A 56372-nucleotide genomic window follows, 5' to 3' on the forward strand; every position below is an offset into this window, starting at 1 on the left:
TCCGTCGACGAGAATTACGGTGCGCAATGACCGGCGCGACCCATACGGCCGGCATGGCCGCGTTGAGCCGGGGCCGGTGCATGGTTTGAACCTCCTTTGCAATGCGCACAGATACGCAACACCCAGCGTTGCGTATCTGTGCGCATTGCAAAGGGGTTGGAGGGGTGTGGGTGGCCCGGCCAGGTGCTCGGTACGCCGGCCGAACGCGGATTGCGGGAGACTGAGCAGGTGACTGAGAACGCGCAGATGATCGCCGTGGCCCACGGCACTCGGGATCCCGAAGGACCGGCGGTGCTGGAAGAACTCCTTGTGCACGTCCGCCGGCGCCTCCCCGACGTGGACATCCAGATCGCCTACGTCGATGTCATCGGGCCGATGCTCGACGAGGTACTCGCCGGCGTGGGCGGCGCGCCCGTGGTGGTGCCGATGTTCCTGGCTTCTGGCTACCACGTGCGGGTCGACGTGCCTCGCGCGATCGAGAGCGCCGGGAGCGGTGCCGTGGTGACGGATGCACTCGGCCCCGACGACGCCGTGGTCGAGGCCGTCGCCGACCGGCTGAACGAAGCTGGCCAGAACCTGGACGCCGTCGTGATGGCCGCGGCCGGCTCGGCCGACGAGAACGCGCTCGCCGAAGTGGAGGTAGCCGCCGCCAAGCTCTCCGGCTTGCTCGACCGGGACGTCGTGGCCGCGTACATCACCACGGCGACCCCCACCGTGGCGGACGCGGTAGGCCGCCTGCGTGCGGCCGGTCACCAGCGGATCGGGGTGGCGTCGTACCTGCTTGCCCCGGGACTGTTCCTGCGGCGGCTGGACGATGTCGGCGCGGACGTGGTCGCGCCGCCCATCGGTGTCCACCCTCGCGTCGTCGACGTCGTCGTGCGTCGTTATCACTCCGCCTCTCCATGATCAGTGACGCTCGCCCCCTATGAGGGCGTAGTCGTCAATGATCATGGAGAGGGCGGTGGAGCATGCTGAATCCGCTGGTCCGGGCGATCCGCTCCAGTTCGTCCAGTGCGCGCCGGGCATGAGCGGCGGCGGCGGGATCCCGCTGCGTGAAGCCGCTGGCGGCGAACTGGTCCTCGTCCAGGCGGAGGATGGTGGACCCGTCGGCCGACATCCACAGGTCCAGATAGAGATCCGCCACGACCACCGCACCGGCTTCGACCCGGGCCGGCCTCGTCACGTCGCAGTACCACCCCTTGAGCGCGCCATCGTCGCCGTACACCTCTTTGATCGCGTACCAGCGATCACGCCAGTAGTGCTCGACGAAGGTGTCGCCGGGCCCGAAACTCACCCCCGCGAGCTCTTTGGCCGGGGTCCCGGACCACGGCGCGCGGATCACGATGTGCGTTCCGTCGTCGGAATCCACCACGCCGCGATAGGACGTGTTCGGCCGCGGTGCCTTGACGAGCTTGACCGTGATCGAGGCGCCGATGTCGAGCACGCCTGCCAATGGGACGGCCTGTCAGTCCGCTGCGGCGGAGAGTTTCATCCGCTCGTTCGGCGGCAGCGGTTCGTTGTGCACGACGACATCGAATTCTCCGCGTATCTCGATGCGCCGGCCGTCGCCGTCGGCGAGCTCTAATGCTTGCGCCCACACCGTGGGATTCACCTTGAATACGGCGACGTTCTTCGTCGAGTTTCGGGCCACGGCTCAACGGTACTCTGCCGCGCCGAGAATCGTCACTCGCGCCCCGCCGCAACGGTAGAAGCTTCCGCACGTCATCGAGGAGTTCGTGGCCCGTGTCACCCAGATCCTGCCACTGTCGACAGAGCCTTCCACCGTTATCGCTCCAACGTCAGCGTGCGTTCGCGAGCACCCGGCTGAGCGCGCCGACGGCGAGATCGATTTCCTCCGGAGTCACCACCAGCGGCGGGGCCAGGCGGATGGTGGAGCCGTGAGTGTCTTTGGCGAGCACGCCCTCGGCCAGGAGCGCCTCACTGGCCTGGCGGCCGGTCATCAAGGCGGGGTCGATGTCGATGCCTGCCCATAGGCCCCGTCCGCGTACAGCGAGCAGGCCGGCTCCCACCAGCGGACGCAGGCGGCTGAGAAGGTGCTCACCGAGTTCGGTGGCTCGTCGCTGCCATTCTCCGGTGCGGAGCATCGCCACGACGGCCCGGCCGGCAGCGCATGCCAGCGGGTTGCCGCCGAACGTGCTCCCGTGCTCGCCGGGATGGATCACGCCGAGCACGCTGCTGTCGCCCACCACGGCGGAAACCGGGACAACCCCTCCGCCGAGCGCCTTGCCCAGCAAGTAGAGGTCGGGCACGACATCCTCGTGCTCACAGGCGAAGGTGGCACCCGTACGTCCGAGACCGGACTGGATCTCGTCCGCGATGAAGAGCAGCTCGCGGGCGTCGCACAGCTGGCGCACCTGCGAGAGATAGCCCGCGGGGGGCACCACGACCCCGGCCTCGCCCTGGATCGGCTCGATCAGGACCGCCACCGTGGTGTGGTCGATCGCGTCGGCCAGCGCCGTCGGATCCCCGTAGGGCACCACGGTGAAGCCGGGAGTGAACGGCCCGAAGTGGGTGCGGGCCACCGGGTCGGTGGAGAAACTGACGATGCTGACGGTGCGGCCGTGGAAGTTGCCGTCGGCGACGAGGATGGTGGCGCGATCTTCCGGGACCCCCTTGACCTCGTAGCCCCACTTGCGGGCTACCTTGATGGCCGTCTCGACGGCCTCGGCGCCGGTGTTCATCGGTAGCACGAGTTCTTTGCCGGCCAGCTCACCGAGCTCCTGTGCGAAGGGGCCGAGGAGATCATGGTGGAAGGCCCGGCTGGTGAGCGTCACCCGATCGAGCTGTGTGCGGACCGCGTCGACGATGTCCGGGTGCCGGTGCCCGAAGTTCACGGCCGAGTATGCCGCGAGACAGTCGAGGTAGCGGCGTCCTTCAACGTCGCGGACCCACGCACCTTCGCCTTCGGTGATCACGACCGGCAGGGGATGATAGTTGTGCGCCGTGCTCCGCTCGGTGAGGGAGATGAGCTCCTCGGTACGGCCGGTCTGAATGGTCATGGGTGTGTGCTCCTTCGTGTTTACCGGTCGCCCGCCGTGCCGGCGGGGGTCGCCGTCGTCGCCCGGTGTAGTTCCAGGGTGGCGCATTTGACCCCGCCACCGCTCTTCAGTAGCTCAGAAACATCCACTGGTACGGGGACGTATCCGCGTTCGGCGATCTGGGCAGCCAGCTTCTCGGCCTGCCGGGCGAGGACCACGTGCGTGCCGTCGCTCACCGCGTTGAGGCCGAGCACCAAGGCGTCGTCGGCGGTGGCGATGATCGCCTCCGGGTACAGCGAGGCGAGTAGGCGCTGGCTGGAGTCCGAGAAGGCAGCCGGGTAATAGACGATGGTCCGGTCATCGAGGACGGCGAGGGCCGTGTCCAGGTGGTAGAAGCGAGGATCCACCAGGTGCAGCGGCGCGACCGGCACGTCGAAGACTTCGGCCAGTTCGGTGCATGCCGCGGGGCTGGTCCGGAATCCGCTGCCCGCGAGAATCCGCCGCCCGGTCCAGGCGAAGTCGCCCTCTCCTTCGTTGATCTCCCGGGGCATGCGGACGTCGACACCGTGGTCGGTGAGCCAGCGCCGGTGGGCGGGGGCCTCACCTGCCCGGCCGGGCGCACGGAATCGTGCTCCCAGTGCCCGTTCTCCGATGACGAGCGCACCGTTGGCGGTGAAAACCATGTCCGGCATCCCGAGCAGCGGCTCGAGCACATCCACCCTGTGCCCGAGGCCCTCGTAGGTGCGCCGCAGGGCTCGCCATTGTGCGAGCGCGCGATCCGCATCGACGGGCACCGACGGATCCATCCATGGATTGATCGAATGCTCGACCGCGAAGTGGACAGGTGGGCACATGAGGTAGCGCCGGCTGGCGACAGGAGTCACATTCTGACCCTAGATGGCGGAGGAGCCGCAACGCGATACATCGATGTTGCCGCTGAGTAGCAGTTCATTGCGTCAGGCTCACGGAAGGCGTCGATATCTTGCGTCGCGGGCATGAACGCCGCGATGATCGGCTCATGACACTCGACGACATCGACAGCCGGATCATCCGGGTGCTCACCACGGACGGCCGGGCCAGTTACGGCACCATCGGCGCCGAGGTGAACCTGTCCGCCCCCGCGGTGAAACGGCGGGTCGATCGCTTACGTGCCCGCGGCGTCATCGCAGGGTTCACGGTCCGCGTGGATCCGGGCGCCACCGGGTGGGATACCGAGGCGTACGTCGAACTGTTCTGCAACCGCCGCACGTCCGGTGAGGAGATTCTTCGACGCGCGCAGACCTATCCCGAAGTGGTCGAGGCGTTCACGGTGACAGGCGACGCGGATGCCCTGCTGCATGTTTTCGCATCCGATATGCACCATTTCGAGCGAGTGCTCAGTGAGATCTCCGCGGAGCCTTTCGTGGCCCGGACACGCAGCGTTCTGGTGCTTTCTCCCTTACTTCGCCGGGAATTTCTCACTATGTAGGATCGAGTTCGGCGGCGCGCTGAAGGTTCCGGCCAGCCCTCTCACCTCCCTCTACGAAATTACAGCCGTGTGTTTCGTCAAGTCGACACGCCGTGTGACTCTTGAGTTTCTTGGGTTTTGTGTTCCCTATTGTGACCGAAGTGGCTAGGCTCTTCTCCTGTGATGTCGGGCAACGGGGGAGGTTGGCCCAGGATGGCGAGCGGGACTAGCGACGGGCGGCGGCGAGCGCGCGCCCCGTTCGCGAGTGCCGTTGCGGTCGTGTTCCTGGCGGCCGGGCTGGCATCCGCACACGCCGAGCCGACCCACCCGTCGCGACAGGAGATCGACGACGCCCGGGTGGCGGAGCGCGCCGCCGGGGACGCGGTCGTGGCCGCCGAGTCGCGACTGGCCGCGATCAACGAGCAGGTCGACAACGCACACATTGCAGCGGCGAAGGCGGTCGAGGCGTACAACGGCGCCAAGATCGCGCTCGCGGAGGCGGAAGAAGCCGACGAAGCTGCCCGCAGGAAGGCCCGGCTCTCCGCGGCCACGGCCGCGGAGGCGCAAGCAGTGCTCAGCCAGGTCGTCGCCGCGTCGTACCGACACGGCGGTGAGCTGGCCAAGTTCAGCATGGTCCTGCATGCCGAGGACGGGCGCACGCTCTTCGATGCCGCCGCGATGTTCAGGTCGGTCACCGACTCGCAAGCCGGTGCTTTCGCCCAGGCGGCCGAGGCGACAGCGCAGGCCGAAGAGGACGCCGATCTGGCGCGCGCCGCCGTGCTTGAGCGCGAGCGCGCCACCGAGGCGGCGGAAGGCGCGCACGAGGAAGCACGGGCGCTGGTCGAAGCTGAGGAAGCGGCCTTCGCCGCAGCCGAGTTGGAACGCGAGGCCCTGATCGAGAATCTGGCCGAGGCGCGCGGCACCACCGTTGCGCTGGAGCGGGACCGGCAGCGGGCGATCGAGGAAGAGCGTGCCGCGGAACGCGAGCGTGACGCCCGCGAGGACGCCGACGACCCCGAGCCGACCGATCCTCCGAGGCAGCCCGACGACGAGCCCTCGCCCACACGCACACCGCGGGCTACGCCGAGCGAGCCGCCGTCCCCGCCGAGCGCCACTCCGACGCCCACATCCACCCCCAGCTCGACACCGACGCCGACGCCCACCCCCACCCGCACGTCGACGCCGACGCCCTCCTCAACGCCCAGCCCGACGCCCACCCGCACATCGACGCCGACACCGTCGCCGTCGCCCACCCCGACGAGTCCGCCCGACCCGCCGTCCGGAGCAGAGGCGGCCGTCGCGTATGCGTGGCAGCAGGTAGGCAAGCCCTACGAGTGGGGCGCGTCCGGCCCGAACTCGTTCGATTGCTCAGGGCTGACGATGCGGGCCTGGCAGGCAGGCGGCAAGAACCTGCCCCATTGGAGTGTCGCGCAGGCGGAGCGGGTCACCCGGGTCTCGTACGCGCAGATGGTCCCCGGCGACCTGATCTTCTGGTCCGACAACGGGCAGGCGTCCGGCGTTCACCACGTGGGCCTTTACATCGGCGGCGGGAAGATGATCCACGCGCCGCGCCCCGGGAAGGACGTCGAGGTGCAGAGCGTCTTCTACTGGCACGATCCCGCCTTCTACGGGCGGGTGCCCTGACCCGCGCGTCGGGATGCGGACGTAGCAGGCACGGGCGTCAGCACCGGCCGCGGCTGTCTCCTGTGTACCGGCCGGGGCTGGTGCCCAGGTAACGCCGGAACACGCGATTCAGATGTGCTTGATCGTAGAAGCCTGCCGCTGACGCCACCTCCGCCGGGCGCTGTCCGCCCAGTAACAGCCGACGGGCCAGATCGATGCGCCGTCCGGTGAGATATGCATGCGGTGGCAGCCCGAAGGCAGAGCTGAATGAACGCACCAGGTGGGCAGGGTGTGCGTGCAGCTCTCGTCCCGCCGCGGCGAGGGACAGTCCTGGCCGGACGTGAGCGTCGAGCAGATCCCGGAAGCGAGCGGCCAGGGCGTTGCCGGCTGGGTGGTCCAGGACAGGTGAGGAACCGTCGTCGAAATCGCTTGCGACCGTGCCGGGCGCCAGATGTTGCCGCAACCGGATCCGCAAGAGGGCTAGCCTGCTCTCGGCTTCGAGGCCGTCTCCCGGATGGCCCAGGCTCAGGTGCAGCTGGTGGATCCGCTGCCACAGGACGGCGTCGTCGAGCCCCGGGTGATCGACCGCGGCGCCGACCAGTTTATCGCCGAGCACCGCGGCATCCAGATAGAGCACGCGCTTGCGGAAGCCGGCAGGTGTGGCCGGACGGCCGTCGTGCGGTACGTGCGGCGGCAGCAGCGTGACCGTGCGGCCGACCGCTCCATGATGATGTCGATCGAGGTCGTAGCGGATCGCGCCGTCGTCGACGATCAGCAGCGTCCACGCCGCGTGGGTATGCGCCGGATACGCGTGGTCGACGAAACGCGCGTGGAAGACCTCTGCGATGCCGGCGATCGAGGGTCGCCACGCGTGAGTCTCAGGACGGCCGGCGAGCACGCAAAGAACGTACAAGACGCCGGGCGCCCGTGGCGAGCATCCTGGTTCTGCTGACGAACCACGCGTGGCGACGATGCCCGCATGACTCATGTCTGAACGAAACTCTGAGGTGTGCGCTGTGGACGGACCGATCCGATTCGACACCAAGATCGCTGTCTTGCTCCGCGACGACCTGGAGCTGTGGCAGCGCCTCAACGTGACCGCGTTTCTGGCCGGCGGATTGGCCGGCGCCGATCCCGAGCTGGTGGGTGAGCCCTACGAGGATGCCGACGGCACCGTCTACCTGCCCATGCTGCGGCAGCCCGTGATGATCTTCGCTGGCGGCAAGGAGACCTTGACAGCCGCGCACGAACGGGCGCTGCGGCGTGGGATGCCGCTGGCGGTGTTCACGCGCGACCTCTTCGGCACCGGCAACGACCGGGACAATCGCGCCGCCGTCAAGGCCGTCGGACGAGCCGGGCTCGACCTTGTGGGGCTGGCCATTCACGGACCGAAGAACGCCGTCGACAAGGTGCTCAAAGGCGCGACCCTCCACGCCTGACCGGATCGGCTGACGACGCCGGCGCTTGTCCGGCGGTCACGCTCGTAGCTGTCCCGCCAGTGGGCACGCGAACGGATCCCGTGCGCCGAGTCCGACCTTGTTCAGGTAGTCGACCACGATCTTGTACGAGCCCAGCAAGCTGGTCTCGGTGTACATGACCTTGTGCCGGGCACAGAAATCACGGACGATCGGCTGCGCCTTGCGCAGGTTGGGCCGCGCCATGCTGGGGAACAGGTGATGCTCCACCTGATAGTTGAGCCCGCCCATGGCGAAATCCGTCACCGCGCCACCACGGATGTTGCGTGACATCAGCACCTGGCGACGGAGGAAATCGATCTTCTCATTCGCCGGGACGATCGGCATACCCTTGTGGTTGGGCGCGAAGGAGCCACCGAGAAGCAGGCCGAACAGGCCCATCTGGACGCCGAAGAACGCCGCGGCCTTTCCCGGCGGCAGCACGATGAGCAGGGCGGCGATGTAGCCGCCGAGGCGGAGCGCCATGAACAGCGCCTCGCACCACCGGTGCTTCAGCGCTTCCTTGCTGAGGACTCGCTGAATGCTGGCGACATGCAGGGCGAGTCCCTCGAGGAGGAGGAGAGGGAAGAAAAGGTACCCCTGCCGGCGCGCGAAACGGGCGCTGAACCCCTTCCTGCCCTCCATCGCCGACGGAGTGAAGGCCAGTACGCCGGGTGCGATGTCCGGGTCGGCGCCCTCCTTGTTCGGGTTGGCGTGGTGCCGATTGTGCTTGGACATCCACCATCCGTAGCTCAATCCGGTGAACAAGCCGGAGAACACTCTGGCGGACCATTCGTTCCACTTATGCGACGCGAAAATCTGGCGGTGTGCGCCGTCGTGACCGAGGAAGCCGAACTGGGCAAGTACCACCGCCAGCACGCCGGCGGGGATCAGCTGGAACCACGAATTGCCGAGGAAGCCGAAAGCCACCCACACGCCGGCGAACGCTGTCACCATCGCGATGATCAGCGTCCAGTAATAGCCGTAGCGCCGCTTCAGCAGGCCGGACGCCTTGATCTGACGCGAAAGGTCGGAGTATTCGCTGACATAGCGTTCACGCCGGCTCGCGCCGGCCGGGCCCGGAAGAGTGTCGGTTCTGGACGCGGCGCCGGAGCCGGATTCCGGCATTGTTGATGTGGGGTTGTGCGACACGGTAAGACCACCGTTCGTGTGTCGGCTGTGGCGTATGGAGCTTTGGCTCACGTCACGCCATTCGGTATGTCGGCCGGCATCATTAGCCTTGCCGTAGGGCGGGTCGATTACTCACCAGGACGACTACAGCAGATGGGCTGCTGGATCGTTGGCTCAACCCTGGATGCCTCCACTTTACCCCGCGTGGCGGTGATCTATGCCGCGTCCGGTGTGGGCAATCAGTAGCCGGCCTTCTTCGCCCGGTCGTATGAGGCGCGGATCTCTTCCTCCGCCGCGGCCCGGTCCACCCAGGTAGCCCCCTCGACCGACTTGCCGGGTTCCAGGTCCTTGTAGACCTCGAAGAAGTGCTGAATCTCCAGCCGGTCGAACTCCGGAACGTCGTTCATGTCGTGCAGGCCCTCCTTTCGGGGATCGTCGGCCGGCACGCACAGCACCTTGTCGTCGCCCCCGGCCTCGTCCTTCATGCGGAACATGGCGATGGCGCGGCACCGGATGAGACAGCCGGGGAAGGTCGGTTCCTCGATGAAGACCAGGGCGTCCAGGGGATCGCCGTCGAGTCCGAGCGTCTCGTCGATGAAGCCGTAGTCGTGTGGATACCGGGTGGAGGTGAACAGCCGGCGGTCGAGCCGAATCCGGCCGGTCTCGTGATCCATCTCGTACTTGTTCCGGCTTCCTGCCGGAATCTCGATCGTGACGTCGAAATGCACGAGCCTGCCTCCCTGCGTTGGTGCCCTTGGCGATCTGCCTCAAGTCTCCCGTACCGTGATATCCGACGTGTGGGCGGGCAGGTGTCGAGAAGGTCACCGTCAGGTAAGAACTCGCCGGAACAGGCGACGTGAGGCGTGTCGATAGTAGACCGGTGAACCGGCGGGAGAGGTATGTCTGGGCGGAGCGTGACCGTGGTGGCCGCCTGTGTCGTCGTCGCCGGTGCCGTGGCCGGCGGGGTCTTGTATGCCTCCGACGTGCGACCGGCCGGGTCGGAAGGCACGGGCAAGCTCGCGACGGTGGCCGAGAAGGCGCCGCCGGCGCCACGCTGGGAGGCGGCCGGCGCGGTGCTGGACACAGCATGGGCGAGGGAGACGGCTCAGACCTCGGTGGTGGCCCTGGCCAGAACTCTGGAGTCAGTGGCCGGCGACGAGTCGGCCGGCGGGCACGTGGGTGCCGCGGTGGTCGACCTCGCCTCGGGCGAGCTGATCTTCGAGACGAATGCCTCGGACCCGTTCGTGCCTGCCAGCACGATGAAGATTCTGACCGGCACGGCGGCACTTGAGGTCCTGGGCCCGGACCACCGTTTCGTCACGTCGGTCACCGGCCGGCTCAGCGGCGACGCCGAGATCACCCTCGTGGGCGGGGGAGACCCACTGCTGGCCTCGTCGCGGTCCGCGGCAAGGGAGCCGTCGGCCGCCGGCCTGGACGTCCTCGCCGAGCGGACCGCGGAGTCCCTGGTCCCGGCCGGTGTGACCTCCGTGCGGCTGTCCTTCGACGACGGCCTGTTCGCCGGTCCCGCCGTCGATCCGGACTGGCGCCCCTCCTACGTCCCCGACGGTGTCGCCGGCCCGGTCAACGCGTTGGCTGTCGATGGTGCTCGTCGCTCCCCCGGGTTCCGGGAACGGGTGAGCGACCCGGCGCAGGCGACCGCGGAACTGTTCGCCGAGCTCCTGGACGACCACGGCGTCGAGGTGAACGGTGCCCCTCGCCGCACGGCCGCAGACGCCGCCGACGATGAGGTGGCCTCCGTGACCTCCCCGGCACTGTCCACTGTCGTCGAGTTCATGATGCGCACCAGCGACAACGACGTCGCCGAGGTGCTGGCCCGGCACGTGGCCCTCGGCCTGGACCGGCCCGGCTCGTCGGAGGAGGCGGCCGAAGCAGTCACGGATGCGCTGGCCGGACTCGGCGTAGAGGTCGACGGGCTGGACATCCGGGACGGCAGCGGGCTCGCTCGGGACAACGCCGTCACGGCCGGCTCGCTGATCTCGGCACTTCAGGCGGCGGCTGAGCCGGAGATGCCACACCTGCGCCCGGTTCTCGCGGGCCTCCCGGTGGCCGGCTTCACCGGCACGCTCGCCGAGCGTGTCTCCGGCGACTCGGCCGGCTACGTACGGGCGAAGACCGGGACGCTCACCGGCGTGCACAGCCTGGCGGGCCTGGCAGCGCGGCCGGACGGGCAGGCGTACCTGTTCGCCATCCTCGCCGACGACGCGGACGACGCCCTGGCCGCCCGCGGAGTGCTGGACGACTTCGCTGCGGTATTGGTCGCCGAATGACATAGCGTGGCGGTATGACGACCAACGATGCCGTGCCGGAGTTCGTCGACTGGGATCTGGCGGCGCGAACAGCCAGACGGCTCGCCGGGCCAGGGCCCTCCGTCACTGAGTCCGAGGCCCGACAGACCGTCGCTGACCTGCGCCGGTTCGCGGCCGAAGCCGAGGGGCACGTGCGCGGCGTCACCGGGCTGGACGGCTCGTCGGCGGCGGCGCCGGTGGCTGTCGTCGACCGCGGGGGATGGGCCACGGCCAACACGGAGAGCCTGCGCACCATCGTCGCGCCGCTGGCGCACAAGATCCATGAGGCGCGTCGCGGCCGCAGCTTCGGCCCGCTCGACCAGATCGGTCCCAAGGCCACGGGCTTGGAGACGGGCCTGTTCTTGGCCTTCATCGCGGCACGCGTGCTCGGGCAGTTCGACCCGTTCTTCACCGGGCAGCCGGAGGCGAGCGGACCCTACGCTCCCGCGCCTGCGGACGGGGCCGGCTCGCCGGTGCAGCGTCTGGGCCGCCTGTTGCTGGTGGCGCCCAATGTCGTGCACGTGGAGCGAGAGCTCGAGGTCCACCCGGCGGACTTCCGGCTCTGGGTGTGCCTGCACGAGGAGACGCACCGGGTCCAGTTCACCGCTGTGCCGTGGCTCAGCGCGCACCTCGAAGGCGAAATCCAGACGTTCGTCCGCTCCACGCAGGTGGATACGGGTGCCCTGGCCGCGAATCTGCGGGAGGTGATCGAAGCGCTGCTCCGGGCCATCCGCGGAGACCGTGACTCGGTGAGTCTGATGGACCTGCTCCAGTCGCCGGAGCAGAAGGCTGTGGTCAAGCGGGTCACGGCGCTCATGTCCCTGCTCGAGGGACACGCGGACGTGATCATGGACCGCGTCGGGCCAGAGATCATCCCTAGTGTGGAGACCATCCGCCGCCGCTTCCAGAACCGGCGCAAGAGCAAGGGCATGGAGCGCACTGTGCGCCGCGCCCTCGGTTTCGAGGCCAAGATGCGCCAGTACCGAGACGGCGGCAAGTTCGTCAATGAGGTGGTTGACAGCGTCGGCATGACCGGCTTCAACCGGGTCTGGGAGTCCGCGGAGACGCTGCCGACGCCGGAGGAGATCGCCGAGCCCGCTGCTTGGGTTCAGCGCGTGCATCGCGGCTCGCAGGACGGCGCCGGCGCGGAGTCGTGACCGTCGCCGGCTGACGCTGCTCACAACGGCCGCAGGGAGCTAGGGCGAGAGATGTCGGTGCCGCGATTGGATGTCCGCCGGGCGGTGCGGGCTCATCTGGAAGACGTGCTGGCTGCATCGGGCGAGCCCGCGCTCGTGCTGGCAGCCTGCTCGGGTGGCGCCGACTCGTGGGCCGTGGCGGGTGCGCTTGCCGTCGAAGGGCCTCGGGCCGGCGTGCGCGCGGGCGCCGTGACCGTCGATCACGGTCTGCAAGCCGGCTCCGCTGAACGAGCCAGGTCGGTGGCTGCGCAGCTGGGTGCTTTGGGACTGGATCCCGTCGAGGTGGTGCATGTTCATGTCGGACGCGCCGGTGGCGGACCTGAAGGCCGGGCTCGCCGGGCACGCTACGACGTGCTCACGGCGGCGGCGCTACGCCATGGTGCAGCGGCCGTCCTGCTCGGACACACGCTCGACGACCAGGCGGAGACGGTGCTGCTCGGGCTCGCCAGGGGTTCGGGCGCCAGGTCGCTGGCCGGTATGGCCGCGCGAGCCGGGCTGTACCGCCGTCCGCTGCTTCAGCTGAGCCGCGAGGTCGTACGTGCGGCAGTGCCCGGCGGTGTGCGGGTGTGGGAGGACCCGCACAACGCCGACCCCGCGTACGCACGAGCCCGAGTACGCCACCTGGTGCTGCCGGTGTTGGAGAAGGAACTCGGGCCGGGCGTCGCCGCGGCGCTGGCTCGCACGGCGGAGCTGCTCCGGGCCGACGCCGACGCCCTGGACCACGTGGCCGCCGGCGCGTTGACCGCGGTGACCCGCCACGGGCCGGCCGAGCCGGCTGGGCCGGCCTACGACACCGGTGAGTTGGCCGGGCCGGTCTACGACACCGGCGAGCTGGCCGGACTGCCCCAGGCCGTCCGCTGGCGGATCCTGCGCGGTGCCGCGATCGCGGCCGGCTGCCCGCCCACCGACCTGACCGCGGCGCACGTGCAGGCTGTCGACGCGTTGGTCGTGGCGTGGCGGGGACAGAAAGGCATCGACCTTCCCGGGGCAATCCGGGCCAACCGCCGCGGCCGGGCACTGCGGTTCGGGCCGCTTTAGGCATGCGCGTCAAAGGTATGGCAGGCTTTCGACCCGTGGAACCGCAGCATATCGACGGCGACATCGAGAAGGTCCTCCTCACCGAGGCGGACATCCAGGGCCGGCTGGCCGAGCTGGCCGCCGACATCGAGCGCGATTACGAGGGCAAGGACGTCCTGCTCGTGGGTGTGCTCAAGGGTGCCGTGATGGTGATGGCCGATCTCTCCCGGCATCTGTCCCGCCATGTCGAGATCGATTGGATGGCCATCTCGTCGTACGGATCGGGCACCCGTTCCAGCGGCGTCGTCAGGATCCTCAAGGATCTGGACACCGACATCACCGACCGCCATGTCGTGGTGGTCGAGGACATCATCGACACGGGGCTCACGCTGTCCTGGCTGGTGTCGAACCTTCAGTCGCGCGGTCCGGCATCGGTGGAGATCTGCACCATGCTTCGCAAGCCCGAGGCCGCGAAGACGCCGGTCGGGGTGAAATACGTCGGATTCGACATCCCCAGCTCCTTCGTCGTCGGCTACGGGCTGGACTTCGCCGAGAAGTACCGCAATCTCCGGGTGGTCGCGACCCTCGCTCCGCACATGTACTCGTGACGGCGCGGGTCGCCCAGGCCCACATGCTCCGCATGGTAGGAGCACGCCCGTGCAAGGTATCGTCGTAACGATCAGACATCTCGGATGAGCGCCGCGGACTGCAGCGTTGTCTCGGGTGAGGTGTGCCATCGACACAGGAGGAACGGGGACCTCAACCCCGCATCATGAACGCTAAGCGATTTATCCGACCGGCGATCTGGTTCGTCATGTTCGTCTTTGTCGCGCTCATGCTGAACAGCTTCCTGTCCAGCGGGGACGACCCGGAGCAAGTCGACACCGCGCAAGCCATCCAGGAAATCGACGACGGGAACGTCAAGTCGGCTCTGATCACCGGTGGTGACGTCCAGCGGATCGAGCTCACGCTCAACAATGACGACGAGATATGGGCCTACTACGTCGAAGGCCAGGGCCTCGACCTGCAGAACGAGTTACAGCGTCAGAACGAGGCCGGGAACCTCGCCGAGGGCTACGACGTCGACATTCCGCAGTCCAATCCCTGGATGGCGGTTCTCGGCACGGTGCTTCCGCTTCTGCTGCTGGTCGCGCTGATCATCTTCTTCCTCAGCCGGGTCCAGGGCGGTGGTGGCCGGGTCATGCAGTTCGGGAAGAACCGTGCCAAGCTCGCTTCGAAAGACGCACCCAAGACCACCTTCTCCGACGTCGCCGGAGCCAACGAGGCGATCGAGGAGCTCCAGGAGATCAAGGAGTTCCTGCAGGAGCCTGGCAAGTTCCAGGCGGTAGGAGCCAAGATCCCGAAAGGCGTCCTGCTCTACGGCCCGCCCGGCACCGGCAAGACCTTGCTGGCCCGCGCCGTCGCCGGTGAGGCCGGTGTCCCGTTCTACTCGATCTCCGGCTCGGACTTTGTCGAGATGTTCGTCGGTGTCGGTGCCTCCCGGGTCCGTGACCTGTTCAAAGAAGCCAAGGAGAACGCTCCGGCCATTGTCTTCGTCGACGAGATCGACGCCGTCGGCCGCCACCGCGGCGCTGGTATGGGTGGCGGGCACGATGAGCGCGAGCAGACACTGAACCAGCTGCTGGTCGAGATGGACGGTTTCGACGTCAAGACCAACGTGATCCTGATCGCGGCGACGAACCGCCCCGACATCCTCGACCCCGCGCTGCTGCGGCCGGGCCGGTTCGACCGGCAGATCACCGTGGGCGCGCCGGATCTGGACGGCCGCCACAAGATCCTCGAGGTACACGCCCGCGGCAAGCCGCTGGCCCCCGACGTAGACCTGATGGCCGTGGCCCGCCGGACGCCCGGATTCAGCGGCGCCGACCTCGCCAACGTCCTCAATGAGGCCGCGCTCCTGACAGCCCGTGGCGACGCCAAGATCATCACGCCCAAGTTCATGGATGAGGCGATCGACCGTGTCATCGCCGGCCCACAGAAGAGCTCGCGCCTGATGAAGGACGAGGAGAAGCGGATCACCGCCTACCACGAAGGCGGGCATGCCCTGGTGGCGGCGGCGCTGCACCACACCGACCCGGTGCACAAGGTCACGATCCTCCCTCGCGGCGGCGCGCTCGGCTACACGATGGTGCTGCCGGACGAGGACAAGTACTCCACCACGCGCAACGAGATGCTCGATCAGCTCGCCTACATGATGGGCGGCCGCGCAGCGGAGGAGCTCGTCTTCCACGACCCCACCACGGGCGCTGCCAACGACATCGACAAGGCCACCACACTGGCTCGCCGGATGGTTACCCAGTACGGCATGACCGAGCGGCTGGGCGCCATCAAGTTCGGATCGGACAGTTCCGAGCCGTTCCTCGGCAAGGAGATGGGCCATCAGCGCGATTACTCCGAAGAGGTCGCGGGCCAGGTGGATGAGGAGGTCCGCAAGCTCATCGAGACCGCTCACCAGGAGGCCTTCGACATCCTAGTGGAGAACCGGCACATTCTCGACGAGCTCGTGGTGGCTCTGCTGGAGCAGGAGACGCTGAACAAGGAGGAGATCGCCGACCTGTTCGCCTCGATCGAGATGCACGAGCGGCGACCTGCCTGGACCGGATCTCCCACCCGCAAGCCCTCCGAGCTCGGGCCCGTCGACATCCCGGTGAAGGTCTCCACCAACGGAGCCGAAGCCGACCACGACGAAGAAGGCATCATCGTCGCTCCCGAAGGCCCGGTCACTGGGCAGAGCACGCCGTCGGACCAGTCGATGGGAAGCTGACTCACGTGAGCGACACTCCGGCAGGTCCGGAGCCGCGCAATGTCGGCCCGTTCGACCACGACCGCGCTGAGGCGGCCGTGCGCGAGCTCCTCCACGCGATCGGCGAGGATCCGGACCGCGAAGGACTGCGAGAGACGCCCGCGCGCGTGGCGCGGGCGTACGCGGAGATGTTCAGCGGGCTACGCCAGGACGCCGCGCAAGCCCTGACCACCACGTTCGAACTCGGCCACGACGAGATGATCCTGGTGAAGGACATCGAGGTGGCCTCGATGTGCGAGCACCATCTGGTGCCCTTCTACGGCTTCGCCCACGTCGGCTACATCCCCGGCCCCGACGGCCGAATCGCAGGATTGTCCAAGCTTGCCCGGCTGGTGGACGTCTTCGCCAAGCGGCCCCAAGTGCAGGAACGGCTCACTACACAGGTAGCCGACTCGATGGTCGATCTCATGAAGCCGGCAGGCGTCATCGTCGTCGTCGAGGCGGAGCACCTGTGCATGACCATGCGCGGTGTGCGGAAACCCGGAGCCAAAACTTTGACCAGTGCGGTCCGTGGCCAGCTTCGCAGTTCCGCCACGCGCTCCGAGGCGATGAGCCTGATCATCGGCCGCTGACCCGTTCCGCCGCCCTTCTCCAAATGATCATGTAGACCATGTTTTCTCGTGCTTCACCAGGCCTGCAGGCATGGTGAAGCACGAGAAAACATGGTCTACATGATCGTTTGGAGAGGGCTGTCAGAGGATGGGGGAGGGGGTATAGGCGGCGGCGTCCGGGCGCGCGGCAGCGACGGCCTCGACCCGCCGGATCACGTCGGCCACCTGCGCGCCGGCCGCGCCGGTGAAGGTGATAGGCGAGTCGACCAGCGCCTCGAGCTCGTCCTTCGCCACGCCCAGCCGTTCGTCCGCGGCGAGCCGATCGAGAAGGTCGTTGCGCTCCGCCCCGCGCTCACGCATGTCGAGCGCCACGTCCACGGCGTGCTTCTTGATGACCTCGTGTGCTGTCTCCCGGCCGACGCCCGCCTTGACCGCGGCCATCAGCACCGCCGTCGTAGCCAGGAAGGGCAGATAGCGGTCGAGTTCTCGGCCGATCACCGCGGGATAGGCGCCGAACTCGTCCAGGACGGTGAGGAACGTCTCGAACAGCCCGTCGAGAGCGAAGAACCCGTCGGGGAGGGCCACGCGCCGGACGACCGAGCAGAACACGTCGCCCTCGTTCCACTGCGCACCGGCCAGCTCAGCGGCCATGGAGGCATAACCACGCAGAACCACCGCGAGGCCGTTGACGCGTTCGCAGGAGCGCGTGTTCATCTTGTGCGGCATCGCGCTGGAGCCCACCTGACCGGCTCTGAAGCCCTCCGTCACGAGCTCGTGCCCGGCCATCAGGCGCACCGTCGTGGCCAGGCTCGACGGTCCCGCCGCCGTCTGGACGAGCGCGGACAGGACGTCGTGATCGAGCGAGCGAGGGTATACCTGGCCGACGCTGCTCAGGACACGGCGGAAGCCCAGATGCTCGGCGACTCGTCGTTCCAGGTCGGCCAGGCGCACTGGGTCGCCACCGAGCAGGTCGAGCATGTCCTGCGCGGTGCCCACCGGACCCTTGATGCCGCGCAGCGGGTAGCGGTCGATGAGCTCGTCGACCCGCTCGAAGGCGATCAGTAGCTCGTCGGCGGCGGAGGCGAACCGCTTGCCGAGCGTGGTGGCCTGGGCGGCCACGTTGTGGCTGCGGCCGGCCAGGACGATGTCCGCGTACTCGCCGGCGCGGGCGGCGAGCCTGACCAGGGCCGCCACGATCCGGTCCCTGACGTGTTCGAGGGAGAGCCGGATCTGCAGCTGCTCGACGTTCTCGGTGAGATCCCGGCTGGTCATTCCCTTGTGAATGTGCTCGTGGCCGGCGAGAGCGCTGAACTCCTCGATGCGGGCCTTGACGTCGTGCCGGGTGACACGCTCCCGGTCCGCGATGCTGCCCAGGTCTACGTCGTGCACGACGGCCTCGTAAGCCTCGACGACGCCGTCGGGAACGTCCACACCGAGCTCCCGCTGCGCTCGGAGGACCGCGATCCACAGCTGCCGCTCCAACACGATCTTGTGCTCTGCCGACCACAGCGTGGTCAGCTCAGGAGAGGCGTACCGGGCGGCAAGGACGTCGGGGATCACTGGTTTCTCGGGCACGACGCCCATTGTCGCGTATGCGGCGCATGCTCTCGGCTCCGGTATGACGCCGGGCGTCGATCCCCGAGGTTCGTATTCCCGATTCAGCCGCGGGGAGACAGGCGACTAGTACCCACCGGCTCTGGGTAGGCTCGCGTTCGTCGAGGCGGCCGGCGTTATCCGGGTCCGCCGACGAAGATCCATACCGAGAGGCCACATCGTGAGTCGTCCCATTCGCATCGGACTTCAGATCCAGCCCCAGCACGCCGAGTACAAGCAGATCCGCCAAGCCGTCGCCGACGCCGAGGAAACCGGAGTCGACATCGTCTTCAACTGGGACCATTTCTTCCCGCTCAGCGGGGACGCTGATGGCCTGCACTTCGAGTGCTGGACGATGCTCGCGGCCTGGGCAGAGGCGACCTCACGGGTCGAGATCGGCGCGCTGGTGACATGTAACAGCTATCGCAATCCTGATCTGCTCGCCGACATGGCCCGCACGGTCGATCACATCAGCGGCGGTCGCCTGATCCTCGGCATCGGCGGTGGCTGGTTCCAGCGCGACTACGACGAGTACGGCTACGAGTTCGGCACACCTGGGACACGGCTGGCTGACTTGTCCGAGGCGCTTCCGCGGATCCGCGCACGCTGGGCGAAGCTCAATCCGCGTCCGGTCCGCGACATACCCATCCTGATCGGCGGAGGTGGGGAGAAGAAGACGCTGCGGATGGTCGCCGAGCACGCCGACATCTGGCACAGCTTCTCCGATGCACGGACGTTGGCTCGCAAGAGCGAGATCCTGGCCGAGCATGGGGCGGCTGTCGGCAGGGACGTCACCTCGATCGAGCGGTCCACCGCCGTCCGTGCGCCGGGTGGAAGCTCGCCGGATGACATCGCCGGTGACCTGCTCGCCTCCGGCGCCTCATTGTTCACGGTCACCGCGTCCGGTCCCTCGTACGACCTCGGCCCGGTCCGCGAGTGGGTGGCGTGGCGCGACGAGCGCAACCGCGCTAAGGCATGATCAGAGGCGGCCGGCGTCGATGACACGGGCCAGGAATTCGCGCGTGCGTGGTTGAGTGGGATCGGCCAGCACCTGTTCCGGCGGCCCTTGCTCCAGTACCGCACCCTGGTCCAGGAAGCACACATGGTCGGCGACCTGGCGGGCGAAGCCCATCTCGTGGGTGGCCATCAGGATGGTCATGCCCCGTTCGGCGAGCTCGCGCACCAGCCGGAGCACGTCGCCCACGAGCTCCGGGTCCAGCGCGCTGGTGATCTCGTCGAGTAGCAGCAGCCGCGGCTCTGTGGCGAGCGCTCGGACGATGGCCGCCCGTTGCTGCTGGCCGCCGGAGAGCCGGTCCGGGTACTCGTCGGCCTTGTCGGCGAGCCCCACCCTGGCTAGCAGCTCGTGCGCCCGCGCCAGCGCCTGATCTTTCGGCACGCCATGGACCACCCGCGGTGCCAGCGTGATGTTGTCCAGCACGCTCATGTGGGGGAACAGGTTGTAGGCCTGGAACACGACGCCGATCCTGCGGCGCACCTGATCGGGATCGACTCGCGGGTCGGTGATGTCCTGGCCGTCCAAGGTGATGACCCCGTCGTCGATCACTTCCAGCAGGTTCACGCAACGCATCAGCGTCGACTTGCCGGACCCCGACGAGCCGATCACCGTCACCACCTGGTGCTCCTGGACGTCCAGGCTGATCCCGCGCAGCACCTGATGTTCGCCGAAGAACTTGACGACGCCGTCGATCGACAGCATCGGCGTATGGGTTTCGATGCTCATACCAGGCCTCCCGCCTGCTGACGGCGATTCGCCCGGTTGGTCACCCAGTCGGCGATGCGCGCGGACGGAACAGCCATCAGGACGAACAGCAGACCCGCGACGACATACGGGGTGAAATTGAAGGTCTGCGACACCTCGATCTGCGCGCGTCGGATCGCGTCTACCGCGCCGAGCACTGAGATCAATCCGACGTCCTTTTGGAGCGCCACGAAGTCGTTGAGCAGCGGCGGCGTCACCTTGCGCACTGCCTGCGGCAGAATGACCAGCCGCATGGTCTGCCGGTAGCTGAGCCCGAGCGAGCGTGCGGCCGCGCGCTGGCTCGGATGGACCGACTCGATGCCCGCCCGGAACACCTCAGCCACGTACGCGGAGTAGGTGAGCACCAGCGCGATGGTGCCCAGCACGGCCTTCTCGGTGGGCATCCACTCAAGCCGCAGCGCGGGCAGGCCGAAGCCGACGAGATACAACACGATCAGTAGCGGCATCCCCCGGAACAGGTCCGTGTAGACAGTGGCGAGCAGCCGCAGCGGCAGGAACACCGGCCCTCGCAGGGTCCGCATCAACGCCAGGATCAGCGCGACGACGACGACGGCCACCGCGGCGACGGCCAGCACCCTGATGTTGAGCCACAGGCCCTCGAGGATGGTGGGGAGTACCTCCCACCCATAGGAGAAGTCGAAGAAGGTGGTTTTGGTCCGTTCCCACCCGGGTGCGTTCGTCACGGTCAGGTAGACGACGGCGGCGAAGGCGACGGTGCTGACCAGGGCCACTGCGGTGGAACGGTGCGCCCTGGACCGCCGGTAGGCCCGGCGGTCCAGTTCCAGCGCACTCGGCGTGAACGAGCTGGGAGTGCTCACGTGCCGGTCAGGACAGCACGGGGACGTCGACCACGTCAGCGAGCCACTCCTGCTCGATGGCGTCGAGGGTGCCGTCGGCACGAAGCTCATCCACGGCCCACGTCACGCACGGCGTGAGCGGGCTGTCCTTGTCAAGCAGCAGGCCGAACTGCTCCGCGTCACCGCCGCTGTCCGGAAGCTGGCCGACGATCACACCGTTCTCGATCTCCACCGCCGTCATGTAGAACGCGGTGGGCAGGTCCACCACCAGGGCGTCGATCTGACCGTTGTCCAGCGCCAGTTTGGCGTCGTCGTTGCTGTTATAGACGGCCGGCTCGTTGCTCGGCTGGATGGCCGACTCGATGGCCTGAAGGCTGGTGGTGCCGACCTGGGCGCCGAGCTGCAGGTCCTGCAGGTCGGCGATGCTGGTGGCGTCGGCGGCCGGGCTGCCTTCGACGGTGATGACCGTTTGAGCGACGTCGTAGTAGGACGACGAGAAGTCCACCGCCACCTTGCGCTCCTCGGTGATGGAGAACTGGTTGATGTCGAAGTCGAAGTTCTTCGGCCCTGGTTGGATGGCCGCGTTGAAGTCGACACGTGTCCACGTGACGTCGTCGTCGGTGTATCCGAGCCGCTCCGCCACCGCGTAGGCGACCGCGCTCTCGAAGCCCTCGCCGCTCTCCGGCGCGTTGCCGGCGACCCACGGCTCGTAGGCGGGCTCTCCGGTGGCGATGGTGAGGGTGCCCGGCGTCATGGTCTCGAGGTCTTCGGGCGTGCACTGCCCGTCATCGGCGCCGCCGTCATCGGCGGGCTCGGTCGCGGAGGCGGTGTCGTCGCCGTCCTCCGCGTTGGGGTCGTCGTCGGATCCGCAAGCCGCGGTGAGCATCAGCGCGGCGATCGGAATACCGGCGAGAACGTATCTCGGAAGTCTTGGCATGAAACGAATCGTATCGACACCCACCTGGTGATCGTCGCCGCGTTGTGCAGGCTGCGCCCATGCACACCGAGACGATGATCACCAGATCACAGGTCTGACGCGCCGACGATCACCGGGCGATGCCCGCGAGGCGAGCAGCTCACCGGTGAAGGGCCTGCGTGACGTATCCTTGGGTTGCCCCAATCTCCCCAGTCGCGCAAGGAGCGTCTGCCCGTGGCACGTGTCGTCGTTGACGTCATGCTCAAGCCCGAGATCCTCGACCCGCAAGGCAAGGCCGTTCACGGCGCCTTGGACCGGCTGGGTTTTGAGGGAGTCAGCTCGGTCCGGCAAGGCAAGCGGTTCGAGATCGAGCTCGCCGGCATGGCGACGCCGGAGGCGGTCGCCGAGATCGAGAAGGCCGCGTCGACCCTGCTGTCCAATCCGGTGATCGAGGACTTCTCGTTGCGGGTGGAACCGTGACCATTGGACCCGGAACGGCGAGGCGACGGGTGAGGAACGAACGAGGAGCCCGAGCGTGACCATTGGACCCGGAACGGCGAGGCGACGGGTGAGGAACGAACGAGGAGCTCGAGCGTGACCATTGGAGTCGTTACCTTCCCGGGCTCGCTGGATGACAGCGACGCGTTGCGGGCGGTTCGGATCGCCTCGGGCGACGCGGTGTCGCTCTGGCATGGCGATGCCGACCTGCGCGGCGTGGACGCTGTGGTTCTGCCTGGCGGATTCTCGTACGGCGATTACCTGCGCTGCGGCGCGATCGCCCGGTTCGCGCCGATCATGGAGCCCTTGATCGACGCCGCCCGTGGCGGCATGCCCATCCTGGGGATCTGCAACGGCTTCCAGGTGCTGTGCGAGGCGCATCTCCTCCCGGGCGCGCTGGTCCGCAACGACCACCGGAAGTTCGTCTGCCGGGATCAGCGCTTGCGGATCGAGAACGCCTCGACGGCGTGGACGTCCTCCTACGAGGACGGTCAGGAGATCGTCATCCCGCTGAAGAACGGCGAGGGCGGCTTCGTCGCCGACGACGCCACGCTCGACCGGCTTGAGGGGGAGGGCCGCGTCGTCGCTCGCTATCTGGAGTGCAATCCCAACGGTTCCTACCGGGACATCGCCGGCGTGGCGAACGAGCGCGGCAATGTGGTGGGCCTGATGCCGCACCCGGAGCACGCGGTGGAGACCCTGACCGGGCCCAGCACGGACGGGTTGGGCTTCTTCACCTCCGTGCTGATGAGCATGGCGGCGGCGTGAGTCACCGCACCATGGCGCATGGCACAGCAACGACGCGGCGACGAGCGAGGAACGTGGCGTGATCGACACCACCGAGAACGCGGCCAAGACACCTGACCACCCACAGCCGTGGGCTGAGCTGGGGCTCAGGGCCAACGAATACGAGCGAGTGCGAGACATCCTCGGCCGCCGGCCCACCAATGCCGAGCTGGCCATGTACAGCGTGATGTGGTCCGAGCACTGCTCGTACAAGTCGAGCAAGGTGCATCTGCGTAGGTTCGGCGAACAATCCCAGGTGACGCCGGTCGGCAAGCTCCTCGCGGGCATCGGTGAGAACGCGGGCGTGGTCGACATCGGGAATGGCCTCGCCGTGACGTTCAAGGCCGAGTCGCACAATCACCCGTCCTACGTGGAGCCCTATCAGGGAGCCGCGACAGGTGTCGGGGGAATCGTGCGTGACATCCTCGCTATGGGCGCCCGCCCCGTCGGGGTGATGGACTCCCTGCGTTTCGGTCCGCTGGACGCTGATGACACGCAGCGGGTGTTGCCCGGCGTCGTCGCCGGCGTCGGCGGTTACGGCAACTGCCTAGGCCTGCCGAACATCGGCGGGGAGGTCGTCTTCGATCCGTCGTACGCGGGCAACCCGCTGGTGAATGCGCTGTGCGTCGGCGTCATGCGGCACGAGGACCTGCACCTGGCGAAGGCGTCGGGCGTGGGGAACCAGGTGATCCTCTACGGTGCGCGGACCGGCGGCGACGGCATCGGCGGCGCGTCGATCCTGGCGTCGGAGACGTTCGAGTCCGAGGGTCCGGTGAAGCGGCCAAGTGTGCAGGTCGGCGACCCGTTCATGGAGAAGCTTCTCATCGAATGCACGCTCGAGCTGTTCGCCGCGGAGATCATCGCGGGTATTCAGGACTTCGGGGCGGCCGGCCTGTCCTGCGCCACGTCGGAGCTGGCCAGCGCCGGCGAGGGCGGCATGCATGTGGTGCTGGACCGGGTGCCACTTCGCGACTCGACGCTCGCTCCCGAGGAGATCCTCATGAGCGAGTCGCAGGAGCGGATGATGGCCGTGGTGGAGCCGGCCGACGTCGAGCGGTTCATGAAGATCTGCGCGAAGTGGGACGTCCAGGCCGACGTTGTCGGAGAGGTCAACGCCTCGGGGCGACTGACCATCGAGTGGCGCGGCGAAACCATCGTCGACGTGCCGCCGCGGACGGTGGCGCATGACGGACCGGTGTACGAGCGTCCGTTCGCGCGCCCGGACTGGCAGGACGCGTTGCAGGCCGCCTCACCGGCGCACCTGGCCCGCCCGTCCACTGGCGATGACCTGCGCGCGACATTGCTGCGGATGGTGGGCTCGCCGAACCTGTGCTCGCGGGCGTGGGTCACCGACCAGTACGACCGCTACGTACTCGGCAACACGGTGCTGGCTCAGCCCGAGGACGCGGGGGTGCTGCGTATCGACGAAGCGTCGGGCCTGGGCATCGCACTGTCTCTCGACGCGAACGGACGTTACGCCAAACTGGATCCCTATACGGGCACGCAGCTGGCGCTGGCCGAGGCGTACCGGAATGTGGCCGTCACGGGGGCGCGACCGGTAGCCGTGACGAACTGCCTGAACTTCGGCTCGCCCGAGGACCCGGACGTGATGTGGCAGTTCGCCGAGGCGGTGCGCGGCCTGGCCGACGGCTGCCAGGAACTCGGTACCCCGGTGACCGGCGGGAACGTATCGCTGTACAACCAGACCGCGGAGACGGCGATCCATCCCACGCCAGTGGTGGGGGTACTGGGCGTCATCGACGACGTCAGCCGGCGGATCCCATCCGGGTTCAGGACGCCAGGCCACATCATCTACCTGCTCGGCGGGACGCGGGACGAGTTCGGTGGTTCGGAGTGGGCAAATGTCGTCCACGGACATCTGGGTGGTCTGCCGCCGGCGGTGGACTTCGGCGCCGAGAAGGCTCTGGCCGACATCCTCCACAGCGCCGCGGGCGACGGCATGATCGCCGCAGCCCACGACGTGTCCGACGGCGGCGTGGCGCAGGCTCTGGTGGAGTCGGTCCTGCGGCACGGCGTCGGCGCACGAGTGTGGGTGCCCGGTGGGCTCGACCCGTTCGTCTTCCTGTTCTCGGAATCCACGGCCCGGGTGATCGTCGCCGTTCCGCACCCTGACGAGGTGAGATTCACCGGCATGTGCGCGGCGCGCGGGTATCCGCACGAGCGGATAGGCGTGGTCGACGACGAGGGCGTGCTGGACGTTCAGGGACAGTTCAGCGTCGGGATCGACGAACTGCGGCGCGCCCACGAGGAGACGTTGCCGGCGGCCTTCGCCGAGTAGATGCCGGCTGGGGCCCTCAGGGGGTGCGGAGGGTAGCGCGGCGGAGAGTGGCGAGCTGGGTCGCGAGCCGCGAGGCACGTCGCTCCCGTCGTTCGGCGCTGCGGCGTAGGTGGGCATGGCGGAGCGCCACCGTGGCCTCGAGCTCCGCGCGCAGGTCGCGTTCACGTTCGCGATGAAGATCTTGATGGGGGTGGAAGTGCATGGTCCTTCTCCATTGCGATGGCGATGTTGCCTTCGGGTTCGGCCCGGATCACTGCGGATCGGCGAAGTCAGGCTGCGCAGGACCGGACTCGGCAGCGACCTTGGCTGCCTGGATCCGTGCGGTGTTGATGCGGGGCAATGCGTAGGCGAGAAGGACGAAGTGCACCGCGGCAGCGATGAGGAAGGGCATCCTGAGAGCCCACTCGCGGCCCAGCAGCGGCTCGCCCACGGTAACCACGACGCCCCCGACGAGGCTGCCCAGGGAGATGGTTCCCCAGCCGAAGAACCGGTAGACGGAGTTCACTCTGCCGAGAAGGTGATCGGGGATGATGGTCTGGCGCAGCGACACGGTGATGACGTTCCACATCACCACCAGGAAGCCAGAGGCCACCAGAACAACCCATGCGACTTCGCCGCTGGAGATGAGTCCAATGACTCCGACGCCGAGACCCATCCCCACCATCGAGGTGAACAGAGCCGCGCCCGGGCCTAGGCGCTTGCTGACCCGATCGGCCAGGAGCGACCCCAGGACCCCTCCGACCGCGCTGCCGGTGAGGAGAAGGCCAAAGCCGCGTGCGTCGAGGCCGAGGATCTCCTGGGCGAACAGGACGTAGATGGCCATCGCCATGGCGCTCATCGCGTTGAGGCCGCCCAGGACGATGGCCAGCGAGCGGAGCAGTTCGTGCCGCCACAGCCAGCTCAGTCCTTCGCCGATCTCTCGCCGCCAGTCGATTCTTCCGGTGGTGGTCTGGCCTTTCGGGGAGAACGTACCGGTCAACGCGAAGACGAGCGCGGCGGCCACCGCGAACGTTCCGGCGTTGACGAAGAACGGCAACGCGAAAGCGACCCCTAGCAGGAGGCCAGCGAGCGGCGGTCCCACGAACTGGTTCATTGTCATCTCCGCGCCCCACATGCGGCTGTTCGCCTTCTCCAGCTGGTGCTTGCCGACGACGGACGGCAGCAACGTCTGTGCCGAGTTGTCATGCAGGACTTCCGCGAAGCCGACCAGGAGTGCGGTCAGGTAGAGGAGGGCGAGCAGTACCGCGGCGTTCCCGGGAGGATCTGCCGAGCCGTCAGCGATGGCCTCAGGCGACGACAGGTCGCCCTGGTTGGCCAGGACGACGGCGCCGAAGACGAAGATCGCGGCACACCGTGCCACATCCATGCCCGCGACCAGGCGCCGGCGATCGAATCGATCGGTGATGACTCCCGCGGGAAGCGAGAACAGCAACCAGGGGATACGGGTGGCCAGAGCGACAAGAGCGATCTGAAGGGGGTCACGTGTGATGGCCGACGCCAGCCACGGGATCGCCACGACCATCAGCCCATCGCCCAGATTGGCGACCGTGCTGGCGGAGAACAGCTTCCAGTAGTTTCCGCCCAGCCTCGTGGCGGGAGCCTGCGGGGTCTCGCTCACTCGTCCACCGCCTCGTCCGCCGCGCCTGTCTCGCCGGCATCGGGAAGGCGTGCACGGTCGGTGGGGTAGACGGCAATCGCGAAGCCGTAGATCACATCGCCCCCGCGTGGCTGGGACCCGAACTCGATGATCAGTTCATCGAGACGCCGGCTCCACTCCTCGGCGCGCTCCGTAGGGATGCGGGCGTACCGGATGTTGCTATTGACGGGTAGGTCCGTGTCCTCCGGCACCGCGGCGATCTCGGCAGCGGCTGTCGAGAGAACTTGCTGCGGCTGTTCTGCTGCCTCTCCGACCTTGTGAAAGATGAAAACCCGAGCGGTGCGGCCGTAGTACTTGGCCTCGATGGCCCGCACCTTCTTGGTGCGGACCACGTGGACGAGCCCTGCCTCCTCGAGCACCTTGAGGTGGTGGCCGACCGTGCCCTTCGGCTTGCCCAGGGCGACGGCGAGGTCCGAAATCGTGGCGGCACGTTCGAGCAGCAGGCTGCAGACCTCGAGCCGGGTCTTCTCGAAGAGCGCGCGGTATTGCACGGGCTCAGTCAGCTCCAGCACATCGTCGAGGGCGTAGTCCGGAACCGCCGGCAGAGTGGCGCTCGGACCGCCTGCCGCCCCGTTATGGTCCGGAGCTGTCGTATGGTCGGCCATAGCAGTATGGTCGGTAATCGCCGACCGTTTGTCAAATGATCACGTGCTGCGAATCCTTCGCTCCGCTCGCCCGTGGCAGGACGGCGGCAGCCGACTCGAAAGCGACTGCTGACCGCACGCCGCACCTGGGAATCCGGATATCATCGGGCTCACCGAGGGCACCCATGGGCCACGTCGGGCTTGGCTCGAAACTGCTCTAGAGCAATGAGTTCCGGGCGTCACGTAACCCGGGTGCCGCGGGAGTCTGGCGACGGCGGTTGGTGAACGGATGAAGACTCCGAAATACCAGTCGATCTTCACCGAGCTGCGAGAACGCTGCTCGCGGCTCCCGGTGGAGACACGCCTGCCGCCAGAGCGTCAGCTTGCCGCCGACTTCGATGTCAGCCTGATGACCGTGCGGCAGGCGCTGGCGGAGCTAGCCGCCGGGGGATGGATCGAGAGGATTCCAGGTAGCGGTACCTACGTGCGCAGGCCTCGAATCGAGATGGGGCCGAGCTTCACGTCCTTCACCGAGGACATGCGCCGGCGGCACCTCAGGCCGTCGTCGCTGTTGATGGGCCTCGACACCGTCCCCGCCGACGAGCGGGTGGCGACCGAACTGGGCGTCATTCCCGGCGACGACGTCCTGGAGGTGGAACGGTTGCGTCTCGCCGACAGGGAACCGATGTGCCACGAGCTGGCGCATCTCCCGGCCGCGTTGCGCGGCATGATCGATTCGTCGGATCTGGAGGGCGAAATCCGCGAAGCCTGCGCCAAGGCTGGTCTCGTCATGGCGTCGGCTGTGCGGCGGGTGCGCGCGGTGGTGGCCCCGCCACGCGAGTGCCGGCTGCTGGGTCTTCCGCCCGAGTCGCCGGCCCTGGAGATCGTCGACACGTTCTACGACAGCCACAGCCGGCCTGCCCAGACCGCGCGGTCACGCTACCGTTTCGACCGCTACGAGATGCTGAGCACCGTCGGGCCGTCGCCCGACTCGCCGCGGGGCGCGTGACGCAGGTCAGGCCTGCGGTAGTTTGTTGAGGTGGCGAAGCGTGTTGATCCGTCCCTGAGCTGGGCTGCCTATCGGGAAGGGCATCTGGTGCTCCGGTCCTGGATCGAGGGCGTGCCGGAGTCGTCGTGGGAGCGCGAGAGCGTGTTGCCGGGTTGGGCCGTGGCAGACCTCGTCGCTCACCTCGCCACAGTGGCCGACTCCGTGACGGCACTCGAACCGGCGGCACGAGGCGTGGCCGCCGCCGGCCTCGGGGACTACCTGGCCGCGTACGCCCCCGTCGCGGATGGCATCGCCGAGCGCGCGCGGGAACTGGCGGCCGATGCCGGCCGGTATCCAGGGGCGATCATGACCACTGTGGACGAGCGGTTCGCCGCTGCAGTGGACGCGCTCGACCGGATTGGTTTGCATGATCAGGTGGTGGTGGGGCGGCGCGGGGCCATCCGGCTCGGGGACTATCTGCTGACCCGCGCCGTCGAGATCGCCGTCCATGCCGACGACCTTGCCCGATCAGTGCCGGTTGCCGGTCCCCTGAAGCTGCCGAAGGACACGGTGCGGCTGGCGGTGCGGGCTCTGCTCGAGGTGGTCGCTCAGCGGGCACCCGGGCGGACCGTCGAGGTTCGGGTCCCTCCGCACGCGGCGGTCCAATGCGTAGAGGGGCCACGGCATACCCGCGGCACGCCACCGAATGTCGTCGAGATGGATGCGACCACGTGGCTCCGGCTGGCGGCAGGGAGAACTCGCTGGGCCGACGAGCTGGCGGCGGCCCATGTCTCGGCCAGCGGCGACCGTGCGGATCTCTCGGCGTACTTGCCTGTGCTCTGACTCCCGCTCCTTGAATAGCCCTTCCGGTCCGGCCGTCCTGACGGCAGGGGTGGGCGGCCCGGACTTGGCAGGTTATGAGAACGTATGTTCGAATAGGCGAATGCGATGGGAGAACCAGGCGCTCGACGTCGAGAACAATGAGGCGCTGCCGGGACTCCAGCGGATGCCTGGTTTGGTGCGCAGCGTGACCACACCCGAGTTCGCGGACGTGACGTTCCACGAGGTGACGGCTCGCAGCGTGCTGAACAAGGTGCCCGCCAGTTCGGACGTTCCGTTCCGGTGGACTGTCAATCCCTATCGCGGATGCACGCATGCGTGTGCGTACTGCCTGCGGGGCGACACTCGGATTCTGATGGCTGATGGCGGCACCAAGCCGCTTGAGGAGCTGCGGGCAGGGGATCGGATCTACGGCACCCGCCAGGTGGGCTCCAGCCGGAGGTATGTCGTCACCGAGGTGCGTGCGCACTGGCAGACCGTGAAGGCCGCTTACCGCGTCGAACTAGAGGACGCGACGGTCTTGGTCGCCAGCGGAGACCATCGGTTCCTCAGCGAGCGAGGCTGGGCGTACGTGAGCACCGCACCGCGTGGCCGCCGTGCGGCCGCCCACCTGACGATGCGCAGCCAGCTCGTCGGTCTGGGCCGCCGTGCGGCGGTTGGTGGCCCGGTGCCGGATCTCGACGGCACAGCGGTCACGGGTGGCTCCGGGCTGCGAGTCATCTCGGTCGAAGCGCTCGGACGCGAGATTCCGATGCACGACATCACCACCGGGACGGGTGACTTCATCGCCAATGGGGTGGTGAGCCACAACTGCTTTGCCCGAGGCAGCCACGAGTGGCTTGAACTGGACCCCGGCCGAGGCTTCGACTCCGAGATCGTGGTGAAGGTCAACGCCCCCGAGGTGCTCGCGCGTGAACTGGCTCGGCCCTCGTGGCCGCGAGAGCACGTGGCGTTGGGCACCAACACCGATCCGTACCAGCGTGCCGAGGGTCGCTACCGGCTCATGCCCCGGATCATCCGATCCTTGGCCGATTCCGGCACACCGTTCTCCATTCTCACGAAGGGTCCGCTCCTCAGGCGTGACCTGCCGCTCCTGGTGCGGGCGTCGGCATCCGTTGACGTCGGAGCTGCCGTGTCGATAGCCATTCTCGACGAGCACCTACACCGTAGCGTCGAGCCCGGAACACCGTCGCCTCGAGCCAGGCTGGACCTCGTTCGGGCCATCCGGGATGCCGGGTTCGATTGCTCGGTGCTGATGGCTCCGGTGCTGCCGGGGTTGACCGATACCACCGAACAGCTCGATGCCACGGTCGCGCAACTGGCGCGCGCCGGTGCTAGCAGGGTAGCTACGATCCCGCTCCATCTGCGTCCCGGAACCAAGCCATGGTTCATGGCGTGGCTCGCCCGTGAATATCCTGATCTGGTGCCGCTCTACCAGAGGTTGTACGGCCGTGGCGCGTACCTTCCGCGGGACTACCGCGACGAGCTGAAGGCCAGGGTCGCTCCCATCCTTGAGCGGCACGGAGTGGCTCAGCGCGACGGCGAGGCGCGGTTCGGTCGGGCGGAGTCGTCGCCCGCTCCGGGTGGGATACCTCGCGGCAGCAAGCCAAGGCCTGCCGCTCAGTGGTCGGGCCAGCTCCGGCTGATCTGAGGAGCTTCGGCCTAGCGAGGTAGCGGGCGCTGCGTCAGCGCCCGCGGTTGCGGGGATGGAGGCGGGCGACGCGTTCGTTGCCATGCTTGTAGTTGCCCGTCCAGCGGGCCATGACTTCCTGCGGTTCGCCATCGACCTCGTCGAGGAATTCCCGTGCACGGCGCCCACGCAACGTTGTCGCGGGCTTGCCGCGGTGGGTGATGATGACGGTCCCGTCCGCGCGCTCCGTGTAGTCGAACCCTTGGGCGATTCCCACGGGCTCGAGGCTAGCAGGTGGATCATTCGCGGTGACCGCTTCGGCGCCTTCGGACGTTACCGGACAACGTCAGGAACTCACCGAAGACGTTGTCCGGGGAACGGGGTAGCGTGTCAAACAGCTAGTTGTTCCGTCCTCTCGTGGAGGTTGCTGATGCGTTCGATCAGGCATACCCGTCGCTTCGCCGCCGTTGTCGCGCTCGGAATCGGTCTGGGAGCCGTCGGCTCGACCGCTGCATCAGCGGCTACCCAGGCGGGCGGGCCGTTGCCGGATACGGGTTCCTCCGTCCAATGGTGGCTCATCGCCGCCATCGCCGTCCTGCTCGTCGGCGGCGGCTTGTATGCCTACTCCCGCTGGAGTGGGAAGCGCGGCAGCAGCGAGTAGGTCCGTCGGGCTCGTAAACCTGCTTTCACCGCCGCTCCAGGGCGGTGTGTCACGCAGTGACCTTCCTGGATCGCGGCGCCGCCATCCGATCGCCATGAGATGTCGGGTGAATGTTCACCGCTGACTACTGGAGTTCCCCGCCTGATCCGCGAGACAGTCGGATATGCCGGGGATTGTCGTCGCGGAGGAGGTCGTGATGCGCCACGTTGGTGCTTTCAGAAAGGTGCTCGTGACCGTCGCGATGGCGGGCATGGCCGGTGCGGGTCTGGTGGTGGCTCCGTCACCTCCTGCGGCCGCCGAGGACGAGCTCGCGTACATCAGTGAGATCCACTACGCGGGTGGCAACGATGCCGACTTCGTCGAACTCGAAGGCTCTGAGGGATCGGACGTCTCCGGTTGGACCGTCGGCTCGATCACGCGGGGGGACAGCCCGCAGAGCGCCGCACATGTGGTGGTCCTTCCCGAAGGGGCTGTCATCTCCGGCTCGGGAGCCATCGCCGTCGACGTGCCCATCACCAACTCCACCACTGGCGGATACGGCTCCAGCATCTTCGCGGTCGATCCCGACGGTGTCTTGGCCGGTTTCTGGACCATCGGCTATCGTCCGGACGCCAACGGCGGATCGGACGGCGGCAGCGTGGCCGGTACCAGCGCGCTGCTACCGCCATCGGTGCGCGGGCAGGCGGCGTCGCCCACTCATGTGCTCGGCTCGGCGAGTCAATCCCTTCAGCTCATCGACGGAGAATGGACTGCGGCAGCACCGACCAAGGGCGTGGGCAACGGTAGCGGCGGCCCGGTCGAGCCGGGTGAGCCCGGCGAGGACACTCACGGCATCGCCGAGGTCCAGGGCGAGGGCGCATCGTCACCCCTGGCCGGTCAGGCGGTTACCGTCTCCGGCGTGGTGACGGCCATATACCCCACCGGGGGTTTCGATGGGTACTACATCCAGACACCCGGTAGCGGAGGCGACGCCGACCTGTCGGAACGGACCGCTTCCGATGCCGTGTTCGTCTACTCACCCGCCACCGTCGACTCGGTGGAGATCGACGACTACATCCAGGTCACCGGAGAGGTAACCGAGCATTTCGGACTCACCCAGATCGTCGTCGGCGCGGAGGGTCTGGCCGTGTACACAGAGCCCGCCGAGACGGTTAAGCCGGTCCCGTTCGAGCTGCCCCGCTCCGAAGAACGGCGCGAAGTCTTCGAGGGCATGCTGGTCGCCCCGGCGCAGGGCTACACCGTTTCCGACACGTATGCGCTCGGCGGATGGGGCACAAACGCCTTCGGATCCATCGGCCTGGGCTTCGGCGGCCCGCTGATGCAGGAAACCGACGTCGCGCGGCCCGGCACGCCCGAGTACGACGACGTCGCCGATGACAACCGCGCGCGATCGGTCACTCTCGACGACGGGCAGTCCGTTCGCACGTCGCCCAGCCACGAGGTGCCCTATCTGACAGCGTCCACCCCCGTGCGCACCGGCGCGGGGCTGACCTTCGTCGACGACGTGATCTTCGACTATCGGTTCCAGTGGAACTTCCAGCCGCGCCGACCAGTGACCGGCGAGGCGTCCGACGTCGTCCTCTTCGACGGCGGCAACACCCGGGAAGCCAACCAGACACCGGAGGACGTGGGCGGTGACGTCACCATCGCCAGTTTCAACGTCCTCAATTACTTCACCACCCTCGGCGCCGACCTTGAGGGGTGCACGGCGTACACCGATCGCGACGGCAATCCGCTCACGGTGCGTGGTGGCTGCCTCGCACGAGGCGCCTGGGACGAGGTGAACTTGCAGCGCCAGGAAGCCAAGATCGTCGCCGCGATCGGTACGCTCGACGCTGACGTCGTCGCGCTGCAGGAGATCGAGAACTCGGCCGTCTTTGGAAAAGATCCGGATACCGCCCTCGCCGACCTGGTGGATGCATTGAACGAGGCCGAACCGGACACCTGGGCCTACGTTGAGACGCCGGACCGTATGCCGCAGCTGGCCGATCAGGACGTCATCCGCAACGCGTTCATCTACCGCCCCAGCGCGGTGCAACCGGTGGACGAAGCAGTGGTCCTCGTCGACCACCCTGCCTACGGCAATGCCCGGGAACCGCTGGCGCAAGAGTTCACCGTCACCGAGACCGGATACTCGTTCATCGGCATCGTGAACCACTTCAAGTCCAAAGGCGGCGACTGCGCCCCAGAGCCACCGGAGGGCTGTTTCAATGAGGACCGGGTGGCCCAGGCGGAGGCATTGGTGCAGTTCGCCGACACCCTCTCTGCGGACACCGGGACTGAGGACGTCTTCCTTATCGGCGACTTCAACGCCTACAGTCAGGAAGATCCGATTCAGGTCTTCCTTGAGGCCGGCTACACCGACCTGGTGCCGGCGTTCGACGCCGGGTACACGTACGTCTTCGACGGCAAAGTCGGCTCACTCGATCACATCCTGGCCGGTCCCTCGGTCACCGATGCTGACCTCGTCCGCGACGTCGACGTGTGGAGCATCAACTCGGTGGAATCCGTCCTGGTCGAATACTCGCGGTTCAACTACTTCGCCAGCGAGCTGTTCGAGCCGGGCACCGTATGGCGGGCGAGCGATCACGATCCGATCATCGTCGGCGTCGGACCTGTCGCCCAGTGCCCGGATCCGGACATGAGAGAAACCGTCGTGATCCGTGGCCGGGACAGCGGAGTCGAGAACCGCTCCGTCGGTGGCGGATGCACCGTCAACGACGCCATCGACGACGAGCGCGACTGGCCGAGCAAGGGCGCGCTGGTCCGCCACGTCGGAGACGTCACGGACAAGCTCGTCGAGGAGGGCGTCATCGACGCGCGAGAACGAAGCAGGATCATCCAGGCGGCGGCCCGCAGCGAACGGTGAGTTCAGGAGCGCCGCTCGGCCTTTCAGCCGCGTTCGCGGCCGAGGACGAGAAAGTCCAGCTCTTCGTCCGAGACCTTCGAGTTCTCCCGGTAGCGGAGCAGGTACGCGACGAGCCCGAGCAGCACCCATATGGCCAGGGCGACGAGGGATTGCGGACCCAGGGCGGCCGGCGAGCCAGGCACGAGGAGCAGAGCCAGGAACGACAGACCGATCAATGTGCCGAGCGCCGCCACCACCAGCTTGGCCGCAGTGTTGCCATCGCGGGCGGCCGTGGTCCGGCCGCCGTTGCCGGCTGACCGGAGCTGGCGATAGGCGACGAGGCACGTATAGGTGTAGGCGATGGTGACCCCGACGGCGGACATGTCGACCACCCACACCAGCACTTCCCGGCCGAACCACGGAGCTATCAGGCAGACCGCGCAGGCGAAGACAAGCCCGATGTACGGCGTGCCGTGCCGGGGGTGCAGCCGGGCGAAGACGCCCGGAATCATCCTGGCCCGCCCCATGGCGAACAGCAGCCGGCTCGCCGAGACGTAGAAGCCGTTGAGCCCGGTGAAAATGCCCATCGACACGGCGATCGCGAGGATCATCACTCCCACGCCACCGAGCAGGTCGGAGATCGCATCGCCGGTGCCCCACAGGGGAGCCTCGTCGGCGAGCGTCGCCCATGGCGCGGCGATGGCCGTGGTGAAGATCATGGCCGAGTAGAGGACGGTGGCGGCGAGAATGGCGAAGACGATCAGGCGGAACGCCTTCTCCGGCGAGAACTTGAACTCCTCGGCCGCCTGGGGGACGTTGTCGAATCCGACGAATGCCCAGGGCGCGATGGCTACGATGGCCAGCACCGCAAGCCACGGAGTCGCATCGGTGGGAAACGCCGGTTGTGCGTTGCTCAGCTGGCCGTCCGGATGCAGGATCGCGGCCACCAGCAGCACGCCGACTCCGGCCAGCATCACCAGGCAGAACAGGAACTGCAGCCGGCCGGACAGCGACGCTCCCCGAATGTTCAGCACGGCGAAGACGACCAGGGCGGCGCTGGCGATCAGCACCTCGCCCAGATAGACCTCCCACCCGGCCACTTCGTAAAGAAGGCCCCGCTCGGCCACCTGTGGCAGCACGTAGCGCGCCAGCAGCGCCAGCGCGGAGGCGTTCAGCGCCACGATGCAGACATAGCCGAGTGTCAGGAACCAGCCGCACAGCACGGCGTGGTTGCGGCCGAAGCCGATTTGGGCGTAGGCGAACTCGCCACCGGAGACCGGGAACCGGGGGATCAGGATGCCGTAGCTGGCCGCGATGACGATCATCAGCACGCCGCCGATGGCGAAGCCGAGAACCGCGCCGACCGGGCCGGCCGTGGCCATCCAATCGGTCGGGAGAACGAACGCTCCCCATCCGACGGCCGAGCCCAGAGCGATGGCCCAGATCCAGCTGGGCCGGAAGGTTCTCGAGAGCTGCGCGCGGGTTTCCGGTGGTTCGTGAGCGGGACTAGAGTGCACCATTGTGAGTACGTTACGCGCCGCCGTCGACGCGGTTCTCCCGTCTGTCCGTGACGATTTGGAACGACTGATTCGTATCCGCAGTGTGAGCGCGGATCCCGATGCGGTCGACGATATCCAGGCGAGCGCCGAGGCGGTGGCAGCCCTGGCTCGTGGAGCCGGAGCGGTCACGGCCGACATCCTCACAGTGCAAGGAGGCGCGCCCGCGATCATCGCGCACTGGCCCGGTCCCGACGGTGCGCCGACGGTGCTCCTCTATGCTCATCACGACGTGCAGCCGACGGGACCCCCGGCCGACTGGACCAGCCCGCCGTTCGAGCCGGAAGAGCGCGACGGCCGCCTGTTCGGCCGCGGCTCCGCAGACGACAAGGCCGGTGTGATGGCACACATCGCAGCGCTCCGGGCGTTCGAAGGTCGCCCACCGGTCGGCGTGACATTGTTCGTGGAAGGTGAGGAAGAAGTAGGTTCACCCACGTTCACGGCCTTCCTCGAGGCATACCGGGATCGGTTGTCGGCCGACGTGATCGTCGTGGCCGATGCCGTGAACTGGACGGTCGACACGCCGGCTCTGACCACCAGCCTGCGCGGCCTGGTCGACTGCGAAGTGGAGGTCCGGGTTCTCGACCATGCGGTGCATTCGGGCATGTTCGGCGGACCTGTCATCGATGCGCTGACTTCGCTCTGCCGGCTCATCGCCACGCTGCACGACGACAACGGCGATGTGGCTGTCGCGGGCCTCGTATCCGGGACCGCGGCGGAGGTCGACTATCCTGCTGAGCGATTCCGGGCGGAGTGCGGTGTCGTCGATGGCGTGAAGCTATCCGGCACCGGTTCTATTCCGGACCGGATCTGGGCCAGGCCCGCGCTGTCGGTGATCGGCATCGACGCGCCGGCGGTGGCCGATTCCGCTAACGTCCTGGTGCACCGGGCACGAGCGAAGATCAGCATGCGCCTGGCCCCGGGCCAAGATCCGCAGGCAGCGCTCGACGCGCTCACCGCTCATTTGCGTCACCACGCCGATTTCGGTGCTGAAGTCGCGGTTGTCGATGGTGAGCTAGGTGCGCCGTGTGTGCTCGACACCGACACCCCCGCGTTCGCCGCAGCCGAGAGCGCTTTGACCGAAGCCTTCGGCCGCCCCCCGGTTCGGATGGGGACCGGCGGCTCGATCCCGTTCATCGCCGAGTTCGAAAAGTCGTTTCCCGAAGCGACAGTGCTCGTGACGGGGGTCGAGGATCCCGACTCGCGAGCCCACGGACTGGACGAGAGTCTGCATCTGGATCAGTTCGCCAAGGTCTGCCTGGGGGAGGCCTTACTTCTGGCTCGGCTCGCCGAACTACCTGAATGACGCGCATGGGATCGTGCTAGACGCAACAAAGCCGCATAGCGGCTGATGAAGGTGAGCGGCCACGTGCTGACCGATCACATGCCGCTCGGTACCGGCGTCGATCCGGTGCCGAGACGGCCTGTTCGGCTCGCCCAGGTATCGAAGACGACCGTGCACACCGGTGGCACTGCTGCGGCGACCGCGAGCGTCGTCGTTCCCCAACTCCATCGGAAACGCCGGAACACGGTTGCGACCGCAATGAGATAGACGATGAAGGCGATGCCGTGCAGTGGGCCGAACACCTCGACGCCGATCTCGTTGTCTGGAGGACCGTACTTCATGATCATTCCGCCCAGAAGGCCGAGCCATGTGACGGCCTCGACGACGGCTGCGGTGCGGAAGAAAGTTCTGTGGTTCATGCCATCCCTCGGGCTGAAGGTTCGCCGCCCATTGTGCCGCGACGCATAAGCTGACGTTCACCCGGCACCGCTCGTGTGGTGCCGGAATCGCCGGATGAGGAGATGCGCATGCCGCGATACGTGGCACTGCTGCGCGGCATCAACGTCGGAGGAAACACCAAGGTCAACATGGCGGAGCTGCGGTCGTGGGTGACCGCCCTCGGCTACACCGACGTGTCGACGTACATCAACACGGGCAATGTCGTGTTCACCGTGGACGACGAGCCTTCTGCGCTTGGCACTGACGCGGCTCTGGCGGCTGAGCTCGAAGAACAGATTGAGCGCGAATCCGGCCTGCGGATTCCGGTCCTGGTCCGGTCACGCGACGAGATCGCGGACGCGATCGCCGCGAATCCCTTCCCGGACGCGGACCCGTCGAAGCTGATCATGGCGTTCATGCGGGACGAGCCCGACGCCGCCACCCTTGACCAGTGGGCATCGGTCGATTCCGGCGACGACGAGATCGCCGCGACCGGCTCGGTGGTATATCTACACTGCCCGGGTGGGCTCGGCCGCAGCAAGCTCGGCGAGAGGCTACTCGGCCGGCGAGGCCCGCTGGGCACCACCCGCAACCTCAGGACGGTGCGAAGGCTCCTGGAACTCGCGGGCTGACACGGTCGCGCAAGCCCGTGCGGCGCGGCAGATCCGGCTGATTTCCGTCGTCGCGAGCCCTTGACGCCGCTCATCCCGCGATCAGCTATACTGAACAACAGCCACGGCCGGCCTCACAGAGTCCGGCCGTTTCAGTGCCCGGGTTTTGTTGAGCATGTCACCACGGTGGAGAACCCCCGGACGTGTTCGGTTGACGGTGGAACGTCGAGTGAAGTCGGGTACGCACACCCTTTGGCTCACCGCGCGCCGCACCATGCGGTCGTGCGCCGGGTGTGCTCGTGACCCGATACAACGGAGCACTCTGCATGACCATCGATCAATCGAGCCTGTCCTCCGACCGCCCGCGTCGCGGACGCGAGCACAGCCGGCGCGACGGCCGTCCGTTCAACGGGCGCGGCGGCGCCGGCTACCGGGGCCGCCGTCCGAGCGGTGGCCCGGCCGCCGCCCGCCGAACGTTCGACCCGGCGCGGCGCGCCGCTATCGAGGCCTTCGACCCCACGGGTTCGGCCTTCTCCAGCATGGGGGTCCCGGACCGCGTCGTGAAGATCCTGGGCGTGGACGGCATCACCGAACCGACGGCCGTACAGGCGGCCGTGATCCCGGACGCGATCGCCGGACGAGATGTCCTCGGTCGCGCCCGTACGGGCTCCGGCAAGACCCTCGCCTTCGGGCTGCCGATCCTGGCGAAGCTGGCGGGTGAGAAGAGCCGGCCCAATCTGCCGCGCGCACTCATCGTCGTGCCGACGCGCGAGCTCGCCGGCCAGGTAGCCACGGCGTTGGAGCCGCTGGCCGAAGCTTTGCAGCTGCGTATGGTCACGGTGTACGGCGGTTCGCCGTATGACCGGCAGATCCGCCGCCTCGACCGCGGTGCGGACATCGTCGTCGCCACACCGGGACGCCTCGACGATCTCGTACGCCGGGGTGCCTGCCGCTTGGACGACATCCAGATCGTGACCCTCGACGAGGCGGATCACCTGTGTGATCTGGGATTCTTCCCGGTCGTCGACGACCTGCTGAGCCAGACGCCCGAGGGTGGGCAGCGGCTGCTGCTCTCGGCCACTCTGGATGGTGACGTCGACCGGCTGGTCCGTCGCCATCTGACCAACCCGTCCCGCCACGAGATCGACCCCGACGCCGGTTCGGTTACCACCATGGACCACCACGTGCTCGTGGTTGGCCCGGGCGGCAAGTTCGCCACCACGTCGGAGCTCCTGCGTGCACATCCCCGCAGCATCGTGTTCACCCGCACCAAGAGTGGCGCCACCAGGCTCGCGGAGGACCTCGAGCGGGCCGGTGTCCCCGCCGTGGACCTGCACGGCGACCTCTCGCAGCGGGTCCGCGAGCGCAACCTCGACCGGTTCAAGAGTGGGCGCGCGCAGGTGGTGGTCGCCACCGACGTCGCCGCACGCGGGATTCACGTGGACGGCGTAGGGCTGGTCGTTCACTACGACCCCGCCGGCGAGTCGAAGGCGTATCTGCACCGATCGGGCCGCACGGCACGCGCCGGAGCGTCCGGCGCCGTGGTGACCGTCGCTACTCCGGGCCAGGTCCGGGACATGGGTGACCTGCTGCGGCGGGCCGGCGTCGAGGCCAAGAACGTCGATGCTCGCGCCATCGCCAACCCGCTGACGGTGGAGAAGCTGGCAGAAGCTCCGGCGATGGCCGAGCCGGTCGGACCGCGGAGCAAGCCCAGCCAGGGCGGGCGGCCGCGCCGCTCCGGTGGCGGGTACGGCGGCGGATACGGTGGCCGCTCCAGGCAATCTCGCCCGCAGCGCCGTCGATGAGCCGGGCGCCACGTACACTCGAGGCGTGGCGCACGGGGATGGACAGCTGACGCACGAACTCGACCCTCAAGATCACGGCCCCCGGGACGCATGCGGCGTCTTCGGTGTGTGGGCTCCAGGAGAAGAAGTCGCCAAACTGGCGTACTTCGGCCTGTACGCACTGCAGCACCGGGGGCAGGAGTCCGCGGGCATCGCGGTCGGCAACGGCGACAACGTGCTCGTCTACAAGGACATGGGCCTGGTGAGTCAGGTCTTCGACGAGTCGACGCTGAACACGCTCACCGGTCACGTCGCCGTAGGCCACACCAGGTACTCCACCACCGGCGCCAGCGAGTGGCAGAACGCCCAGCCCACACTGGGCGCCACTCCGGCCGGGACGGTGGCTCTCGGTCATAACGGGAACCTGACCAACACCGAGGACCTCCTGGCGCTCGTCCGGGAACGAGTCGGGGACCACGTCGGGGAGCTTCGCTACGGCAACACCACCGACACCGCTCTGATCACGGCGCTGTTCGGCTCGTATGCCGGGCAGACGCTAGAGTCCGCGGCGGTGGAAGCCCTCGCCCACGTCAAAGGCGCGTTCTCACTGGTCTTCTGCGACGAGTCCACGCTGTACGCGGCACGGGACCCGCAAGGCGTCCGGCCACTCGTCCTCGGGCGCTCGGAGCGGGGATGGGTGGTGGCGAGCGAGACCGCGGCGCTGGACATCGTCGGCGCGTCATTCGTGCGGGAGGTCGAGCCCGGCGAACTCGTCGCCGTGGATGCCGACGGCTTGCGTTCTCGCCGCTTCGCCGCCGCGGCGCCCAAGGGGTGCCTCTTCGAGTTCGTGTACCTCGCCCGGCCGGACACGCAGATCTCCGGGCGTTCGGTCCACCAGACACGGGTGGAGATCGGACGCAGGCTGGCGCGAGAGCATCCGGTCGAGGCGGACCTGGTCATACCGGTCCCTGAGTCGGGCACACCGGCTGCGGTCGGATACGCCGAGGAATCCGGCATCCCGTACGGCATCGGGCTGGTGAAGAACTCGTACGTGGGCAGGACGTTCATTCAGCCGTCCCAGACGTTGCGGCAGCTCGGCATCCGGCTCAAGCTCAATCCGCTGCGGGAGATCGTCGGCGGCAAACGGCTCGTCGTCGTCGACGACTCGATCGTGCGCGGGAACACCCAGCGTGCCCTGGTGCGCATGCTGCGTGAGGCAGGCGCCGCCGAGGTGCACGTACGTATCTCCAGCCCACCGGTCAAGTGGCCGTGTTTCTACGGAATAGACTTCGCCTCCAGGGCCGAGCTGATCGCGAACGGATTGTCGGCTGATGAGATCTGCCGCTCGATCGGCGCCGACTCCCTGGCCTACGTCGGTCTCGAGGCGCTCATCGAAACCACGACCGTGCCGAAGAACGATCTCTGCCGAGCCTGCTTCGACGGCGTCTATCCCATCCAGCTGCCGGTCGCGGCCGACCATGACGTTCTGGCACAGCCTGTCCTTCCGGGAATGCCGGCGGATTCGCCGTCGCAGGGCTGTGACTCACCGGATAGAGACGGGTTGGGCGACGCGGTCCGGATGGGCGATCCCAACGACGGGCTGACCGCCCTCGCCCAGAGCGGCGGGGCGTCCGACGCACTGCGTCGCCCGTGACCGCCTCCAACGTAGAGTTGTGCCCATGACGAGTGACGCGGCCCGTCCAGGCGCCACCTACGCCAGCTCCGGGGTCGATATCGAAGCCGGTGACCGCGCCGTAGAGCTGATGAAGGAGTGGGTCGCGAAGGCCCGGCGGCCCGAGACGTTCAACGATCTCGGAGGATTCGCGGGGTTGTTCGACGCGAGCGCGCTGACCTCCTACCGAAGGCCCCTCTTGGCCACCAGTACCGACGGCGTCGGCACCAAGGTCATGATCGCCCAGCGGATGGACGTGCATGACACCATCGGCTTCGACCTGGTCGGGATGGTGGTCGACGACATCGTCGTCTGTGGTGCCGAGCCGCTGTTCATGACCGACTACATCGCGTGCGGGAAGGTGGTGCCGGAGCGCATCGCCGATGTCGTCAAGGGAATCGCCCAGGGTTGCGTAGCTGCTGGTTGCACCCTCAGCGGAGGCGAGACCGCCGAGCACCCCGGGCTGCTTGCCACCGACGAGTACGACGTCGCTGGGGCCGCAACCGGTGTGGTCGAGGCGGACCAGCTGCTGGGCCCCCACCTGGTGCGGCCGGGGGACGTGCTGGTGGCCATGGCGTCGTCGGGCCTGCACTCAAATGGATACTCGCTCGTCCGGCACGTCCTGCTGGAGCACGCCGGCTGGACACTCGACCGGCAGGTCGCCGAGTTCGGCCGCACCCTGGGTGAGGAGCTGCTGGAGCCGACCGCCATCTATGCCCTGCATTGCCTGGCCCTGGCCCGATCCGTCGAGGTCCACGCGATGTCTCATATCACTGGGGGAGGCCTTGCCGCGAACTTGGCCCGGGTGCTTCCGGCCGAGGTATCGGCGCGCGTCGACCGGTCCACGTGGACCCCGGCGCCCGTCTTCGGCCTGGTCGGACAGCTCGGCGGGGTAGCGCAGGAAGAGCTGGAACGCACACTGAACATGGGCGTCGGCATGGTGGCGGTCGTGGCTGCCGAGGGCGCCGACGAGGCCCTGCGGCTTCTCGGTGATCGCGGCGTTCAGGCCTGGATCGCGGGTGAGGTCACCGCCGGCGATGGCAGCGCTGTGCTGGACGGAAGTTACGCCTGACCTGGCAGGCGGACGCACACCTGACGGCGCCGATGCGGAGCCGCCACTGCCCGCCTCCCCGTTCCAAATGATCATGTAAACCATGTTTTCTCGTGCTTCACCATGCCTGCAGCCATGGTGAAGCACGAGAAAACATGGTTTACATGATCATTTAGGCGGGTGTGGAGGAAGTGGGCCGAGACGATCAACTGGGATCGGACGCACAACTGACGGCGCCGCCGTAGCGCGGACTCGCGCACAGCGGTACCGTCAGCGTGACGTGAACTCTGCCTAACTCACACGCCGATGAGGTCCTTCGTCCTCATCGTCTTGTTCGTCTACGTCAAACTCAGCCGCGTAGTCCTCCGGCTGCCCATCGGCGTTCTCGCCGCCACGCAGTTCGCGCTGCAAAGCGTCGAAGTCCGTGTCCAGCGTTTGGTACTTCAGCCGACGGGCGACCTTCGTCTGCTTGGCCTTGGCCCGGCCGCGCCCCATAGGGTCGACCCCCTCGCACAAAACCGGGGCGACCAGTTAGCCGGACGCCCTCGTTTCCTTCGGTTGACATCTGCTCGTAGGTATAACGGTACAGGGTCCGACCCTGTTCCGTCTCATCCGGACTGAACTATTTTCTCCGCGAGTCGGGTGAGCTATCTCTCGGGCGCTCATCTCTGCAGGTAGATGCCGTTGAGGCGGCTGATCTCGGCGATACGTCGTTCCGCTATCCGGTCAGCGGCTACGGCCGGTGGCACGCCCTCCTCGCTGGCGAGCGTGAAGATCTTTCGAGTGGTGTCGAAGATCTGCGCCGCCTTCCCCTTGGCCCGGTCGAACGAGAAGCCATGCAGCTCGTCGGCGACCTGGATGACGCCTCCCGAGTTCACCACGTAATCCGGCGCGTAGAGGATCCCGGCGTCTTCCAGGACCTTCTCCACGCCGGAGTGTTCCAGTTGATTGTTCGCGCCGCCGCACACGGCCTTGACGCCGTGCTCCGCCAGCGCGGCGGTGGAATCGTCGGTGAGGGCTCCACCGAGTGCGCACGGGGAGTAGACATCGATGCCGGCCGCGATCAGTGCTTCCGTGCTCGAGGCGACCTCGATCTGGGGATGCGCTGAGCACACCTGTGCCACGGCCGGCTCATACACATCTGTCACCACCACCTGCGCGCCGTCGTCGATGAGGAGCCCGGCGAGCTTGGAGCCGACCTTGCCGACACCGGCGATGCCGACCCGGCGACCGGCCAGTGTCGGCTCGCCCCACAGCCGTTCAGCGCATGCGCGCATTCCCTGGAACACCCCGAAGGAGGTGAGGACACTGGAGTCTCCGGCGCCACCCTCGGCAGGGGATCTTCCGGTGACCCAACGGCTTTCCCGCGCGACGACGTCCATGTCGGCTACGTACGTGCCGACGTCGCATGCCGTGATGTATCGGCCCGACAGGGAGGTGACGAAGCGTCCGTAAGCCCGCAGAAGCGCCTCGGTCTTGTCCGTCTCGGGGTCGCCGATGATGACGGCCTTGCCGCCGCCGTGGTCAAGGCCGGCAAGAGCGTTCTTGTATGTCATGCCCTGGGAGAGATGGAGGACGTCCGCGAGAGCCGCTTCCTCAGACTCGTACGGGTAGAAGCGGGTGCCGCCGAGCCCGGGACCGAGCGCGGTGGAGTGGATCGCGATGATGGCCCGCAATCCGCTCATCCGGTCGTGACAGAACACGACTTGTTCGTGAGCGGACTGCTGATCAGGGCCGATGGTGCGGCCGAATACTAGAGGCGACGCCTCGGTCATGGTGGTGACCTTTCTCGTTCGCGCCCGCGGGTAGCGGGCTTCGACGGGTGTCTCGTATCACTCTATCGGTCAGAGTTTCCCACCGATTTGGGGAAAACGCCCTCGCGTGCGCACGTTGGGAGCTATGTTGATCTCAGATGGCGCCAGCAGCGGAGATGGCCACGATGTGGTGGTTCGCTCCGTATGCGGCTTTCGCTAGGCTTTGCGGCGGCCGCGGGTGGCATCATCCGAATGGTCAGAAAATCATCCAAATGGTCGGTTCGGGTCGAGCCGTAAGGCTCTCCCATGGATGATGGTCTGAACGATGAAATGACAATGAGTGACGGGACGGTCCTGTCACGTGGGGAAGGAAGTAACAATGGCGACCAAGACCCAGGAAGCCGAGGCCCTCCTCACCCCGGCCGAGGTGGCGGCTATGTTCCGGGTGGACCCGAAGACGGTCACTCGGTGGGCGAAGGCGGGCAAGCTCGAGTCGATTCGTACGCTGGGCGGGCACCGGCGCTACCGCGAATCCGAGGTGCGCACGCTTCTCACCGGCCAGGTACCTGGTCAGCGTAGTGAAGCTGATCTTTAGGGGTGAGCCCAGCGGCTCTCATGTTGGAACGGCCTTGACCGGTACTCGCGCACTGGTCAGGGTCGTTTCGTCTTTCCAGACCGGCTCGAGCGCTCGGGCTGGCCGGTCCGCTTAGTAGGCTCTCGGATCAGGCGGGGTCAGCCCGGGCCGTCTCCTTCCCGGTCACGTTGTTCTGGAGTACTCACGGCAAATGAGCAACAGCGACGTGTTCCGTACACTGCACAGCCGGGTTTTCGTCATGCCCAATGCGTGGGACGTAGGCTCAGCTCGCCTCCTTGAGTCCCTCGGGTTCGCAGCACTGGCCACGACCAGCTCCGGGCATGCCGCCTCGCTGGGGCGGACGGATCAAAGCGTCCACCGCGACGAGTTGTTGCGACATGTGGATTCCCTGGCCGCGGCGGTCTCGGTGCCCGTGAGCGCCGACTCCGAAGGGTGCTTCCCGGACGAGCCTGGCGGCGTCGCGCGCACCGTCGAGTTGCTCGGTCAGGCCGGCGCCGCCGGCTGCTCGATCGAAGACTTCGATCCCGGTGTGGGGCTGCTTCCTCTCGACATCGCGGCCGGACGGGTGAGCGAGGCCGCATCTGCGGCGGCCCAGCATGGGCTGGTTCTGACAGCCCGGGCCGAGAACCACCTCTACGGTGTCACCGATCTAGACGACACCATCCAGCGGCTGCTTGTGTACCGGGCAGCCGGCGCGGACGTGGTCTATGCTCCGGGCCTCTCCCAGCTGGCGGACATCCGGCGTGTCGCGGGCGCGGTGGACGCGCCGCTGAACGTCTTGGCCGTACCGGGGATTCCCCCAGTTGCGGAGCTGGGCGCGGCTGGTGTCCGCCGGATCTCCACCGGTGGCTCGCTCGCCTGGGTCGCCTATGGCGCGTTGGCCTCGGCAGGACGTGAGCTGCTCACGACTGGGACGACGTCGTACCTGGAGCAGGCACTCACCCAGGCCGATCGCGGCGCGGCGTTCGGCTGACCGCTGCGTCGTCGTCGGCGCGTGTAGGCACCGGGCGAAACAGGGCATGGAGGAGACGACATTCGTTTGATGGTCGTAGGGTTGCCTATCGGTCCGAGACCTCCGGGGGCGTCATGTCTGTCTGGCCGCACCAACCGCCCGCAATAGGTACTGTGGCGAGCAGGAGCAGGTTAGTGACCAGCGAAGACATCGAGCTGTTCACCCGGATGACGGGAGACCGGAACCCTCTTCACTACGACGACGACGCCGCGTCCGCGACGAGGTTCGGCGGGATCATCGTTCAAGGGGGCGTCACCTCCGGCATCCTCAACGCCGTCGTCGCCGAGGACCTGCCCGGGCCGGGAACGGTCTTCCTGAACGTCGAATGGCGCTTCCTGGCGCCGGTCCGGCCCGGTGACGAGATCACGGGCCGCGTCGAAGTGCTGGAGGTCCGCTCCGACAAGCCGATCGCATCCTTGCGGACGACGGTGCTGCGCGGGGACGGCGAAGTGGTGCTGGACGGGAATGCCACGACGTACACGGTTTCCGTGTGAGAGCGGCACCGTCGACGCGGCCCGTGGGTTACGTGGTGCTAGGCGTGACCGCATGGCCGGAGGCGAACGGAAAGGGGGCACTATGACGGCTGGCGCAGCCATAGCAGTCGCGGTCGTCGCATCGCTCTTGGCGGCGCTTGTCCCGGCCTCGGTGGACAAGTCTCGCCGTTCCGGTCGTCCTGGTGCCCTTCTCCTATGTCGCCTTGTGGCTCGGATGGTGGGGTCATGGCGTCGGGGACGGCTGGCAGTACATCGCGCTGATCCTCACGCTCGGCACAGTCATGGTGTGCAGTGCTCTCGTCTACACGCAACGGCCTTCATCGGTCATATGAAAACGATCGGGGTCGGGGCGCGCGCCCCGGGGCCGTTGCGGGTTCGCCGGGCGTTGCGAGACGACGATCTGTGCGCCCCGTGCGTGCACGGATCCGCCACAACCTTCGTGCGATAGGCACAGACGAATCGCAAGCAAAACAAGAGGCGACCAGCACTTGACATGTGCACTGGATCAGGTGGTGGACAGGGCCGGCACCGGTCCGGCGACCTTCCGCTTTCAGGCGCAGGCATAACAGCAGGTCAGATAGAGTGAATGGGCTTCCCAGCGCGCGTCAATGCTGCAACTCCGTGCGAAGCTCAACACCTGGGCAGCCGAGAAAGATTGCATCGTGAGCGACCAGCGGGACATCCCAACGGATAGCCGTGGCGGCGATCCATAGATCGCCCAGATGGCCTTTCTGATGCAGAGGGTGACCGAGACGACGGCACTCGGCGCGCAACCTCGCATACGACCACACTGTCTCATCGTCTACAGGCAACGGACGACTGCGACGAATCAGCCGCTCAAGCTGCTCACGCCGTTTGTCACCCCATCCAGCAGCAATCGCACCGTACCGAGCTTCGGCCACCGTCTGCTGAGCAACCGCAATCCGCCGCCCATACACATGCCTGCCGTACAGGCGGAGAAGCGGTGACTGAGGTCGAAGCCAAGCGGTGAAGACGTTCGTGTCGAGCAGGACGGTCCCGACCGTCACTCGTGGATCACTCGCATGAACGCATCCCACTCCTCATCGGTGAGATCAGCGATCTCGAACGATTCATCCGCTCGGAACGGTTCGGCGCCCGCCATCACATCATCCAACTTAGGCCGACCCCAGAACGCAGCACTCGCCTCGTCAAGGGCATCAGGCACGACGACCGGTTCAGACATCGCAGTCACCTCCTCACCTTGCCTCAAGATTAGTCGAATCGTGCAGTTACCAACAGGCACCGCGCACACCACAGCACGACGGCCCGTGTGCCCCAACGCCCAGTAACCGGCGGGCGATGAAGGGGAGTGAAGGTACGCCAGCGGCCGGGAAGCCGCTGGTCAGTGGGTGGACAGGGCCGGCATCGATCCGGCGACCTTCCGCTTTTCAGGCGGACGCTCTACCAACTGAGCTACCTGTCCGGGTGAAGCGACACGAGTCTAACCTACGGCCGCGCAGGCGTCGAAATCGCACACCCCGTCATTCGACGTCGCGTTTCGCGCGGGCGTCGAGGCTGGCGAGATAGGAGTTGTAGGCCGTCCGTTCGGCCTCGGCCTTCCCTTCACGACGGTCGAACCGGCGGGCCTCCCGCTCGTCGGACCGATACCACTGGACGAACAGGACACCGACGATCACGAGTGCGGGCAGCTCTCCGAATCCCCAAGTGATCTGGCCGGCAAGAATCTGATCGTCGAGCGGATCCGGTAGCCACGGAATCTCGAGCTCGCGGTAGTACGCGCCGGCGATCAGCCGAGACGACTCCATGACAGCCAGCCCGAAGAAGGCATGGAAGGCCATGGCCAGCAACTGGAGTACCACCCTCGCCGGGAAGGGCGGCCGTTTCGGTAGGGGATCGATGCCGATCAGCATCTCGTAGAAGATGTAGCCGACGGCCAGGAAGTGCAGGCTCATCAGCATGTGGCCGGTGTGTTCGCGCATCGCGGCCTCGAACAGGCCGGTGAAGTACATGAGGAACGAGCCGGAGACGAACAGGGTCAGCGCGACCACCGGGTGGGTGAGTATCTTGGCCACCCGGCTCTGCACGGCGGCCATAAGCCATTCCCGCGGACCCTTCTCGCCTCGTCGGGCCGGCTTGATTGCTCGCAACGCCAAGGTGATGGGGCCGCCGAGGACGAGCAGGATCGGTGCCACCATCATCAGGGTCATGTGCTGGACCATGTGCACGGACAGCATCGTCATGCTGTAGGTCATGATCCCAGACAGTTCGACGAACGCGACGGTGGCGATCCCGGCGAGCCACGCGAGCGACCGCCCGACGGGCCAGCGGTCTCCGCGGCGCCGCAGCCGGAGCACTCCGGCGCCATAGAGCAGCACCGCGGCGAGGCAGCCGATGCCGAACAGCGCATCCGGATAGAACTCGGTGAAGATCTGGGACGGCGAAAATTCGGGTGGTATCGGAAACCCGAGTAGCTCACGGGTTCTCGAGATGGTGCCCAGGTCGTCCGGGACCGGGGGCTCCGTCCTGCTCAGGGCGACGGCCAGGCCCAGCGCTGCAGCCATGATCACGATCTCCCCGGCGGCGAGCCGGCGGAACTGACCCGGCCGGCCTGCATCGAGACCGGCGAGGGTCCGCCGGCGATGCGTATAGCCCACATATCCGAGGCCGATCAGGGCGGCCACCTTGCCGAGGAGCAGGACGCCGTATGCCGTGGTGGCCAGGTCACTGAGCGAGGCGAGACGGACCCATGAGTTGAGCACGCCACTCGTAGCGATCAGGAAGAAGCAGGCAAGCGCCACCGAGGAATACGTGCGCGCCACCTTGGGGAGGTAGCGTCCGCGCTTGCCCGCGTACCAGGTGAGCGCCACAAGTCCACCGACCCAGAACGCCATCGCGAGGACGTGGATGATGATGGACGTGGTGGCCGAGTGATGATAATCGCCGCTGGAGGAGTGACCGACCAAGTTCGGCGGGATCAGAGTTGCTACTGCGAGACAGAGCAGGGCGACCCCGCCGCCGTGCCCGAGCGTCAGCCGGGCCGCTGGAATCAATGCGAGCGCCAGGACCACCACCGCGGCGTATGCCTGGCCCTGCGCCACGCTCGCGGTGTATGACCGGAAGCCCTCGCCACCGACCGCCTGCCAGACGGGCTGGCCGATCAGGTCGGACAGGGTGAGCAGATGCACCGTCGCGGCGCCCACCGCCCACACCAGCGCCGTCCACGAGGCCGCACGCAGCGCGCGCAGGGCATCGCCGCCGAGCTGTCCGCGCTGAACCGGAAAAAGCACCGCCATCCCGATCAGCCCGACGGTAACGGCGCCGGCGCTGTTCATCACCGCCTTGGCGACAGGAAGGCCCCAGCGGGTGAGATCACCAGGATCCCCGAGGCCGGGAACAGCCAGGGAGGTGCCTCCGCCGCCGAACAACAGTGCGGCGACGAGGGTGGCCAGGGACGTAGTTACCGCCGCTCCGCCCCACACCCGCAGGGGCGGCGCAGCGGTAGTGCTGGCCTGCGTATTCATCACGGGGCGCCGTCGTCGTAGAAGGAGGATTGGCGAAGCCGTCGCCGGTTTCTGGCAGTGATCAGGGCGAGGCCCGCCAAGACCGCGAAGACGATCACACCGGTGACGACGGTGCCGGTCAGGCCTTCGTCGGCGCCGTCCGACGTTTCGGTGGTGGCCACGTCGTCACCGACCGCGCCGTCAGCAGGCGTATCAGGGTCGGCAGGGGACGCGTCGTCGGCCGCCTCGGCCGATCCTGCGGCGACCGAGAAGTCAACGGTGCCGCTCACCGGATGGCCGTCGGCGGAGATCACCCGGTAGGAGATCGTGTAGTCGCCATCCGGCAGGTCGTTCACCGCCTGCGTGACGACGTTGTCCTCGACGACGGGCTCACCGCCGTGAAACGCCTCGTCGGCCGCGTCGAGGACTGCCACCTGGGCAAACTCGTCTTGAACATACTGGTCGAATACCAGCTCCACCGTCTCGGGCGGGGACTCGATGGTGGAGCCCTCCGACGGCGTGGAGTCGATGAGGACATTGTGTGCTGCCGCTGGCGTGGCCGCTCCCCACGCCAGCGCCATGGCCACGGCGGTCACTGTGCTCGCCCGGGCCATGGTGCCCCGTCTGGTGGTCGGGCGGGAGCCTCGGTCGCGGAGAAACGCGGGGTCGCGATGGTTTGTGAACGTCACAAGAGTTCCTGTCTGGGTACCTGGATTCGCCGAGTCACGTGGTAGGTGATCGTCACCGTGTTGCCCTACCGCGGCATTCCCGTGGGGGAGTTCAATCGCTCCAGCAGGACCGGCCGGCGGGTGATCACCTGAGCAGGAGGACAGGTGGGCCGCGCCGTGGAGCCGGACAGCTGACGCGCCGAGTGTTCGAGATTCGTGTCTGGTCCGGAGCGGCCCCGGAGATTCGTAGCTCGGGGCCAGTGGGAACGACCTCCGTGAACAGCGCACGCACTCGAGTCAGCAGCGTGTCGGAGAGTGCGGCCATGGCCCAGATGACCGCTTCGGCACCGGACAGCAGGACGGTGAGAGCCGCCGCGGCGATGACGTGCGCGACGACCATGCCTCCGCCTCCGCCGGCCGTGGCGCCGTGTCCGTGACCCGACATGCTGAGCAGAACGTGCAAGGCCGGTTGGGAGAGTAGGAGCACCGCCCCGATCTCGGTGGGATTGCGACGGCGATCTGCCAGCGCGACGCACGCGACGCTCAGCAGCGCCGCACCGCAAAGGAAGCCGATGTGGACAGGGACTGCGCCGCCCGCCGTGACATGTGCGAGGGCCGGCATCGCCAGGCAGGCCGCGGACATGCCGAGCCCACGCAGCGCTCGCCATCTTCCCCGGCCTGGTTTGTGCACCACTCCAGGGTAGGCCAACCGGGAGACCGCGCCGATGGCGACGTCATGGGGGAAACGGGCGACGTCGGTACGCTCAGCCGCCCGAGTTGCCGTAGACGGTGACGTGAACGTGGTCGTAGTGATTGGCCGTGGCCGAACCGCGGTCCGACATCCAGCGCCAGCCTTCGCCGCTGCGCTCCACGGTCCAGATCCGCTGTGCCCAGATCACTTCGCTGACGCCGAGGGCACGATGGTTCTCCCGGACCCACGCCGCGATGGTATCTCCGAGCGAGCCGGTGACCATGATGTCCAGGGCGCGGCCCGAGCCGTGTGCTCCGCCGTCACCCGGGCGCAGTCCGCCGTAGGACGTGATCTCGGGAAAACGGGCACATACGGCGCGGTGAACGCGAATGGCATCGGACGTGAGGCCGGACTCGACCGACGAGCCATGCTGGCACTCCGCGTAGGAGATTCCGTCGTCGTTGTCCTCTTCGGCTTCTTCTCCGGACTCGTCTTCTTCGTCTTCGGGTTCGCTCTTGGAGAGATAGTTGCCGCTGACCCACGCCGTCTCGTCGTCGACGATGATCATCACCCAGTCCCCGTCCGTGACGTCGGTGATGGCCACCTGCTCACCGCGGTTCAGCACGTTGACCACGTCGGCGCTGGTGTGGGGTTCGGTACGAACGTTCAGGCTCGTCGTGACGTATCGCTCGCCGACGGCCGTGGGTTCCGGCTCCGGTTCGGGCTCCTCGGTGGGCTCGGGCTCCGGTTCGGGCTCCTCGGTGGGCTCGGGCTCGGGAGTCTCCGTCGGCTCTTCTTCCGGCTCTTCTTCCTCCGGAGTGGCCGTAGGAGTGTTCAGCGGCTCAGCGGAAGCGGTCCGCTGTCCTGATCCACGGCTGACCGGCTCCTCGCGTTCCATGGCACCCATGCCGCTGACCGGCGAGTGCTCGCTGGACTCAGCCGGCGGATCCGGCCAGAGGGCGATTCCACCAGGGATCGATGCCGCTACCGCGGCAGGGACCGCCCAAAGGATGATCCGGCGGCCACGTACGGGGGATGCTGCGTGCTTGTGGCGAGGCCTCGACAACAAGATCTCCCTTTGGTCGTTATTGTCCCGTTACCATCCCGTAGGGAACCACAGCTGCCGCTAGTAACGCAAATGGCGACTACCTGCAGAGACAACGATCTCACGATCTGTTGTCCCAGCTACGCGCGCTGGCGACCGTCCGTTGCGCTTCGGCCGTTGTTTAATTCAGTTATCCACAGTTTGCTTGTGATGGCTTGTTGTCGTCTCCGTTCAGGTGAAGACTGGCGGCATGTCGAAATCCATGTCGCCCTTCCGAAGGCGTCGCACGCAGAAGAGTGCCGCCGATCACCCTCAAGAACGCTCGCCGCATACTCAGGCCGAGCTCGCCGACGACGAGCTCGAACTCGTGCTCGCAAGCCAGGACCGGCTCCTCATGGCTGAGGCGCAGGCCGCGGAGCAACACGCGGAGCTGCGCTATGCCCTCGACTGCGTTCAGCACATGTCCAAGCAGCCGGACGGACGCTGGGCCAGCCAGATCGCCGAGATGATCGAGTTGGGTGATGCTGCCGAGCCGTGGCACTGGGCGAGGCTGACGGTCGCCGCGGCCAGCCGCTGGATCACCGCGATGCCGATGCCTCTGGTGGCGCGGACACAGCGGGAGATCGCGGCCGCCGCCGAGGGCGCCGAGGGATCGATGGTGCCGGAGTTCCCCGGTTGGGTGGCAGGCAGGGCAGCAATGCCGTTCGCGATCGCCGACTACGTGTTGTTCGATCACTTGATGATCGAGGTCTTCCTCGTTCAATGGGCCCCGGCGCTGGCCGAGCGTGCCGGTGGCGGCCGGAGCTGGGCGGAAACACCTGGGGTCGTGTACGAGCTTGCGGGAGTCGATGGCGTCGAGCTTCAGGTGCGTTCGCGGCGTGATGGCAGCCTCCGCTCGGTCCGGCACTTCAGCGAACTGGTGGGACTCAGCCCCGGCGACCTGGTCTATGGCCGGCTCATCGAGGTGCCGGGAGACCCTGGACTGATGTTCGCCGCTCCACCCATTGTGGTCGACGACGTTGTGGCTCAGCGGCTCAGCCGCCCATCGGCCGACGACGAGTTGCTCGGCGAGCCGTTCGAATCCCGATGCGCCAGCCTCGGGGCCGCGGTCCGTTCAGGCAGCGGATGTCGCCGGAACGAGCCGACGGCATCCGAATGCGTCCCGCCCCTTCGCCGTATCCCTACGGACGCCGCTGTTCACGCCGACAGGGCGTGAGCACCGGTGCCCGGGCGTGTGTCACACCGGCTCCTTCGCGGTGGATGCCGACTCGTCCATTGCCAGGACGCACACACGCCCGGGCGTCCACCCAACAGAGCCCAGAGGGAAGGAGGTGATGTGACACAGAACTGACGCGCACCCTACGTCGGGGATGGACCGGTACATGTCGGGTAACCCCAGGCATGTACCGGTCCATCGGGGAGGAATCATGTCCCAGACAGTCAGCGATCACCTGGTTCAGCGCCTGCGGGAATGGGGCGTGGAGCAGGTCTTCAGTTATCCGGGTGACGGCATCAACGGCATCCTCGGCGCTTTCGAGGCCTCCGACGATGCGCCCGTGTACGTTCAGTCCCGGCACGAGGAGATGTCCGCACTCCAGGCCGTGGGCTACGCAAAGTTCAGTGGCCAGGTCGGTGTCTGCATGGCGACGTCCGGCCCGGGCGCCGTGCATCTGCTCAACGGGTTGTACGACGCGAAACTCGATCACGTCCCGGTCGTGGCCATTGTCGGGCAGACGGCACGCACCGCCGTCGGCAGCCATTATCAACAGGAAATCGATCTGCACTCGCTCTTCAAGGACGTGGCGTCGGACTATCTGGTGGAGCTGTCTGCGCCGCAGCAGCTGCCCAACGCCCTCGACCGGGCGATTCGCACGGCGATGTCCAGGCGGTCACCTACCGCCCTGATCATCCCGAGTGATCTGCAGGAAGAGCCGTACGAGGCGCCAGAGCACGAGTTCAAGCACGTGCCGTCCAGCCCGCCCAGCTCTTCTCGCTCGGTCATGGTCGCTCCGGAGGACGAGATCGCCGAGGCGGCGGCGATCCTCAACGAAGGCGAGAAGGTTGCCATCCTGATCGGACAGGGTGCACGCAACGCGGCCGAGGAGGTCAAGCAGGTCGCTGAGCTCACCGGGGCTGGTGTTGCCAAAGCGCTGCTCGGGAAGGACGTCCTCCCGGACGATCTCCCGTACGTCACCGGGTCTATCGGTCTGCTCGGCACGCGGGCCAGCTATGAGCTCATGAGGGACTGCGACACCCTGTTGATTGTCGGTTCGAGCTTCCCGTATAGCCAGTACATGCCGGAGTTCGGCAGCGCGCGGGCGGTGCAGATCGACGTCGACGGCAGCATGATCGGCATGCGCTACCCGACCGAGGTGAACCTCGTCGGCGAAGCCAAGGCGACGTTGCGAACCATGGTCCCCATGCTTCAGAGCAAGGAGGAACGAGGCTGGAGGGATTCGATCGAGCAGAACGTGGCCGACTGGTGGCGGACCCTGGAAGAACAGGCGATGGTCGATGCCGAGCCGGTCAACCCGATGCGCGTGGTGCACGAGCTGTCCCTCCGGGCGCCGGAGAACGCCATCGTGACGGCCGATTCCGGTTCCTCTACGAACTGGTACGCGCGCAATCTGAAGATGCGCGGCCGGATGCGAGGTTCGCTGTCCGGCACGCTCGCGACCATGGGGCCAGCCGTTCCGTACGGTATCGGCGCCAAGTTCGCCTATCCGGACCGGCCGGTGATCGCCCTGGTCGGGGACGGCGCGATGCAGATGAACGGTCTGGCGGAGCTGATCACGGTCATGCGCTACGAGAACACGTGGGAAGACCGGCGGCTGATCACCTGCGTGTTCCACAACAACGATCTGAACCAGGTGACGTGGGAGCTTCGCGCGATGGGTGGCACACCCAAGTTCGAGGACTCCCAGTCCTTGCCTGACATCTCCTACGCGGCGATCGCCCAGAACCTGGGCATGGCGGCTGTCACCGTCGATTCCCCCGATCAACTGGGTGCCGCCTGGGACGAGGCGCTGGCGGCCAACCGCCCCATGCTGATCGATGTGATCTGCGATCCGGAGATCCCGCCGATTCCTCCGTCCGCGACGTTCGATCAGGTGAGGGCCACAGCCGAGTCGCTGGTCAAAGGAGACCCGAACGCGTGGCGGGTGCTCAGCCAGGGGGTGAAGACCAAGGCGCAGGAGGTGCTTCCCGGCCGCGGATGACGCGGGGATTCCCGCACGTCACCGTGGTCCGTGACGTCGATTGAGTACGCGAGCAGCGCATGGCTCTGGTTTCGGGCACCGAGATGTGCGTCAATGGGAGTGTCGCGGCTGTGAAGGGGATTGGATGCTGGGGGGCATCATGGACCATGTCGTGGTGGGTGAGGAGTACGTCGTCGTCATACCGGCAGCGGATGACGGCGGACCCGACGAGCGGAAGATCAACCGTGCGCTCGGACGGCCCGATTGCGCCCTGGACTACGAGTTCTCTCCGCTCGACCACCGTCGCGTTCATGTGTACGTCGCCGGGCTGTTGACGGCCGGTGGCGAGGCGGCTGCCTTGGTGGGCTGCCGCGACGGCTCGGTGCGTCTCATGCCGGTCGCGTGGCTGGCGCACGAGTATCCTGACCGCCCGAACCCACTGGCGGCCGCCTGGTTCTAGTGCGGGCACTAGGGGCTCGGATTGTCGTGCCGAGACGCCCAGCGCTCGGAGAAGAGTTCGTACCCGGGCGGGTCGCCAGGTAGCGGCTGGTGTGCCGGAGCACGCAGGCCTTGGATGGCGATGGCGACGATACGTTCACGGGCCGTACGAGC

57 protein-coding genes, 1 tRNA gene and 1 pseudogene (2 of these 59 running past the window's edge) are annotated in these 56372 nt (G+C 67.3%); 32 read left to right on the forward strand and 27 right to left on the reverse strand.

From position 1 onward, the window contains the following. Together G1H11_RS27030 and G1H11_RS11760 are read left to right on the forward strand one after the other, a co-directional pair. Positions 1–30, forward strand: a pseudogene (locus tag G1H11_RS27030) (winged helix-turn-helix domain-containing protein) (its annotated part extends 395 nt beyond the left edge of the window); the annotation flags it as partial. Positions 31–228: 198 nt separating this feature from the next. After that, the gene (locus G1H11_RS11760) at positions 229–906 is read left to right on the forward strand and encodes a sirohydrochlorin chelatase (protein WP_216843678.1); all 678 of its coding nucleotides are present in this window, start codon (positions 229–231) and stop codon (positions 904–906) included. Between the two features lie 34 nt (positions 907–940). Here G1H11_RS11760 and G1H11_RS11765 read toward each other — a convergent pair whose 3' ends face one another. The 4 genes from G1H11_RS11765 to ddaH all read right to left on the reverse strand — a co-directional run bounded on the left by G1H11_RS11765 (position 941) and on the right by ddaH (position 3853). After that, complete coding sequence (locus G1H11_RS11765) at positions 941–1444, reverse strand: DUF402 domain-containing protein (RefSeq protein ID WP_163818733.1); 504 nt, start codon at positions 1442–1444, stop codon at positions 941–943. Between the two features lie 21 nt (positions 1445–1465). After that, the gene (locus G1H11_RS11770; RefSeq protein WP_163818734.1) at positions 1466–1651 is read right to left on the reverse strand and encodes a hypothetical protein; all 186 of its coding nucleotides are present in this window, start codon (positions 1649–1651) and stop codon (positions 1466–1468) included. Positions 1652–1799: 148 nt separating this feature from the next. Next, a complete protein-coding gene (rocD, locus tag G1H11_RS11775) occupies positions 1800–3020 on the reverse strand; it encodes an ornithine--oxo-acid transaminase (RefSeq protein WP_163818735.1) in 1221 nt (406 codons plus the stop codon). A gap of 20 nt (positions 3021–3040) precedes the next feature. Then, complete coding sequence (gene ddaH, locus G1H11_RS11780; protein ID WP_163818840.1) at positions 3041–3853, reverse strand: dimethylargininase; 813 nt, start codon at positions 3851–3853, stop codon at positions 3041–3043. Positions 3854–4017: 164 nt separating this feature from the next. On the opposite strand from ddaH, the gene G1H11_RS11785 reads away from it, so the two are divergent. Together G1H11_RS11785 and G1H11_RS11790 are read left to right on the forward strand one after the other, a co-directional pair. Next, a complete protein-coding gene (locus G1H11_RS11785) occupies positions 4018–4467 on the forward strand; it encodes an Lrp/AsnC family transcriptional regulator (RefSeq protein ID WP_163818736.1) in 450 nt (149 codons plus the stop codon). A gap of 192 nt (positions 4468–4659) precedes the next feature. Beyond that, the gene (locus G1H11_RS11790; protein WP_163818737.1) at positions 4660–6090 is read left to right on the forward strand and encodes a C40 family peptidase; all 1431 of its coding nucleotides are present in this window, start codon (positions 4660–4662) and stop codon (positions 6088–6090) included. Between the two features lie 37 nt (positions 6091–6127). On the opposite strand, the gene G1H11_RS11795 is transcribed toward G1H11_RS11790, so the two are convergent. Continuing rightward, on the reverse strand, positions 6128–6967 hold the full coding sequence (locus G1H11_RS11795; protein WP_216843680.1) for a helix-turn-helix transcriptional regulator: 840 nt from the start codon (positions 6965–6967) through the stop codon (positions 6128–6130). Positions 6968–7055: 88 nt separating this feature from the next. On the opposite strand from G1H11_RS11795, the gene G1H11_RS11800 reads away from it, so the two are divergent. Then, positions 7056–7508, forward strand: coding sequence for a DUF2000 domain-containing protein (locus G1H11_RS11800; protein ID WP_163818739.1), 453 nt, complete (start codon positions 7056–7058; stop codon positions 7506–7508). A gap of 36 nt (positions 7509–7544) precedes the next feature. Here the strand turns inward: G1H11_RS11800 and G1H11_RS11805 are convergent, their stop codons facing one another. Continuing rightward, entirely contained in the window at positions 7545–8675 is a 1131-nt protein-coding gene (locus G1H11_RS11805; protein ID WP_216843682.1) for a fatty acid desaturase family protein, read from the reverse strand. Positions 8676–8893: 218 nt separating this feature from the next. After that, on the reverse strand, positions 8894–9382 hold the full coding sequence (locus G1H11_RS11810) for an inorganic diphosphatase (RefSeq protein WP_163818740.1): 489 nt from the start codon (positions 9380–9382) through the stop codon (positions 8894–8896). A gap of 171 nt (positions 9383–9553) precedes the next feature. Here G1H11_RS11810 and dacB point away from each other — a divergent pair, with 171 nt between their 5' ends. The 6 genes from dacB (at position 9554) to folE (ending at position 16569) form a co-directional block, all read left to right on the forward strand. Continuing rightward, positions 9554–10942 (forward strand): D-alanyl-D-alanine carboxypeptidase/D-alanyl-D-alanine endopeptidase, encoded by a 1389-nt coding sequence (dacB, locus tag G1H11_RS11815; RefSeq protein WP_163818741.1) that lies wholly within the window; start codon positions 9554–9556, stop codon positions 10940–10942. A 14-nt stretch (positions 10943–10956) separates the two neighbouring features. Beyond that, positions 10957–12117 (forward strand): zinc-dependent metalloprotease, encoded by a 1161-nt coding sequence (locus G1H11_RS11820; RefSeq protein ID WP_163818742.1) that lies wholly within the window; start codon positions 10957–10959, stop codon positions 12115–12117. A 51-nt stretch (positions 12118–12168) separates the two neighbouring features. Next, complete coding sequence (gene tilS / locus G1H11_RS11825; protein ID WP_163818743.1) at positions 12169–13194, forward strand: tRNA lysidine(34) synthetase TilS; 1026 nt, start codon at positions 12169–12171, stop codon at positions 13192–13194. A 17-nt stretch (positions 13195–13211) separates the two neighbouring features. After that, positions 13212–13781: a hypoxanthine phosphoribosyltransferase gene (gene hpt / locus G1H11_RS11830; RefSeq protein WP_163818744.1), complete on the forward strand. Its 570-nt coding sequence runs from the start codon at positions 13212–13214 to the stop codon at positions 13779–13781. A gap of 164 nt (positions 13782–13945) precedes the next feature. Beyond that, positions 13946–15958, forward strand: coding sequence for an ATP-dependent zinc metalloprotease FtsH (ftsH, locus tag G1H11_RS11835; protein WP_163818745.1), 2013 nt, complete (start codon positions 13946–13948; stop codon positions 15956–15958). A 5-nt stretch (positions 15959–15963) separates the two neighbouring features. Next, entirely contained in the window at positions 15964–16569 is a 606-nt protein-coding gene (gene folE / locus G1H11_RS11840) for a GTP cyclohydrolase I FolE (RefSeq protein WP_163818746.1), read from the forward strand. Positions 16570–16689: 120 nt separating this feature from the next. Here folE and purB read toward each other — a convergent pair whose 3' ends face one another. Continuing rightward, a complete protein-coding gene (gene purB, locus G1H11_RS11845; protein WP_163818747.1) occupies positions 16690–18132 on the reverse strand; it encodes an adenylosuccinate lyase in 1443 nt (480 codons plus the stop codon). Between the two features lie 190 nt (positions 18133–18322). On the opposite strand from purB, the gene G1H11_RS11850 reads away from it, so the two are divergent. Beyond that, positions 18323–19120 carry an LLM class F420-dependent oxidoreductase gene (locus G1H11_RS11850; protein ID WP_163818748.1) on the forward strand — a complete coding sequence of 266 codons (798 nt, stop codon included), beginning with the start codon at positions 18323–18325 and terminating at the stop codon, positions 19118–19120. On the opposite strand, the gene G1H11_RS11855 is transcribed toward G1H11_RS11850, so the two are convergent. The 3 genes from G1H11_RS11855 to G1H11_RS11865 are packed head-to-tail and all read right to left on the reverse strand — an operon-like array spanning position 19121 to position 21655. Beyond that, positions 19121–19882 (reverse strand): ATP-binding cassette domain-containing protein, encoded by a 762-nt coding sequence (locus G1H11_RS11855; RefSeq protein ID WP_163818749.1) that lies wholly within the window; start codon positions 19880–19882, stop codon positions 19121–19123. Continuing rightward, complete coding sequence (locus tag G1H11_RS11860) at positions 19879–20778, reverse strand: amino acid ABC transporter permease (RefSeq protein WP_425501219.1); 900 nt, start codon at positions 20776–20778, stop codon at positions 19879–19881. Before G1H11_RS11860 ends, G1H11_RS11855 begins: the two co-directional genes overlap by 4 nt. Further along, complete coding sequence (locus G1H11_RS11865) at positions 20747–21655, reverse strand: ABC transporter substrate-binding protein (protein ID WP_163818751.1); 909 nt, start codon at positions 21653–21655, stop codon at positions 20747–20749. The genes G1H11_RS11860 and G1H11_RS11865 overlap by 32 nt, the downstream gene beginning before the upstream one ends. A 213-nt stretch (positions 21656–21868) precedes the next feature. On the opposite strand from G1H11_RS11865, the gene purS reads away from it, so the two are divergent. From purS to purL, 3 genes are all read left to right on the forward strand, one after another. After that, complete coding sequence (gene purS / locus G1H11_RS11870) at positions 21869–22114, forward strand: phosphoribosylformylglycinamidine synthase subunit PurS (RefSeq protein ID WP_163818752.1); 246 nt, start codon at positions 21869–21871, stop codon at positions 22112–22114. A gap of 114 nt (positions 22115–22228) precedes the next feature. Then, positions 22229–22900, forward strand: coding sequence for a phosphoribosylformylglycinamidine synthase subunit PurQ (gene purQ / locus G1H11_RS11875; protein WP_163818753.1), 672 nt, complete (start codon positions 22229–22231; stop codon positions 22898–22900). A 58-nt stretch (positions 22901–22958) separates the two neighbouring features. Beyond that, complete coding sequence (gene purL, locus G1H11_RS11880; RefSeq protein ID WP_163818754.1) at positions 22959–25217, forward strand: phosphoribosylformylglycinamidine synthase subunit PurL; 2259 nt, start codon at positions 22959–22961, stop codon at positions 25215–25217. Positions 25218–25233: 16 nt separating this feature from the next. Here purL and G1H11_RS11885 read toward each other — a convergent pair whose 3' ends face one another. The 3 genes from G1H11_RS11885 to G1H11_RS11895 are packed head-to-tail and all read right to left on the reverse strand — an operon-like array spanning position 25234 to position 27479. Beyond that, the gene (locus G1H11_RS11885; protein ID WP_163818755.1) at positions 25234–25419 is read right to left on the reverse strand and encodes a hypothetical protein; all 186 of its coding nucleotides are present in this window, start codon (positions 25417–25419) and stop codon (positions 25234–25236) included. 48 nt (positions 25420–25467) lie between these two features. Next, positions 25468–26835: an MFS transporter gene (locus G1H11_RS11890; RefSeq protein ID WP_216843684.1), complete on the reverse strand. Its 1368-nt coding sequence runs from the start codon at positions 26833–26835 to the stop codon at positions 25468–25470. Then, a complete protein-coding gene (locus tag G1H11_RS11895; RefSeq protein WP_216843685.1) occupies positions 26832–27479 on the reverse strand; it encodes an ArsR/SmtB family transcription factor in 648 nt (215 codons plus the stop codon). Before G1H11_RS11895 ends, G1H11_RS11890 begins: the two co-directional genes overlap by 4 nt. Positions 27480–27747: 268 nt before the next feature. Between G1H11_RS11895 and G1H11_RS11900 the strand changes: the two genes are divergently transcribed. The 3 genes from G1H11_RS11900 to G1H11_RS11910 all read left to right on the forward strand — a co-directional run bounded on the left by G1H11_RS11900 (position 27748) and on the right by G1H11_RS11910 (position 30937). Beyond that, complete coding sequence (locus G1H11_RS11900; RefSeq protein WP_163818756.1) at positions 27748–28467, forward strand: GntR family transcriptional regulator; 720 nt, start codon at positions 27748–27750, stop codon at positions 28465–28467. A gap of 30 nt (positions 28468–28497) precedes the next feature. Next, positions 28498–29289: a sterol carrier family protein gene (locus tag G1H11_RS11905; protein ID WP_163818757.1), complete on the forward strand. Its 792-nt coding sequence runs from the start codon at positions 28498–28500 to the stop codon at positions 29287–29289. Positions 29290–29389: 100 nt separating this feature from the next. Next, on the forward strand, positions 29390–30937 hold the full coding sequence (locus G1H11_RS11910) for an Rv2578c family radical SAM protein (protein ID WP_163818758.1): 1548 nt from the start codon (positions 29390–29392) through the stop codon (positions 30935–30937). A 34-nt stretch (positions 30938–30971) separates the two neighbouring features. On the opposite strand, the gene G1H11_RS11915 is transcribed toward G1H11_RS11910, so the two are convergent. Then, positions 30972–31193 (reverse strand): hypothetical protein, encoded by a 222-nt coding sequence (locus tag G1H11_RS11915; protein ID WP_163818759.1) that lies wholly within the window; start codon positions 31191–31193, stop codon positions 30972–30974. Positions 31194–31346: 153 nt separating this feature from the next. Between G1H11_RS11915 and G1H11_RS11920 the strand changes: the two genes are divergently transcribed. Together G1H11_RS11920 and G1H11_RS11925 are read left to right on the forward strand one after the other, a co-directional pair. After that, positions 31347–31577 (forward strand): LPXTG cell wall anchor domain-containing protein, encoded by a 231-nt coding sequence (locus tag G1H11_RS11920; protein ID WP_163818760.1) that lies wholly within the window; start codon positions 31347–31349, stop codon positions 31575–31577. A 229-nt stretch (positions 31578–31806) separates the two neighbouring features. After that, the gene (locus G1H11_RS11925; protein ID WP_163818761.1) at positions 31807–34446 is read left to right on the forward strand and encodes an ExeM/NucH family extracellular endonuclease; all 2640 of its coding nucleotides are present in this window, start codon (positions 31807–31809) and stop codon (positions 34444–34446) included. Positions 34447–34469: 23 nt separating this feature from the next. On the opposite strand, the gene G1H11_RS11930 is transcribed toward G1H11_RS11925, so the two are convergent. Further along, positions 34470–35945, reverse strand: a complete 1476-nt coding sequence (locus G1H11_RS11930) for an APC family permease (protein WP_163818762.1) — start codon at positions 35943–35945, stop codon at positions 34470–34472. Position 35946: 1 nt separating this feature from the next. Here G1H11_RS11930 and G1H11_RS11935 point away from each other — a divergent pair, with 1 nt between their 5' ends. Continuing rightward, a complete protein-coding gene (locus G1H11_RS11935; RefSeq protein ID WP_163818763.1) occupies positions 35947–37287 on the forward strand; it encodes a M20/M25/M40 family metallo-hydrolase in 1341 nt (446 codons plus the stop codon). Positions 37288–37361: 74 nt separating this feature from the next. On the opposite strand, the gene G1H11_RS11940 is transcribed toward G1H11_RS11935, so the two are convergent. After that, on the reverse strand, positions 37362–37685 hold the full coding sequence (locus tag G1H11_RS11940) for a DUF3817 domain-containing protein (protein ID WP_163818764.1): 324 nt from the start codon (positions 37683–37685) through the stop codon (positions 37362–37364). A gap of 108 nt (positions 37686–37793) precedes the next feature. Between G1H11_RS11940 and G1H11_RS11945 the strand changes: the two genes are divergently transcribed. The 4 genes from G1H11_RS11945 (at position 37794) to purM (ending at position 42843) form a co-directional block, all read left to right on the forward strand. Then, positions 37794–38336, forward strand: a complete 543-nt coding sequence (locus G1H11_RS11945; protein ID WP_163818765.1) for a DUF1697 domain-containing protein — start codon at positions 37794–37796, stop codon at positions 38334–38336. Between the two features lie 305 nt (positions 38337–38641). Then, entirely contained in the window at positions 38642–40120 is a 1479-nt protein-coding gene (locus G1H11_RS11950; RefSeq protein ID WP_163818766.1) for a DEAD/DEAH box helicase, read from the forward strand. Positions 40121–40145: 25 nt separating this feature from the next. Further along, complete coding sequence (purF, locus tag G1H11_RS11955; RefSeq protein ID WP_163818767.1) at positions 40146–41753, forward strand: amidophosphoribosyltransferase; 1608 nt, start codon at positions 40146–40148, stop codon at positions 41751–41753. A 25-nt stretch (positions 41754–41778) separates the two neighbouring features. Next, on the forward strand, positions 41779–42843 hold the full coding sequence (gene purM / locus G1H11_RS11960; RefSeq protein WP_163818768.1) for a phosphoribosylformylglycinamidine cyclo-ligase: 1065 nt from the start codon (positions 41779–41781) through the stop codon (positions 42841–42843). 270 nt (positions 42844–43113) lie between these two features. On the opposite strand, the gene G1H11_RS11965 is transcribed toward purM, so the two are convergent. Further along, positions 43114–43317 carry a DUF3073 domain-containing protein gene (locus tag G1H11_RS11965; RefSeq protein ID WP_163818769.1) on the reverse strand — a complete coding sequence of 68 codons (204 nt, stop codon included), beginning with the start codon at positions 43315–43317 and terminating at the stop codon, positions 43114–43116. Between the two features lie 167 nt (positions 43318–43484). After that, the gene (locus G1H11_RS11970; RefSeq protein ID WP_163818770.1) at positions 43485–44597 is read right to left on the reverse strand and encodes a Glu/Leu/Phe/Val dehydrogenase; all 1113 of its coding nucleotides are present in this window, start codon (positions 44595–44597) and stop codon (positions 43485–43487) included. Positions 44598–44955: 358 nt separating this feature from the next. Here G1H11_RS11970 and G1H11_RS11975 point away from each other — a divergent pair, with 358 nt between their 5' ends. The 4 genes from G1H11_RS11975 to G1H11_RS11990 all read left to right on the forward strand — a co-directional run bounded on the left by G1H11_RS11975 (position 44956) and on the right by G1H11_RS11990 (position 47009). Continuing rightward, positions 44956–45171, forward strand: a complete 216-nt coding sequence (locus G1H11_RS11975) for a BldC family transcriptional regulator (RefSeq protein ID WP_163818771.1) — start codon at positions 44956–44958, stop codon at positions 45169–45171. A 190-nt stretch (positions 45172–45361) separates the two neighbouring features. Next, positions 45362–46144, forward strand: coding sequence for an isocitrate lyase/PEP mutase family protein (locus G1H11_RS11980; protein ID WP_163818772.1), 783 nt, complete (start codon positions 45362–45364; stop codon positions 46142–46144). 113 nt (positions 46145–46257) lie between these two features. Then, positions 46258–46677 (forward strand): MaoC family dehydratase, encoded by a 420-nt coding sequence (locus G1H11_RS11985; protein ID WP_163818773.1) that lies wholly within the window; start codon positions 46258–46260, stop codon positions 46675–46677. A 182-nt stretch (positions 46678–46859) separates the two neighbouring features. Continuing rightward, positions 46860–47009 carry a hypothetical protein gene (locus G1H11_RS11990; protein WP_163818774.1) on the forward strand — a complete coding sequence of 50 codons (150 nt, stop codon included), beginning with the start codon at positions 46860–46862 and terminating at the stop codon, positions 47007–47009. Between the two features lie 273 nt (positions 47010–47282). On the opposite strand, the gene G1H11_RS27425 is transcribed toward G1H11_RS11990, so the two are convergent. The 7 genes from G1H11_RS27425 to G1H11_RS12025 form a co-directional block, all read right to left on the reverse strand. Continuing rightward, entirely contained in the window at positions 47283–47735 is a 453-nt protein-coding gene (locus G1H11_RS27425; RefSeq protein ID WP_425501212.1) for a PIN domain-containing protein, read from the reverse strand. Continuing rightward, complete coding sequence (locus G1H11_RS12000) at positions 47702–47881, reverse strand: hypothetical protein (protein ID WP_163818776.1); 180 nt, start codon at positions 47879–47881, stop codon at positions 47702–47704. Before G1H11_RS12000 ends, G1H11_RS27425 begins: the two co-directional genes overlap by 34 nt. A 167-nt stretch (positions 47882–48048) precedes the next feature. Continuing rightward, positions 48049–48121: transfer RNA gene (locus G1H11_RS12005), tRNA-Phe, on the reverse strand. A 58-nt stretch (positions 48122–48179) separates the two neighbouring features. Next, positions 48180–50180: a bifunctional copper resistance protein CopD/cytochrome c oxidase assembly protein gene (locus G1H11_RS12010; protein ID WP_163818777.1), complete on the reverse strand. Its 2001-nt coding sequence runs from the start codon at positions 50178–50180 to the stop codon at positions 48180–48182. Beyond that, positions 50180–50848: a copper resistance protein CopC gene (locus G1H11_RS12015; protein ID WP_163818778.1), complete on the reverse strand. Its 669-nt coding sequence runs from the start codon at positions 50846–50848 to the stop codon at positions 50180–50182. Before G1H11_RS12015 ends, G1H11_RS12010 begins: the two co-directional genes overlap by 1 nt. Positions 50849–50972: 124 nt before the next feature. After that, the gene (locus tag G1H11_RS12020; RefSeq protein ID WP_163818779.1) at positions 50973–51518 is read right to left on the reverse strand and encodes a hypothetical protein; all 546 of its coding nucleotides are present in this window, start codon (positions 51516–51518) and stop codon (positions 50973–50975) included. Positions 51519–51591: 73 nt separating this feature from the next. Then, on the reverse strand, positions 51592–52584 hold the full coding sequence (locus G1H11_RS12025) for an SH3 domain-containing protein (RefSeq protein ID WP_163818780.1): 993 nt from the start codon (positions 52582–52584) through the stop codon (positions 51592–51594). Between the two features lie 229 nt (positions 52585–52813). Here G1H11_RS12025 and G1H11_RS12030 point away from each other — a divergent pair, with 229 nt between their 5' ends. The 3 genes from G1H11_RS12030 (at position 52814) to G1H11_RS12040 (ending at position 56220) form a co-directional block, all read left to right on the forward strand. Continuing rightward, positions 52814–53779, forward strand: coding sequence for a hypothetical protein (locus G1H11_RS12030; protein WP_163818781.1), 966 nt, complete (start codon positions 52814–52816; stop codon positions 53777–53779). 211 nt (positions 53780–53990) lie between these two features. Beyond that, entirely contained in the window at positions 53991–55781 is a 1791-nt protein-coding gene (locus G1H11_RS12035) for a thiamine pyrophosphate-requiring protein (RefSeq protein ID WP_163818782.1), read from the forward strand. 124 nt (positions 55782–55905) lie between these two features. Continuing rightward, a complete protein-coding gene (locus G1H11_RS12040) occupies positions 55906–56220 on the forward strand; it encodes a hypothetical protein (protein ID WP_163818783.1) in 315 nt (104 codons plus the stop codon). Between the two features lie 8 nt (positions 56221–56228). Here the strand turns inward: G1H11_RS12040 and G1H11_RS12045 are convergent, their stop codons facing one another. Continuing rightward, a protein-coding gene (locus tag G1H11_RS12045) for a TetR/AcrR family transcriptional regulator (RefSeq protein WP_216843687.1) crosses the window boundary here: on the reverse strand, positions 56229–56372 show its 3' end. Its footprint extends 537 nt past the window's final position; only the last 144 of its 681 coding nucleotides appear in the window; its start codon lies off the right edge, out of view; it ends in the stop codon at positions 56229–56231.

Source organism: Phytoactinopolyspora alkaliphila, from assembly GCF_010550695.1.
GTDB classification, from domain to species: domain Bacteria; phylum Actinomycetota; class Actinomycetes; order Jiangellales; family Jiangellaceae; genus Phytoactinopolyspora; species Phytoactinopolyspora alkaliphila.

Coding starts and splice junctions, on each gene's coding strand:
- rocD (WP_163818735.1), bottom strand. CDS start 3,020: ATGACCATTCAGACCGGCCGTACCGAGGAGCTCATCTCCCTCACCGAG.
- ddaH (WP_163818840.1), bottom strand. CDS start 3,853: ATGTGCCCACCTGTCCACTTCGCGGTCGAGCATTCGATCAATCCATGG.
- G1H11_RS11785 (WP_163818736.1), top strand. CDS start 4,018: ATGACACTCGACGACATCGACAGCCGGATCATCCGGGTGCTCACCACG.
- G1H11_RS11790 (WP_163818737.1), top strand. CDS start 4,660: ATGGCGAGCGGGACTAGCGACGGGCGGCGGCGAGCGCGCGCCCCGTTC.
- G1H11_RS11800 (WP_163818739.1), top strand. CDS start 7,056: ATGTCTGAACGAAACTCTGAGGTGTGCGCTGTGGACGGACCGATCCGA.
- dacB (WP_163818741.1), top strand. CDS start 9,554: ATGTCTGGGCGGAGCGTGACCGTGGTGGCCGCCTGTGTCGTCGTCGCC.
- G1H11_RS11820 (WP_163818742.1), top strand. CDS start 10,957: ATGACGACCAACGATGCCGTGCCGGAGTTCGTCGACTGGGATCTGGCG.
- tilS (WP_163818743.1), top strand. CDS start 12,169: ATGTCGGTGCCGCGATTGGATGTCCGCCGGGCGGTGCGGGCTCATCTG.
- hpt (WP_163818744.1), top strand. CDS start 13,212: ATGGCAGGCTTTCGACCCGTGGAACCGCAGCATATCGACGGCGACATC.
- ftsH (WP_163818745.1), top strand. CDS start 13,946: ATGAACGCTAAGCGATTTATCCGACCGGCGATCTGGTTCGTCATGTTC.
- purB (WP_163818747.1), bottom strand. CDS start 18,132: ATGGGCGTCGTGCCCGAGAAACCAGTGATCCCCGACGTCCTTGCCGCC.
- G1H11_RS11855 (WP_163818749.1), bottom strand. CDS start 19,882: ATGAGCATCGAAACCCATACGCCGATGCTGTCGATCGACGGCGTCGTC.
- G1H11_RS11865 (WP_163818751.1), bottom strand. CDS start 21,655: ATGCCAAGACTTCCGAGATACGTTCTCGCCGGTATTCCGATCGCCGCG.
- G1H11_RS11885 (WP_163818755.1), bottom strand. CDS start 25,419: ATGCACTTCCACCCCCATCAAGATCTTCATCGCGAACGTGAACGCGAC.
- G1H11_RS11895 (WP_216843685.1), bottom strand. CDS start 27,479: ATGGCCGACCATACGACAGCTCCGGACCATAACGGGGCGGCAGGCGGT.
- G1H11_RS11900 (WP_163818756.1), top strand. CDS start 27,748: ATGAAGACTCCGAAATACCAGTCGATCTTCACCGAGCTGCGAGAACGC.
- G1H11_RS11910 (WP_163818758.1), top strand. CDS start 29,390: ATGCGATGGGAGAACCAGGCGCTCGACGTCGAGAACAATGAGGCGCTG.
- G1H11_RS11920 (WP_163818760.1), top strand. CDS start 31,347: ATGCGTTCGATCAGGCATACCCGTCGCTTCGCCGCCGTTGTCGCGCTC.
- G1H11_RS11930 (WP_163818762.1), bottom strand. CDS start 35,945: ATGGTGCACTCTAGTCCCGCTCACGAACCACCGGAAACCCGCGCGCAG.
- G1H11_RS11940 (WP_163818764.1), bottom strand. CDS start 37,685: ATGAACCACAGAACTTTCTTCCGCACCGCAGCCGTCGTCGAGGCCGTC.
- G1H11_RS11945 (WP_163818765.1), top strand. CDS start 37,794: ATGCCGCGATACGTGGCACTGCTGCGCGGCATCAACGTCGGAGGAAAC.
- G1H11_RS11950 (WP_163818766.1), top strand. CDS start 38,642: ATGACCATCGATCAATCGAGCCTGTCCTCCGACCGCCCGCGTCGCGGA.
- purM (WP_163818768.1), top strand. CDS start 41,779: ATGACGAGTGACGCGGCCCGTCCAGGCGCCACCTACGCCAGCTCCGGG.
- G1H11_RS11965 (WP_163818769.1), bottom strand. CDS start 43,317: ATGGGGCGCGGCCGGGCCAAGGCCAAGCAGACGAAGGTCGCCCGTCGG.
- G1H11_RS11970 (WP_163818770.1), bottom strand. CDS start 44,597: ATGACCGAGGCGTCGCCTCTAGTATTCGGCCGCACCATCGGCCCTGAT.
- G1H11_RS11975 (WP_163818771.1), top strand. CDS start 44,956: ATGGCGACCAAGACCCAGGAAGCCGAGGCCCTCCTCACCCCGGCCGAG.
- G1H11_RS11980 (WP_163818772.1), top strand. CDS start 45,362: ATGAGCAACAGCGACGTGTTCCGTACACTGCACAGCCGGGTTTTCGTC.
- G1H11_RS11985 (WP_163818773.1), top strand. CDS start 46,258: ATGTCTGTCTGGCCGCACCAACCGCCCGCAATAGGTACTGTGGCGAGC.
- G1H11_RS12000 (WP_163818776.1), bottom strand. CDS start 47,881: ATGTCTGAACCGGTCGTCGTGCCTGATGCCCTTGACGAGGCGAGTGCT.
- G1H11_RS12010 (WP_163818777.1), bottom strand. CDS start 50,180: ATGAATACGCAGGCCAGCACTACCGCTGCGCCGCCCCTGCGGGTGTGG.
- G1H11_RS12030 (WP_163818781.1), top strand. CDS start 52,814: ATGTCGAAATCCATGTCGCCCTTCCGAAGGCGTCGCACGCAGAAGAGT.
- G1H11_RS12035 (WP_163818782.1), top strand. CDS start 53,991: ATGTCCCAGACAGTCAGCGATCACCTGGTTCAGCGCCTGCGGGAATGG.
- G1H11_RS12040 (WP_163818783.1), top strand. CDS start 55,906: ATGCTGGGGGGCATCATGGACCATGTCGTGGTGGGTGAGGAGTACGTC.